The sequence below is a fragment of the Nitrospirota bacterium genome (assembly GCA_016214845.1).
In the GTDB taxonomy this organism is placed as follows: domain Bacteria; phylum Nitrospirota; class Thermodesulfovibrionia; order UBA6902; family UBA6902; genus SURF-23.
On record JACRMS010000003.1, the window covers coordinates 1 to 57,671 of the forward strand.

General features: G+C 47.4%; 50 protein-coding genes (1 of these 50 running past the window's edge). 27 read left to right on the forward strand and 23 right to left on the reverse strand.

The window, feature by feature from the left end; translation table 11 throughout:
• Positions 1–222: 222 nt before the first annotated feature.
• Complete coding sequence (locus HZB61_00395; protein ID MBI5055061.1) at positions 223–594, forward strand: hypothetical protein; 372 nt, start codon at positions 223–225, stop codon at positions 592–594.
• 574 nt (positions 595–1,168) lie between these two features.
• Here the strand turns inward: HZB61_00395 and HZB61_00400 are convergent.
• The 7 genes from HZB61_00400 to HZB61_00430 all read right to left on the reverse strand — a co-directional run bounded on the left by HZB61_00400 (position 1,169) and on the right by HZB61_00430 (position 9,722).
• Positions 1,169–1,858: a LysM peptidoglycan-binding domain-containing protein gene (locus tag HZB61_00400; GenBank protein MBI5055062.1), complete on the reverse strand. Its 690-nt coding sequence runs from the start codon at positions 1,856–1,858 to the stop codon at positions 1,169–1,171.
• A gap of 2 nt (positions 1,859–1,860) precedes the next feature.
• Complete coding sequence (locus HZB61_00405) at positions 1,861–2,925, reverse strand: polysaccharide deacetylase family protein (GenBank protein ID MBI5055063.1); 1,065 nt, start codon at positions 2,923–2,925, stop codon at positions 1,861–1,863.
• A 13-nt stretch (positions 2,926–2,938) separates the two neighbouring features.
• The gene (locus HZB61_00410; GenBank protein ID MBI5055064.1) at positions 2,939–3,427 is read right to left on the reverse strand and encodes a LysM peptidoglycan-binding domain-containing protein; all 489 of its coding nucleotides are present in this window, start codon (positions 3,425–3,427) and stop codon (positions 2,939–2,941) included.
• Positions 3,428–3,542: 115 nt separating this feature from the next.
• Positions 3,543–5,366: a protein kinase gene (locus HZB61_00415; protein ID MBI5055065.1), complete on the reverse strand. Its 1,824-nt coding sequence runs from the start codon at positions 5,364–5,366 to the stop codon at positions 3,543–3,545.
• 221 nt (positions 5,367–5,587) lie between these two features.
• Positions 5,588–7,132, reverse strand: coding sequence for an FHA domain-containing protein (locus HZB61_00420; protein ID MBI5055066.1), 1,545 nt, complete (start codon positions 7,130–7,132; stop codon positions 5,588–5,590).
• Complete coding sequence (locus HZB61_00425) at positions 7,129–8,523, reverse strand: protein kinase (protein ID MBI5055067.1); 1,395 nt, start codon at positions 8,521–8,523, stop codon at positions 7,129–7,131. The genes HZB61_00420 and HZB61_00425 overlap by 4 nt, the downstream gene beginning before the upstream one ends.
• Positions 8,511–9,722 carry a hypothetical protein gene (locus HZB61_00430; protein MBI5055068.1) on the reverse strand — a complete coding sequence of 404 codons (1,212 nt, stop codon included), beginning with the start codon at positions 9,720–9,722 and terminating at the stop codon, positions 8,511–8,513. Before HZB61_00430 ends, HZB61_00425 begins: the two co-directional genes overlap by 13 nt.
• 245 nt (positions 9,723–9,967) lie before the next feature.
• On the opposite strand from HZB61_00430, the gene HZB61_00435 reads away from it, so the two are divergent.
• The gene (locus tag HZB61_00435) at positions 9,968–10,396 is read left to right on the forward strand and encodes a hypothetical protein (protein MBI5055069.1); all 429 of its coding nucleotides are present in this window, start codon (positions 9,968–9,970) and stop codon (positions 10,394–10,396) included.
• 3 nt (positions 10,397–10,399) lie between these two features.
• On the opposite strand, the gene HZB61_00440 is transcribed toward HZB61_00435, so the two are convergent.
• From HZB61_00440 to rpsO, 11 genes are all read right to left on the reverse strand, one after another.
• Positions 10,400–11,434 carry a DUF2169 domain-containing protein gene (locus HZB61_00440; protein MBI5055070.1) on the reverse strand — a complete coding sequence of 345 codons (1,035 nt, stop codon included), beginning with the start codon at positions 11,432–11,434 and terminating at the stop codon, positions 10,400–10,402.
• Between the two features lie 64 nt (positions 11,435–11,498).
• Positions 11,499–12,332 carry a hypothetical protein gene (locus tag HZB61_00445; GenBank protein MBI5055071.1) on the reverse strand — a complete coding sequence of 278 codons (834 nt, stop codon included), beginning with the start codon at positions 12,330–12,332 and terminating at the stop codon, positions 11,499–11,501.
• Positions 12,333–12,339: 7 nt separating this feature from the next.
• On the reverse strand, positions 12,340–12,660 hold the full coding sequence (locus HZB61_00450; GenBank protein ID MBI5055072.1) for a hypothetical protein: 321 nt from the start codon (positions 12,658–12,660) through the stop codon (positions 12,340–12,342).
• 44 nt (positions 12,661–12,704) lie between these two features.
• On the reverse strand, positions 12,705–13,538 hold the full coding sequence (locus HZB61_00455; GenBank protein ID MBI5055073.1) for a hypothetical protein: 834 nt from the start codon (positions 13,536–13,538) through the stop codon (positions 12,705–12,707).
• Positions 13,539–13,606: 68 nt separating this feature from the next.
• Positions 13,607–14,647, reverse strand: coding sequence for a hypothetical protein (locus HZB61_00460; protein MBI5055074.1), 1,041 nt, complete (start codon positions 14,645–14,647; stop codon positions 13,607–13,609).
• 2 nt (positions 14,648–14,649) lie between these two features.
• Positions 14,650–15,003: a hypothetical protein gene (locus tag HZB61_00465; GenBank protein MBI5055075.1), complete on the reverse strand. Its 354-nt coding sequence runs from the start codon at positions 15,001–15,003 to the stop codon at positions 14,650–14,652.
• 11 nt (positions 15,004–15,014) lie between these two features.
• Positions 15,015–15,557: a DUF4123 domain-containing protein gene (locus HZB61_00470; protein ID MBI5055076.1), complete on the reverse strand. Its 543-nt coding sequence runs from the start codon at positions 15,555–15,557 to the stop codon at positions 15,015–15,017.
• A gap of 51 nt (positions 15,558–15,608) precedes the next feature.
• Positions 15,609–17,645 (reverse strand): type VI secretion system tip protein VgrG, encoded by a 2,037-nt coding sequence (locus HZB61_00475; protein MBI5055077.1) that lies wholly within the window; start codon positions 17,643–17,645, stop codon positions 15,609–15,611.
• A 185-nt stretch (positions 17,646–17,830) separates the two neighbouring features.
• Entirely contained in the window at positions 17,831–19,087 is a 1,257-nt protein-coding gene (locus tag HZB61_00480) for an insulinase family protein (GenBank protein ID MBI5055078.1), read from the reverse strand.
• Between the two features lie 114 nt (positions 19,088–19,201).
• Complete coding sequence (pnp, locus tag HZB61_00485) at positions 19,202–21,301, reverse strand: polyribonucleotide nucleotidyltransferase (GenBank protein MBI5055079.1); 2,100 nt, start codon at positions 21,299–21,301, stop codon at positions 19,202–19,204.
• 5 nt (positions 21,302–21,306) lie between these two features.
• Entirely contained in the window at positions 21,307–21,576 is a 270-nt protein-coding gene (rpsO, locus tag HZB61_00490; protein MBI5055080.1) for a 30S ribosomal protein S15, read from the reverse strand.
• Between the two features lie 601 nt (positions 21,577–22,177).
• On the opposite strand from rpsO, the gene HZB61_00495 reads away from it, so the two are divergent.
• The 13 genes from HZB61_00495 to HZB61_00555 all read left to right on the forward strand — a co-directional run bounded on the left by HZB61_00495 (position 22,178) and on the right by HZB61_00555 (position 41,263).
• On the forward strand, positions 22,178–23,389 hold the full coding sequence (locus HZB61_00495; GenBank protein ID MBI5055081.1) for a cytochrome c3 family protein: 1,212 nt from the start codon (positions 22,178–22,180) through the stop codon (positions 23,387–23,389).
• Positions 23,390–23,484: 95 nt separating this feature from the next.
• Positions 23,485–24,642: a hypothetical protein gene (locus HZB61_00500; protein MBI5055082.1), complete on the forward strand. Its 1,158-nt coding sequence runs from the start codon at positions 23,485–23,487 to the stop codon at positions 24,640–24,642.
• A 233-nt stretch (positions 24,643–24,875) separates the two neighbouring features.
• Positions 24,876–25,862, forward strand: coding sequence for an NHL repeat-containing protein (locus tag HZB61_00505; GenBank protein ID MBI5055083.1), 987 nt, complete (start codon positions 24,876–24,878; stop codon positions 25,860–25,862).
• Positions 25,852–27,492 carry a YncE family protein gene (locus HZB61_00510; GenBank protein MBI5055084.1) on the forward strand — a complete coding sequence of 547 codons (1,641 nt, stop codon included), beginning with the start codon at positions 25,852–25,854 and terminating at the stop codon, positions 27,490–27,492. Before HZB61_00505 ends, HZB61_00510 begins: the two co-directional genes overlap by 11 nt.
• 38 nt (positions 27,493–27,530) lie before the next feature.
• The gene (locus HZB61_00515; GenBank protein ID MBI5055085.1) at positions 27,531–29,792 is read left to right on the forward strand and encodes a hypothetical protein; all 2,262 of its coding nucleotides are present in this window, start codon (positions 27,531–27,533) and stop codon (positions 29,790–29,792) included.
• Positions 29,793–29,831: 39 nt separating this feature from the next.
• Positions 29,832–30,410 (forward strand): DUF799 family lipoprotein, encoded by a 579-nt coding sequence (locus tag HZB61_00520; protein MBI5055086.1) that lies wholly within the window; start codon positions 29,832–29,834, stop codon positions 30,408–30,410.
• 16 nt (positions 30,411–30,426) lie between these two features.
• Positions 30,427–31,005, forward strand: a complete 579-nt coding sequence (locus HZB61_00525; GenBank protein ID MBI5055087.1) for a hypothetical protein — start codon at positions 30,427–30,429, stop codon at positions 31,003–31,005.
• A gap of 8 nt (positions 31,006–31,013) precedes the next feature.
• Entirely contained in the window at positions 31,014–33,182 is a 2,169-nt protein-coding gene (locus tag HZB61_00530; protein MBI5055088.1) for a hypothetical protein, read from the forward strand.
• Positions 33,173–34,900, forward strand: a complete 1,728-nt coding sequence (locus HZB61_00535) for a peptidyl-prolyl cis-trans isomerase (protein MBI5055089.1) — start codon at positions 33,173–33,175, stop codon at positions 34,898–34,900. Before HZB61_00530 ends, HZB61_00535 begins: the two co-directional genes overlap by 10 nt.
• A 38-nt stretch (positions 34,901–34,938) precedes the next feature.
• Positions 34,939–36,936: a hypothetical protein gene (locus HZB61_00540; protein MBI5055090.1), complete on the forward strand. Its 1,998-nt coding sequence runs from the start codon at positions 34,939–34,941 to the stop codon at positions 36,934–36,936.
• On the forward strand, positions 36,929–38,245 hold the full coding sequence (locus HZB61_00545) for a cytochrome c3 family protein (protein ID MBI5055091.1): 1,317 nt from the start codon (positions 36,929–36,931) through the stop codon (positions 38,243–38,245). The genes HZB61_00540 and HZB61_00545 overlap by 8 nt, the downstream gene beginning before the upstream one ends.
• A 133-nt stretch (positions 38,246–38,378) precedes the next feature.
• Complete coding sequence (locus HZB61_00550) at positions 38,379–39,455, forward strand: hypothetical protein (protein MBI5055092.1); 1,077 nt, start codon at positions 38,379–38,381, stop codon at positions 39,453–39,455.
• Between the two features lie 2 nt (positions 39,456–39,457).
• Complete coding sequence (locus HZB61_00555) at positions 39,458–41,263, forward strand: hypothetical protein (GenBank protein MBI5055093.1); 1,806 nt, start codon at positions 39,458–39,460, stop codon at positions 41,261–41,263.
• A gap of 6 nt (positions 41,264–41,269) precedes the next feature.
• Here HZB61_00555 and HZB61_00560 read toward each other — a convergent pair whose 3' ends face one another.
• The 5 genes from HZB61_00560 to phnD form a co-directional block, all read right to left on the reverse strand.
• Positions 41,270–42,175: a hypothetical protein gene (locus tag HZB61_00560; GenBank protein MBI5055094.1), complete on the reverse strand. Its 906-nt coding sequence runs from the start codon at positions 42,173–42,175 to the stop codon at positions 41,270–41,272.
• A 149-nt stretch (positions 42,176–42,324) separates the two neighbouring features.
• Positions 42,325–43,197, reverse strand: a complete 873-nt coding sequence (locus HZB61_00565; GenBank protein MBI5055095.1) for a transporter substrate-binding domain-containing protein — start codon at positions 43,195–43,197, stop codon at positions 42,325–42,327.
• 154 nt (positions 43,198–43,351) lie between these two features.
• Positions 43,352–44,755 (reverse strand): sigma-54-dependent Fis family transcriptional regulator, encoded by a 1,404-nt coding sequence (locus HZB61_00570; protein MBI5055096.1) that lies wholly within the window; start codon positions 44,753–44,755, stop codon positions 43,352–43,354.
• A 131-nt stretch (positions 44,756–44,886) separates the two neighbouring features.
• Complete coding sequence (locus HZB61_00575; protein ID MBI5055097.1) at positions 44,887–46,281, reverse strand: HAMP domain-containing protein; 1,395 nt, start codon at positions 46,279–46,281, stop codon at positions 44,887–44,889.
• 162 nt (positions 46,282–46,443) lie between these two features.
• Positions 46,444–47,307: a phosphate/phosphite/phosphonate ABC transporter substrate-binding protein gene (phnD, locus tag HZB61_00580; protein ID MBI5055098.1), complete on the reverse strand. Its 864-nt coding sequence runs from the start codon at positions 47,305–47,307 to the stop codon at positions 46,444–46,446.
• Between the two features lie 282 nt (positions 47,308–47,589).
• On the opposite strand from phnD, the gene HZB61_00585 reads away from it, so the two are divergent.
• The 12 genes from HZB61_00585 to HZB61_00640 all read left to right on the forward strand — a co-directional run.
• Entirely contained in the window at positions 47,590–48,327 is a 738-nt protein-coding gene (locus HZB61_00585; GenBank protein ID MBI5055099.1) for an amino acid ABC transporter permease, read from the forward strand.
• Position 48,328: 1 nt separating this feature from the next.
• Positions 48,329–49,102, forward strand: a complete 774-nt coding sequence (locus tag HZB61_00590; protein ID MBI5055100.1) for an amino acid ABC transporter permease — start codon at positions 48,329–48,331, stop codon at positions 49,100–49,102.
• A gap of 165 nt (positions 49,103–49,267) precedes the next feature.
• Entirely contained in the window at positions 49,268–50,218 is a 951-nt protein-coding gene (gene arsS, locus HZB61_00595; GenBank protein ID MBI5055101.1) for an arsenosugar biosynthesis radical SAM protein ArsS, read from the forward strand.
• 59 nt (positions 50,219–50,277) lie between these two features.
• Complete coding sequence (gene arsS, locus HZB61_00600; GenBank protein ID MBI5055102.1) at positions 50,278–51,234, forward strand: arsenosugar biosynthesis radical SAM protein ArsS; 957 nt, start codon at positions 50,278–50,280, stop codon at positions 51,232–51,234.
• Positions 51,235–51,254: 20 nt separating this feature from the next.
• On the forward strand, positions 51,255–51,455 hold the full coding sequence (locus HZB61_00605) for a hypothetical protein (protein MBI5055103.1): 201 nt from the start codon (positions 51,255–51,257) through the stop codon (positions 51,453–51,455).
• A 181-nt stretch (positions 51,456–51,636) separates the two neighbouring features.
• Positions 51,637–52,653, forward strand: a complete 1,017-nt coding sequence (locus HZB61_00610; GenBank protein MBI5055104.1) for a radical SAM protein — start codon at positions 51,637–51,639, stop codon at positions 52,651–52,653.
• Between the two features lie 5 nt (positions 52,654–52,658).
• Positions 52,659–53,021, forward strand: a complete 363-nt coding sequence (locus tag HZB61_00615) for a DUF3795 domain-containing protein (protein ID MBI5055105.1) — start codon at positions 52,659–52,661, stop codon at positions 53,019–53,021.
• Positions 53,022–53,444 (forward strand): C_GCAxxG_C_C family protein, encoded by a 423-nt coding sequence (locus HZB61_00620; protein ID MBI5055106.1) that lies wholly within the window; start codon positions 53,022–53,024, stop codon positions 53,442–53,444.
• A gap of 245 nt (positions 53,445–53,689) precedes the next feature.
• Positions 53,690–54,520: a hypothetical protein gene (locus HZB61_00625; protein MBI5055107.1), complete on the forward strand. Its 831-nt coding sequence runs from the start codon at positions 53,690–53,692 to the stop codon at positions 54,518–54,520.
• Positions 54,521–54,569: 49 nt separating this feature from the next.
• Positions 54,570–55,334 carry a glucose 1-dehydrogenase gene (locus HZB61_00630; protein ID MBI5055108.1) on the forward strand — a complete coding sequence of 255 codons (765 nt, stop codon included), beginning with the start codon at positions 54,570–54,572 and terminating at the stop codon, positions 55,332–55,334.
• A gap of 132 nt (positions 55,335–55,466) precedes the next feature.
• The gene (arsS, locus tag HZB61_00635) at positions 55,467–57,263 is read left to right on the forward strand and encodes an arsenosugar biosynthesis radical SAM protein ArsS (protein ID MBI5055109.1); all 1,797 of its coding nucleotides are present in this window, start codon (positions 55,467–55,469) and stop codon (positions 57,261–57,263) included.
• 10 nt (positions 57,264–57,273) lie between these two features.
• Positions 57,274–57,671, forward strand: partial view of a hypothetical protein gene (locus HZB61_00640; protein ID MBI5055110.1) — the 5' portion only. 328 nt of this gene lie beyond the right edge of the window; 398 of the gene's 726 nt are visible here — the first part of the coding sequence; the start codon lies at positions 57,274–57,276; the stop codon falls past the right edge of the window.

Below are 57,671 nucleotides of genomic sequence, written 5' to 3' on the forward strand. Positions count from 1 at the left end.
TCTTGTAGCTCCTGTACTTCATAACTTCCCTCCTTTTGAATTATTTTCGTGACAAACAACCATGGGGAAGTTTATAATTACTCACTTAGCAATTTCCCGGTCCTTTTTACTTTTCCTGCTGCGTAGTATAGATATCGTTATGTGTTGGAAAGAGATAGCATGACAAGAATTCAGATAGCTTCATTATCACTCAAATTGATAGGAATAATGTGAGGAGAGGAAATGGAAGAACTAAGTGTTGTTTCAGGACTTATCTTGGTTGTAGCCTCTATAATCGCTAATGCATACTGGCAAGATACTGTAAGATGGGACAGCGAAAGGAGGATTGCATCAAGAGCAAAGAAGCCAATACACACCAGCTACGCAAAAAAATGTAAGAGAAACGCAACATTGCTTTTTCGATTTTCTGTTTTTCTGGGGTTATGTTCTATATTGCCAATATTTTTATATCTGATTGATTACACTGTAGCAGCTTTGTATATTTTGGGACTTGCAATTTCAGCTGTAACACTAGCATTAGCATACTTTACCGTCACTCCGAAGTATTTGGTTCCTACAGGATATCCAGAAGACTTTGATGATATTGAAAAATAGAATGAGCTTTTGAAAGAAAGAGAAAATATAAGAACAGAAAAACTATTTTTCATCTTAATAAATAAGCAGCACATAACAACCAGATGCACGTGAACGAGTACCACAGGACACTTTTTCAGATGAGCGACGGTTTAAGATTTCCAAATCGTCCTCATGCTCTTTAACGTCTTACGGTGGTACTCGTCAGTGATCAGGGCGTTGAGGCTGTAGAAAAAGGCCTCTCTGAAAACTTGCGAGAGGTTGAGCAAAAAAACGGATGCTCAGAATGCGCTGTATTGAATGATCTCGATCGAGGCAAGGGTTTATGATTCCCAAAATCAAATTGATTTTTCGAACTATATTCTTTAAGAATATCGGACGGTATATAGCAAGAACATTTAACACTTATAAGGCCTCCGGTTGTCAAGGGGCAAAGATCACCCGTCACGGATTTTGAAAAAATCCGTCATGTGAGCGATACAAAAAACATACTCTGACTTAATTTCAAATCAGCGGCATCCAGTTCTACAGGCATGATCCCCAAGGAAGGAACAGGGTCAAGTCTTGCATTCGGGGTTTACGTAAAGAGCGGATATTATTTCGGCACTTCCTGATATTCAGAATTATTGTTCCCCTTGAGAGCTTGTCTGCTTTTCCTGTTTTTTCTTTCAGGGTAACCCTGCCTGCCCCCAGGCGGCGGGTCTATTACTGGCAGTTTTAACTTCATTCCCTCTTTTAATTTATTGTCATTATTAAGGTCGTTAAAATAAGCGACGAGAAAGTCCTTGTCAGGATCGTTATAGATTTCTTTTGCAATGCCTTTCAAGGTGTCGCCTTCTTTGGTTTCGTAAGCTATATAATCCTGGTCGTTCAATTTAGTTTTCAGGTAATGCAATGCCTGCTCATTGTCAGGGTCAAAGTAGAGGGTAAGTATAAACTCATTTCTCGCTTCGTAAAACAAACCCTGCTTAAAATAATCCAGGCCCTTTCGCAAATGTCTTTGTGTCTCGATCCTGGTCCTTGCCTCAAGCACGTTTACCAACTCAGAGGCCTCGGGGTCGCCGGGGATGAAGCTCTGCACGATCTTCCAGTTGAAGAGCGCCCCACGCAGGTCTCCTCTCTCCTCTGCTTCAACAGCCTTCAAGCGATATTTTTCCGGGAATGCATCAAACGGGTCTCTGCTCTCCCTCGTGACAGGCTCTTGCCGGACTGAAGGCCTCGGAGCGCAGTTGAAAAGAGAGACCGCTGAGAAAACAATGAGACATGAGATAATAAAATGTTTCATATCTAATTCAAATCATTATTGCTGAACGTGATAAGGTTCCTTTCAAATTCTTTCAGGCTGAAGCTGCCGTAGACCATTGAACGTTTGATCCTGTAATTATCTATAAAGAACGGATTGCCTCCCCGGTATACTGTAAATGCCCCTCTGTAACCGAGTTTTTTCAGGAGCGCCACTGTCAGGGAATTGGTTTCGCCGTAGGGATAGGCCAGGTACCTGACCTCCTTATTCAAGCGCTTCCTGATGATGGCCGCGGATTCGGTCAATTCCTCTTTGAGAGACTCAAAATATTCCCTGAAGGATTCCTGTTCATCCCTCATGTTGAGGTTGCGGTGCGTCTTTGTGTGGCACTGTATATCAATGCCGTTTCCTTCCATCGCGGAGACAAGCTTCCAGTCCAGGGCGTTACTGCCCTGCGTAATGAAATCCGTGTACACAAATAACGTGGCAGGGTATCCGTACTTTTTCAATATCGGGAACGCTATATCATAAGTGGAGCGCCAGCCGTCATCAATTGTAATGACCACTGATTTATCCGGGACCTGTTTTCTGAAATTCAGGAAATCAAAAAGCTCGTCCGCTGAGATCACCTTGTAGCCGTTCTTTTTCAGGAAAGCCATTTGCTCTTCAAAGTCCCTTTCGCTGACGGTCAGGGTGTCTGATCTGTATTTTGAGAACTTGTGATAAGAGAGCACGGGCACTGTCTGATGACCTTTAACGGACAACCCGCCTTTCCTGTAATCATAGAGAGGGACGATCAATTCCTGTCCCGGACCAAGGGTGGTGACATCGTTGAACCCGGCAATAAACCAGTCCAGGGACGGATCGTTCAGGTACTTCCCCGCAAGGGACGCAAAGGTATCGCCGGGCTGGGCAATGACAGCGATAAAGTCGGGAAACACCCGCGCGTAAGACCGCTCTTCCGGCTGCAAATGGATCTGAGGGGCTGTAAAAGTAGATGGGGTTTTTCTGGTCGAGGCACAGCCGGCGAACAGGACCAGCATCAACAGTATCAGTGATAAATAAAATAATCCTTCAGAGCAGGCTTTCCCTATGGATCTTTTGAACATGGTTTCTGAGACACTATTTCTTCGGATATTTTTTGGGGCCAAAGAGCGGCGGCTCTTCCTCCACCGGTGGAGGCGGCGGCGGTGGAGTGGGTTTTGGCGGCGCCTTCTCTATGACTGCTTTTGGATAAAAGCTGTCAACAAATTCCTTCGGCATGGGGTCGCGCGTTTTCATCATGTCCTCAGGTACGTTGATATTCATGCCTGGATGGATACGGCTGGGATTGATGTCAGGATTTGCATCTGCCAATGCCTTCCAGTTCTGTATATCGCCGGTGTACCAGCCCGCGATTATCGAGACTGTCTCTCCGGGCCATTTTACAGTATGAACAAAATAACTGACTGGAGGTTCAGTCTGGGCCGGGGCAGTTTCAGGTGTGGTTACAACAGGCTGTTCAGGCACGGTTTCATCAGGTTTCTGCTCCTGCTTCGCGCAGCTTATAAGCGCTATTGTTATTAGGAAGATAATGAACAATCTTATTTGCTTTGCCAAAACGCTTTTCATTTTTTGTAACCCGCCTTCCTCACTTAACCGTGATGCGTAATCCGTAATGCGTTATGAGTCATCTTTTCTCCCATTACGCTTTACGCATCACGCGTTACGATTTAATAATCCGGGATCAGGATTTTCTTTTCAGTTTTTGAAGATATTCAATAGCCAACTGGTTCCCCGGATTTACCTTGACAGCCCGTTCGATGCTTTCTATGCATTGCTGTCTCTTGCCCTGCTTCTCCTGCATTATCCCGAGATTGAAGAGCGCCTCATCAAGATATGACGGCGATAATCCTACCACCTTTTCATACATCTCCTCGGCCTTCGGGTAGTTTTTATTTATAGCATAAATATAACCGAGATTAAAATACGCGTCTGAAAATTTCGGGTCAAGCTGCGCCGCTTTATTAAAGGCATCAATTGCCTTTGGATTGTCTTTCAATTTCATGTGGACCATGCCGAGATGGAAATGCGCCTGAACATTTGAGGGATCCGCCTTTACAGCCTCAAGCAGCAAAGGCATTGCCTTATGCGGCTGTGTCTCCATCAGACCCGCTGCCTGGTCCTGCAAGGCCCTGGCCTTTGCCTTCGGGTCTTCAGCGGGCTCCTGTTTCTTTACCTGCTCCGGCGCAACTGTTTTTTCAGGGACACGCGTCTCAGCCTGCTGTGAAACCGGGGGTGTCTGGACATCTTTCCCTTTCGGCAAAAGGAAAAATATGAGGCCAATTACAATTACTGCCGCGATCGCGATATACGCAACGGGCAATTTTCTCTTCTCTCTCTGGACCACTTCTTTCTTCGGCTGAACAATTATCTTTTCCTCAGGCTTTTCAGCAGGCTTCATCTGAGGCTGTGCCGGGGGTTTTACCTCGGCCATTACCGTATGGCCGGCACCGGCCTCTTCTCCAATGTGGATCTCGCCTGTATCTCTGAAGGCCTGCAGCTCGGATGACATGTCCTCCGTAAAAAGCTCTTTCATGTAATGGGCGAGGCCGCTGACGGTAGGCTTCAGGGAGAGGTCGATCATGCAGCCTTTGAGATCGGGGTTTCCTTCGCAGATCTTTGTGTTGTATTCAAGTTTCTCCGGCCCGAATATGCACGCCTCGATGTCGTCCAGCATCTCCCCGCAGGACTGGTAGCGGTCCTCAGGCTCTTTTGCAAGGGAGCGTTTGAGAATTTTATAAAGCATCTGAGGCAGCCCGCTGACAACATTTTCCGCAGGCTCAAATTCGGCATCGCGGACCTTGGCGAGTATATGAAGGGTATCGCCCTGGAACATCCTGTTGCCGGTGACCAGTTCATAAAGGAGTATGCCCGTGGCGAATATGTCCGAGCGGTGGTCAATGTGTTTGCCCGACGCCTGTTCTGGCGACATATAAGCTACCTTGCCCTTGATCATGCCCACCTGGGTCATGGAGCTCTGTGTGGCTGCCTTGGCAATTCCGAAATCAACTATCTTTACCTCGCCTTCATAAGTGACGATGACATTCTGGGGACTGATGTCCCTGTGAATAATGTTAAGCGGCCTTCCCTGCAGGTCCTTCAGCTTGTGGGCGTAATCAAGGCCCGCGCAGACACGTGACATAATGTAGAGGCTGTGCTCAAGGCTGAACTGCGTATTTCTGTCTTTGGCGCGGTTGGCGATCATGCGCAGGTCTTTGCCTAACAGATATTCCATCGCAATATAGTAAGTCCCTTCCAAATTGCCGAAGTCGTAGATCTGGACTATGTTCTGGTGGTGGAGCGAAGCGGCAAGTTTTGCCTCGTCGATAAAAGAAGTGACCAGCTCTTTTTCAACGGTCAAATGGGGGAGGATCTGCTTGATGGCGACCATCTTCTCAAAGCCTTCAGCGCCCATTATCTTGGCTTTGAAAACCTGCGCCATACCGCCTGTGGCGAGCTTTTCCACAAGGAGGTATTTCCCGAACTTTACGGGCTTGTCTGCGGACATGTGAGTAAATTTCTCCTCTGTTTGGGAGGTTATCTGTTAAAAAACAATTAAGGCCGTTGTCTAATTATAAAGCAATTTGGTTTTATTGTCAGCGTTAATTCGTGTCTTTTGCAGATACCGTTATTTTGTCACCCTGAACTCGTTTCAGGGTCTCATAACATATCGCGACACCCTTAGATTCTGAAACAAGTTCAGAATGACAGTTGCAAGGTCTTTCAATTTCATATCTCCCTCGTTGCCGGTATTCTTATGATCACCGGGAACGCTGAATATGCCGACGGGTCGAAAAGCATTTTGCCGCCGTGGTCTGTAATTATCTTGTGTGCGATATTGAGAAACAGGCTGCGGCTCCACATCTTTCCCTGCAGCTCCGGATCAAATAGCTCACACGAACATTGGTCAATGGAAGATTCTCCGAAAACGATCTCAAGTCCATTCCCGTTGTCCTTAATTGATATCCCGAAATCCGACCCCTGAGGAAGGGCAAAGATTATTTCCTTAAACACCATTGAGACCGCCTTCCTCATGAGTTCACTATCAACCGGGACCATAAGACGCGCTGCGCTGACAGAAAGAGAAGGACGGAGCCCTTTCTGCCGCCATTCTTCATCATGCCTCTGTATCTCCTCCTGAAGCAGGGTGTCGATCCTGTGCAATTTGATCTGTGGCAGCGGGATCTTAGCGAAATTATCAACTTCCCTGAGGACCATTTCCACTCTTTCGACAGAGGCAGTGATGGCAGAGAGCGAATCATTTTTTAACGCCTCGGGTTCCGGCTTTGCCATCTTCCTTGCCAGGCCCCCGATCACCATCAGAGGGTTTCTTATCTCATGGGCCATGGCCTGTGCGAGCCGGACATAAGCAGCCGTCCTTTCCGCATCGATCAGCCTCGCCTCTGTTTTCTTCAATATCACCATGGCATTTTCATAGTGCTTTTTTAATTCAGACCAGAGGCGGGCGTTCTCGATAAGGGGCGCAAGGAGGGAAGAAATGCCTCTTAAAAATTCCAGGTCCTCCCGGTTATACGCCCCGGGGACGTCCCGGTCAAGATAGATCAGGCCATGAATACGGTTGTGAAAAATAAGCGGGACGCATATCGCGCACCTGATCCTCAGCGCCATGATGCTTTCCTGTTCCTTGAATGAATAATCACTGAGCGCGTCCTCAAGAAGAAGGGACTCACCGTTCTGAAAGATCCTGTTGATAATGCTGCTGCTGAGAGGCACGGACCCGGTAGGGGAGTCAATGAAAATCGGTTTCAGGGCGCCGTCCTCCCCAAACAGCGCGAGATAGCCGCGGTCCTGCTTGAAGATCTCCTTCAGCCTTGAAAATGTTTTTTCACCAAGTACCGTTATTTCCTGGTTCCCGGCCAGCTCTGTTGCAAGTTCATATATCGTATTCAGCCGCCGGTGGTCCGCAAGGTGCAATTCCTTTTCCCTGCCCAGAGAATGCAGGACCATCTGCTCCGGGACCTCCTCTTTAATTTGTGAGAGAACGAGTTTTGTCTTCCCGAGTTGAATGGAATCCCCTTGAGTCAGCGGGGTCTTGTCCCTGATCCTGATATTATTTACGAATACGCCGTTTGCGCTTTTTAGGTCTTCAATGTAAATATGATTGTCCGTCTCTGACACAAGCGCATGCCTGTGCGACATGGTCTGGTCTTCAAAAGTAAGCCCGGTATCTTTCCCCCTGCCGATAACGCACGGCAGGGTAATATCATAATTGCTGCCATTGCCGGTGTCCTGAAGAACAATATTCCTGCTCATTGCACCGCCTGCAAATTAAAAGAAAGGGGATACTCCATTGTCTCTTCCAGTGAGAACTCTCTCTCCACATCCCGGTATCCGGCAAGAGTCAGCCTGACGCGGTGTTCTCCTGTAGAAAGCATGAGAGTAAGCGGCGTCTTGCCTCTGAAGTTTTCATCAATGTAGACACTCGCTCCCTGAGGAGTTGTGATAAGAGTGAGGGGCGCGAGTTTTTGCGCAGGTTTCGATCCCTTTGGAACAGGCGTTTTCCGGTTAACGCTTTTCTGTTCAGGCTTCGGTATCTCAGGGACTTTCATTTCAGGCGGAGTAACCGGGGCGGCCTGCTTCGTTTCAGGTGTTGAAGTTGAAGGGACCGGTTCCGGTCCAGGCATCGGGGTAGAGGCGATACTTTTTTTCGGCTGCGCATTTTGCTGATCAACTGACGGCCGTTGAAGAGATGTATTCGTGTGCTGATAAAAGTAATAGACCCCTCCCGCAAGGATTGCTACTGCTAATGTCACAGCAAAGGGAATGACGTAGCTCCGGCTTTTCCCGCCTGCCGGAGTTTTTATAACAGCCGCCAAACCAAGTTCATAAAGGCATGTCTTCAGGGCTTCCGAAATTTCACTGCCGGACTGAAAGCGTTTTTCAGGCTCTTTCTGAAGCGCCTTCATTATCAGGCTGGAGAGATGATTCGGGACATGGGCTGACAGGGTGGAAGGAACAGGCGGGGTGACCCGTGTAATTTCGTTAAAGACGCTCGCAAGGGTTTTCCCTTCCCCTCCGAAGGGCCTTCTGCCTGTGACCATTTCATAAAGGATGACTCCGAGAGAAAAAATATCGGAACGCCCGTCAACCGGTTGACCAAGTATCTGCTCCGGCGACATATATGCGGGAGTGCCCATTATCTCCCCTGCCTGCGTCTGCAATGTCGTGGTGGAATCTTCGATATGTGCGATGCCGAAGTCAGTGATCTTGATCCGGCCGTCCGGCGTGACGATAATATTGCTCGGCTTGATGTCCCGGTGAATGACACCTTTCTGGTGCGCGTAATTGAGGGTCTCGGCAATTTGTATCCCGAATGTCATTGCCTCTTTAATATCAAAGCGGCTTTCCCTGAGCACATCTGAAAGCGATCTGCCCTCAAGGAATTCCATCGCGATATAGATAGTCCCCTGCTCCTCCCCCATATCATAAATTGTAACGATGTTGGGATGAGAGAGGCGGCCGATGACCTTCGCCTCTTTCAGGAACCTCCTGACGAATGTCTCGGTCGAGGTGCGGTCCTGCCGCAGGATCTTAACGGCCACGAGGCGGTCGATCTGCGGGTCGCGGGCCTGATATACAACTCCCATGGAGCCTGAGCCCACTTCCCTGATTATCTGGTATCTGCCGTAATTCACTCTACGCACTGGCTGAACTTAAACTCAACGCGGCGGTCGATCTCATCTGTAATGTCATCCGCTCCCGTGCCGACAATGTTCTCGTGGAAACCGCGCCCGATTGTTTCAGATTTGTTTACGATCTCCGGGGCATAGGAAGACATATGTTTCTGGATCCACGAAGACCGCTGCAGTGACAGGTTGTCATTGTAGGCTTCCTTCCCGGTCCTGCTGCTGTGGCCGATGATCTTGATCCTGCATTCAGGCACTGACACCACGAGTTTCGCGATCTGTTTCATGTAGATATTGTAGAGATTGGCCTTGCTTTCAAGTGGCACCATGGAATTAGGGGCGAAAGTTATCTTACTGGCTATCTGGCTGGTTTCGGAAATGCTGGCCCTTATAAGTTTTGCGTAGACGGTCTCAGCGTCATCCCACTGGCTCTGCTTAAGAAGGTTGGTGAACTGTCCGTTCAGCACTTCAAGCTGCAGTCCGGTCTGGCTGCGTGAAGCCTCCGAATAATAGGAAAGGGATTTCCTGTACTCTTTCTGTTCATACAGCATGTCGCCCTTGACCGTCATGGATTTTACCAGCAGTCTCTCATGATAACCTTTTTCAACTGTTTCGTCGGGCATCTTTTTTACCGATGAAGCGTACTGTTCGTAATTTTTCCCTTTCAAAAAGACCGGGCTGTCTTTGTAGATGTCCATCGGCGTTGTATCGAACCTGCTGACCCGGACTGACGCTGACGCAAGCACCTTTCCGGTAGACTTTTCGAACACTGTGCCGTACACCTTGTAGGCATTCTCCTGTGACCCTTGTTTCTCCTCGATGGTGACCATGCCGTTGAGCACGTATTCGGACACTTCGAGGTTGTCCGGTTCCATTTCGCCTGTTATCTCGAAGCGCGTCTTTAACTCCTGCGAAATGATCCCGGCTATCCTGACATTTGCCTTCACGGGATATCCTGATTCCACATCGATAAAGGGGTCTATCGCGATCTTCTTCAGCTTTTTATTCTTTGTCACGGGATCGATAACAGCCTTATGCAGCAGATTTCCGATGCTGGATTTTTCAAGCTGTTCGCCGAGATTGCCGGCCAATGCCTTTATCCCCTCCTCAAATTCCATGGTGCGGTTCGGAACGGGGGCGGTATGAGCGCAGGAAATTATAAAAAACGCTGCCAGGACCGAAAGAAAGATTTTCAGGTTTATAAAAGATTTTGACATGGCCCATTCCCTCCTAAAAAAGTTTTTCTTTAAAAAGTTCTATGAGATATTCTTCCTTGCGACAGTATGCCTCTATAAATTTAACACACGCCTTTATTTTTTAACAAAAAGTAAATTCTAACGGCACGCTGTAATATTCCCGCCCGGATTTTTATGCTATTATATCATTGAACTGCGACATAGGGCTTAAAAGAAATATACACAGTAAAGAAATTTGTTTTTCGATACCTTAACGGAGGCAGACAATGCGTTTGCTTTTTACCGGCCACAACAATCACAGAGTTGAGAACGTTCCCTTAGAAACCCTCGGCAGACGCTGTGAGCGTCATGGAGGCACGGGATGTTTCAAACACAACGGACAGTGGAGCGAAGAGGACAACGTGCTGAGGGTGACATTTTCCCCGGTCATCTACATAAACAGCGGGCTTGATGAAACTGCCGCGGCGGACGCGCTGAGTCATGAGCAGAGGCACCTCAGAGACTTCCAGACACTGGTCAGGCAGCTTCAAAGAGACATCAGACGGGTGATCGCCCAGCGACGTTATTCCTACGAGTATATGAGAGACCGCTGGGCGTGGTTTCTGTATGACATCTGCTCGGCTTCAAGGACATACCATCAGAGTCTCGGGGCGATGGTCGAGATCTGCAGCGAGCCCGGACCGCCGAGACCGTGATTATCAGATACTGAACTCTACCTGTTTTATCTCCAAAGCGCTTAAATCTTTTATGGGACATATCCCTCGCCAGACCTGAAAGAAGCGTTTTTCATCCGGGATCAGGCAAAGCGTATCGAGGTTCATCGCAATCTGTTCTTCCCACGTTTTTGTTTCCGGCCAGTCTCTTTTAATTACCTTTGACACGGGACGGATCCCCGGTAATTTAAATTTGATCTCCCCGTCCGGGGTAAAGTTTAAAAGCACGACATCCTCATCGCCTTTTAAATAACCATTAACCTGTAAATCTGGATGCGCGGCATTATAGAAATCAAACCTGAAATCCTCCGGCGGAGAAGGGCAGCGGTCTTTCTGCCACTTTTCATTGTAAGAGCCGAGGTATTTTATGCGCGGCAGCCACGTCTTCCCGTAAAACCCGAACCCGGCAGGTTTAGGGTGGTCATAGTAATTAGTAATCACGTTCTTCGGGTCTTCAATATTCGGCAGCGGTGTCCCGTCAATCGTCTTCAGTATTTTTTCCGGTTTCCTGTCGAGGTACCCCTTCCCTGCAGGATTCTCCTCGCATCTGCCGCCGGATGTCTTGTCCATCCCGCCGAAGGCCTTTTCATACACAATGTCCATTTCAGTAACGGGATGGGCAAACGACATCGATACGGATGAGGACAGGAATTTTTTTGTGTAACTCCACGCCCTGTCGCCGAAGATACGGATTGATTTGCTCAGGGCCCCGACTCTAAGTCCTGCATCGAATGACTGCGCATGACGTCCTCCGGGCGCGTACGCCTTGCCTATCAAAACAATATCAGAGCGGGGCTTGAAAGGCGCGGTGTCCGCCTCATACTTAACGCCGCCGCCTTTTTCACTGCCGTATAATTCGTCCGCAAAGGAAACAGGGATTTGCTCATCCGCCAGCCGGGCCGTGCTGTTTTGTGTTATCGTGAAGGTGGCCTTAACGATAAGGGTAAGGATTGCCTGACCGTCCGGACGGATAAAAGGTAAAGCTTCAACCTGGTATTTTGTATGGTTAATGATTTTCATATGTTTAGTTGATCTGTTTTCCCGCCTTCTAAACTTCCCATCTTGTTCTGTGGCTTATTTATTCTTACACCAGGCAAGTTCCCGGCGCTCCATTGCCGACTCCTCCGACGACCGGACCGACCGGCACAAACGGCGGAGCGAAAGTAGGAATGGGCCCTGTGCCGAGCACGTTCTGCACAAGTGTGCTTGCCTTGAATATTTGAAACACCGTATTGAATGCGTTGGATATTGCGTCAAACAGGTCGGAGTGATGAAGCGCAGACGCCTCTCCCAAATTTGCGACCATCATATTTTTCAGAGATGATGGCGACAAACCGGATTCACCCGGCGATGAAAAGGCAATCAGCGGCAGCGGGATGTTCGGCATCGGCGGCGCCACAGGGCCGGGGAATGCGGCGAATGCGGGATACATGAGAGTCCCCACAAGTCCCATGTGCCAGGGCTGCCAGAGCGTGCCGAAGGCGGTCGCGATGGCGTTGGAGTATTTTATCTCCTGCGGGGTGCTCATCGGCGCGGTTGTAAGCATAAGCGGCGTAAGCGGGGGGCCGACAACGCTGCCGGGCTTCAACACACCAACCGGGCCGGTTATTATCACTCCTGTGACAGCGGTCATCTTCATCCACTGGTCTATGCCGCTGCATATCGCCCCGCATATCCCTTCTATATATTTCTCAAAGGCCTCCCCGATTGTCTTTGCAGCATCTACATGATATTTATTTAACGACTCTTCCCTGTACAGATTCATAGGCGAGTTGGGGGGCGTCGTCTTTTCTTCCTGCTTGAAGGCGTCAGGGTATTGGACCCCGGGTTTGGACCAGTCCACCGGCAGTTTGATGCCTTTGGAGAGGAAGTTCATTTTGGCAAGCTGGGTGAGCAGGTTTTTTTGCGGTGCAGGCATTTTTTATTTATCCCCCGACGATCACGTCAGGGCTGCCTTCTATAAGGTAGCCCATTCCTCCGCAGTGCTCGTCCTTGTCGTCCTTGCGGTGGGCGGCCTTGCCGTTGATAAACACGGTGCCGCTGCCGGTCTTGGCCGTCCACATGTTCGGGCCGCAGCACGCCGCATGGATCCCCTTGTCGTCCACGCGCAGAGCCGATTTGAAGTTCACAAACACGTCGGGCGAACCCATTATAGCCGGGCCGACTGCGACATGCGGACACGCCGGACATCCGTGCGAGTCCGCGTCTACCTTTGATTTATCTCCGAGTCTTCCCTGTGGCGGCATAGTCTAATTTTCGTGAACAGAACAAATTTTTACTAATCATGCGTTCACTGCACTTTCAATTTTGACGGAATGGATATTATATTTCCTCTGAGTACGTTGGCCGAAGAGGAGATTGTTTCAAAAATTATTTTTACGGCATACTCTCCGGGTTCCCAATCCATGGGAATATTAAATTCATATGAAACGGACTGCGCAGGTTTTAATACAAGCATTCCTCCTGCATCAGCTTCTTTTGGAACATCCGCCCTTACGAGATACTCAGGCATTATGGCCTGATGCTTGGAATGCTGCGGCCAGATGTCCGCTGGAGGCAGATCGGAGCGCACGCCCCAAATAGTAAACCCGCCCGCACTTGTCTTTGCAACTTTCAACGGGTCTATTATCTTGACCGGCTCACTGCCTTCCGATATTAAACGGACTGCTAATTTGACCTTCTCTGAACGCGCGACCAGGACATTCTCAAGACCGGCTTTCAGTTTAATTACCCTCAAGGGATGCTTGTGGACTTCCTTGCCAACTTCCTTGAGATGGTCGGCGACCTTACACATCGCAGGGGATGAAGAACTTGGCTCAATGGTCCTGCTTTCGGTTTTCCCTCCCTCTTCCAGGGTGACATGGACCATCGGAATAGTCGGCAAACCGGGTTCGGAATCCGGCATAGGCCTTTTGCTCAGAGTTGAGAACATGTTCTTTAGCTCCAGCGCCTTCTCACGCCCTATGTCAGCCTGGTATATGCCGATGGCCTCGGCCTCCGGCTCTTCCACATTGCTTTCAATGGTCAGCACCGCGCGCCCGGTTTGATCTATCCGCAGAAGATAACGCAGCCCGCCTTCGTCAAGCGGGTAAGATACAGATATAGAGAAAGCTTCATCCTTCATACATTGACCTCCGTAAATGCCTGTCAAAAACAGGCAAAGGAAAATAGTTATTATCGCAATAAATTTTTTCACGTATGACTTATCAGATTAAAGGTTTCGCCGGACTGGCCTGTAAACCATGTGCGGAATTCCTCAAAATAATAATCAGGCACCCCTGTGCCGCTTCCCATGATATTGCCTGGCGCGCTGGACACCCACGGGGCATTGCCGGTCGCGCCTTCGGTATACTCGTCATAGAACCCCATAAGGTGGCCTACTTCATGCGCCCATGACTTTCCCGGCCTTGATTCTATCCTGTACCAGTTGCTCGAATCGGCCCGTCCTGACTGCGGCCATAAATTCACTTCATGGACCATGGTGCCTGAGGCGTCAACAAGCTCCAGCCGGACCTCTGTTTCAAACTTGCAGCAAAGATTGTTACGGCTGCAGTTGCAGCCATTCCCCCTCTGGCAGGCCTGCCTGTGCAGATCAAGCTTGTTCCTGTAAATTACCTCAACCGCATTTTTGATACTCTGCTTGGCATCGGCCGGCACAGGCCCGCCTGCAGGCGTAGCGTTACAACGGGTGTAATAATCTCCGTATGATTCTTTTTTCCCTTTTTCCGGACGCGGCTGGGTGCGGTTAATGAGATGCACCTTGACTGTCAGAGTAAGCTTGCGGTTTGTAAATTCGATAAGCACCTTTTCATCCCAGCCGAACCTTGGACTCGAAGAGCCGGGGGGGCTTACAACGTGACCGCTTAATGATGCCTGAGCAACGTCTGGATAACGGTGAAACGAAAGTTGAGGGGCCTGGGAATCCGCCTGCACTCCTGCCGCGGCAACCGTGAATTTGGCATCCGCTCCGTTCCAGTGATCAGAAGGTTTCTTGCTTACCCATGTCCCGTCAACTGAGGCTGCTGCCGTGTTACTGTTGGCGGTTGTTATAGAGCTGCTGTCGGAAGTCTTTTTAACTGTGAAGACAGCCGCTGTATTTGCGGGGATATTTTGCGTGTCCGCCAGCATCTGCGCATTATCGCCGCACTTCACCGTTGCCGTCGCCCATCTGGCATTAATAATTTTGGGTGACGCGCATGGCGCAGTTGTTCCCCCGACGCTTTTTCCGGCCATATCTACTCCTTCAATTTAGTTTTTATGTAATCGTCAAGACGGACAATTTTTTCAGGGCCGTCAATGTCCTGTGAGCGAAGAATTTCTCCGGCCCATAAAGTTGCCGGATCTGTGTCAAAATCTGCGCCGTAAGACAGCATGTATTCGAGATAGAGAAGGACGTCCTCTTCAATCGTGACGTTGTACCTGGCCGCCTTTTCAATGCCGCTGTTGATCATTGATCGCAAATTACCATCCTGTATTTCTTTTGTCTGCTCAGGGAAGTTCGTTTTCAGATGTGCAAGCGATGTATCGACAAACTGTTCGACCATGTATTCGCTCAAGGCCTTCATTTGTGCTTTTCTGATGACAAACATAATTTCCGTCCTTACACTTTCACCACATTCTGCATTAACTGAAATTCATTGGCGCATCTGAATTCGATCAGGCTGCCGTCTTTCCCTTCGAAGCAGTAGCGGATTACCGGACCGAATATTGTTTCCAACTCCTTCGCATTGCACGTGGGAAGGTAAACCCTGAAAACCCTCGGATCGTAAAAGCGGAAGTAAAGGGGATTGCCGTCTTCGTCATAGACCGTGAGAAATTTTCTGAAATGCCTTTTGAGCTGGTCCGGCGAAGCGGATGATTCGAGAAAGATGCCCCAACTGTTTCCCCATCCGTTGTTCATAAGCCATTCAGTAAAAGTGTCATCCGGCTTAAGATGCAAGAGATAAGGCGCCACCTCGGCCAATTCAACAGCCTTTGTTCCATGATAAAGGCATCCGTCTTTAAAGCCTGCTTCCTGAATTTTTTTGTAGATCGACTCGTCCCTTGCAGCATCAAGTATTGCGTAAATATCCGGCGCGACCTGTCCTTCGACAGGATTAAACAGGTGATTGACGACTTTTTGTAGATTTTGTGTGTACGGCATTAATTATCTCTCATTCATTTTGAAGCCCCACGGGCTTCGTAGTTAATGCTTTCACGTGGCGCAGAACGGCGTACCGGACTTGGCTGCGCTTCTAAGAGTCTGGGCCTGTGCTGATTGCGTTTGTGGCTGTTCGCCCGGTTTTGCAGTGTCTGCTTCGTCCGGCAACTTCGGAGCCTGTGGGGAGCAACCCGACCCTGCGACCGGGGAGCCGCCACTGTTGAGATTTATCTTTGCCCCGGATATATCCACGCCCGAAGGGCCTACGGTTATGAAGCTGCCGCCTGCCTCGATAGTAAACTTCGCGCCTGCCTCAAGCACGATATTCATTCCGGCCTTCAGGTGTATCTCCTGTCCGGCATCGAGGGCGTACTTCAGATCGGCCTTCTCCTGTATATCCATCCCCGCCCTGACCGATATGGTCCCCTCTACTTTCTCGTTATGATCGCCTTTTACAGAAAGGTGCTTATGGGCTTCAACCAATTCGATTTGCTCGTTCTTCACCACTAAATGACGATTGAAGCCAATCCATTCGCGTGAATCATATTTGACGCGATTATGCTGGTCCCTTTCGGCATGTATGAATAATTGCTCTTTATACTTTTCATCCTCGAACCTGATCTCGTTAAATCCGCCACCGCCCTTTGATGAATTCGATTTAATCGTGCTCTTTGTCTTTTCGTCCGGCAGCTTGTATGGAGGATTGTTTGTGCCGTGATAAACACGGCCTGTGATAATCGGCCTGTCAGGGTCGCCTTCGAGGAAGTCTACAATTACTTCCTGGCCGATGCGCGGGATGAACATTGCTCCCCATCCTGTGCCGGCCCATACCTGGCTGACGCGGATCCAGCAGGAGCTGTTTTCATCATTTTTCCCCAGCCGGTCCCAGTGAAATTGCACCTTCACCCGGCCGTATTTGTCCGTGTAAATCTCTTCGCCGGAAGGTCCGACCACAATGGCGGTCTGCGAGCCATGGACAAAAGGCTTCGGCGAATGTCTTGGATGCCTGTACGGCACATCAAACGGAATGCAGGTAAAATTGTTTACGTAAGAAAGCCCTGATTCGGCGCCGGGGATATACTCCTGCCTTGCGTCGTGATGCAGGGCGGTCAAAACATATTCCTTGTTGTTCATGTCCGAACGGTAATAATCCTGAAGCTCAAAGCGGTAGCCGCTGGTAAAGGCCCTGCAACTGCTTGAGCCGTTAATTTTTAATATCCCGGCCTCTTCTTCCTCGATGCGGATTTTTGCAACGTTGTCGCCCTCATTCCTTTTCCCGTACTTCCCAGGATAATCGTATATCTCGCGTTCCCAGGGAAGATAGGACTGCCTGCTGGAAGTCTCCACTTTCAGGCTTGTGTTGGGTGTTTCAAAATTGAAGTCATTTAGCGTATATTTACCGGCCCTGATCTCCTGGGTCATATCAAGGACCGTGATCGTGTCCGCCTCAAGCAGGCCTCCTCCGCTTATCTGATAACGCGCTGTCTCCTGGTTCGGACAGGGTTGGTGCTCTTCAGGGGCGTCAGCTATGACAAGCGTATGCTTCCCCTGCTCGTGCTTGAAAAAATAATATATGCCTTCTTCCTCCATGAGCCTGGATATGAAGTTGAAATCCGTTTCGCGGTATTGCACGCAATATTCCCTCTTGGGATGATTGCCTTTTGTCATTGATTGAAAATCGAAAAAATTATTGTCCTGTATTATATTCGCCACTATGTCGGGGACGGTCAGGTTCTGGAATATCCTTGAATCCGCTGTCCTTGTCAGGAGCCAGAGCCACGGGACCAACTCGGCTGTGTAAGAAGAGAAGCGGGTGTCCCCGCCTGTATCGCCGCCTCCGCGTCCCTGAGAAAAGCGTGAGATAATGCCGTTGAAAAAACGTTTTTCTCCGTTTGCCAGCATAAATGAAACCGTAACATTTTGCCCGATGATGTCCTTGAAAGTTATGTTGTGATTTTCAGAATAGAAGCTTAGATGGAAATGGAAAAGGGATGAAATCTCTTCAGTTCCTGAGAAGTCCGTAAGCAGTAATACGTCCTTCCCCAGCGGGGTATCCACAGCGATAAGCCTGTTGTCCTGTGTAAAAGGCATATTGTTACCCCCTATGGTCTCAGTTACAGCGGACTTGCTTTATCTTCATAACCCAAATGACCCGATTGTCTCTTGCAATTCATTAAGGAGACTTTTCTCAGAATGTTTTAATTTTTAAAATTATAGCAGATTCTAAAATAAATGTTAGGGGAAAAATCACGCGGGAATTTTAATGGCGGCAGGAATTACTTCAAAAATTTGCAGGAGTCTTTTATGTCTTTTTCCTCTATCGGCCCATATACGGTCAGGGCAAAAGAGTTTTGGCCTGTAAGCCGGACTGCAAGGTCTTTCATATTCTCAAGGGTGACGGACTCAACTATCCTGATCACTTCTTCAGGCGGGAAGTACTTCCCATAATATATTTCCTGCTTGGCTATATTAGTCATTTTGTTGCTTGTAGATTCAAGGGCCAGGATGAGATTGCCTTTGAGCTGGGCCTTTGCCCGCTGCAATTCATCAGATGTAAGAGTGTTCGAGAGGTTCCCTATCTCATCTACGGTAATATTGATGACCTCGCTGATATGTTTCTTGTCGGTCCCGGCATAAACCGCCCATAGCCCGGTGTCCAGATACGACATGTGATAGGAATGTATTGAATACGTCAATCCCCTCTTCTCTCTTATGTTTTGGAAAAGCCTTGAACTGTATCCTGAGCCGAGGATGGTATTGAGCAAGTGCATCGTGTACCTGTCCTCGCTGCTGTAAGGCAGGCCTTTAACCCCAAGGCATAAATGTACTTCAGAAAGGTCTTTGGTCACTATATTTAAGCCACTCCTGAACCCGGGCACGGCTTCACTTTTCTTTTGGGAATTCCTTTGCAGCCTGCCGAGGGTACGGTTTATAGAGTCAATGAATTCCCCTTCCTGGAAATTACCGCTGCAGGCTACGATGACATTTCCAGAGCCGTAATATTCCCCCACGTGTTTTACAAGATCATCCCGCGTAAACGACGCGATAGTTTCGCTCGTGCCTAAAACAGGCTGTCCCAGTCCGTCTTCGCCCCACACATTTTTACTGAAGAGCTCGTGGATATAATCGGAAGGAGTGTCCTCGACCATTTTTATTTCTTCGTTTATGATGCCCTTTTCCTTCTCTAAATCTCCAGAGGGAAAGGTCGAATTAAGGAATATGTCTGTCAGGAGGTCCACGGCTTTTTCGATATATTCATCAAGGGACTTAACATAAAAAAGCGTGTACTCTGAGGATGTGAGCGCGTTCAATTCGCACCCGAGGGAATCGGTTTCCATTGCAATGCCCTCTGCGGTGCGCCTGTCAGTCCCCTTAAAAAACATGTGCTCGAGGAAATGCGAAATGCCGTTCTTCTCGCTGCTTTCATTTCGCGCCCCAACCTTTACCCATATGCCGATGCACAGGGAACGCGCCTCCGGCACGGTTTCCATTAAGACGGGAATACTGTTGTCGAGGAGAACTTTTTTGAACATTGTTGCTTATTGAAATTTATTTGGAATGCGAAGCCCGGTTACCCGAATTGTAAATTCCACTTGGGTATAGAGCCGTACGCCCCCCTTGAGCTCTTTACCATCTTGCGCTGCATATTAAGCCCCTGACTTTGTATCCGTCTGCCCTTGAATGGCCTCTTTTCTGCTTAGGCGTATCCTGCCCATCTTGTCTATTTCTATTACCTTGACAAGGACTTCCTCGCCTTCATTAAGGACGTCAGTGACTTTTGCAATTCTTTTGTCGGAGATCTGCGATATGTGAAGAAGCCCTTCTGTGCCCGGGAATATCTCTACAAAGGCGCCGAAGTCAACTATCCTCTTGACCTTGCCCATGTATAATTTCCCGACCTCGGCTTCTGCGACTATCCCTTTAATTATGTCAATTGCTTTTTGCGCGGAGGCCTCATCGCTTGACGCAATATTTATAGTGCCTGTATCATCAATATCTATCTTTACACCTGTCTGTTCAACAATGCCTCTAATTACCTTACCGCCGGTACCAATGACTTCTCTGATCTTGTCCGGTGTTATCTTCATTGTAAAGATCCTGGGGGCATGAGTTGCGAGATGATCTCTCGGAACTGAAAGGATCTCCTTCATCTTACCCAGGATATGAAGTCTTCCCTTTTTCGCCTGTTCAAGGGCATTTCCCATAATCTCTCTGCTTACGCCGCTTATCTTCACATCCATTTGAAAAGCAGTGATGCCTTCTTCTGTCCCGGTTACCTTAAAATCCATATCTCCCAGGTGGTCCTCAAGGCCAAGTATGTCCGTAAGGACAACTGTTTTTTCTCCCTCTTTTATAAGCCCCATCGCAATTCCGGCAACAGGCGCCTTTATGGGAACACCAGCATCCATAAGCGCAAGAGTGCCGCCGCAAACCGTAGCCATGGATGATGAACCGTTTGATTCGAGGATATCGGAGACTATTCTTATGGTATACGGGAAATCTGACTTTGCTGGAAGGATCTCCTTTAGCGCCCTTTCTGCAAGCATGCCATGTCCTATTTCCCTTCGACCCGCGGAGCGGAGGAACTTGACCTCTCCCACACTGAATGGCGGGAAATTATAGTGAAGCATAAATGCCTTCTTGGACTCTCCTTCAAGGGCGTCGATCCTCTGTTCGTCCTCTGCTGTGCCGAGAGTAACTACCGCAAGCGCCTGTGTCTCTCCCCTCACAAAAAGGGCTGACCCGTGTGCCCTTGGAAGAATACCGACATCAGCGCTTATCTTTCGCACCTCATCTGGCTTCCGGCCGTCAGCTCTGACCGCTTGATCGAGGATCATGTTCCTGACAAGGTCTTTTTCCAGTTTATTGAACAGAAATGTAATATCTTTTGAAATGTCCCCTTCACCGGTATTGAGTTGTGTTACAACATCTTTCAGGATATTATTGAGAGTGTCCTGCCTCAGCAATTTATCAGGAATAATGATGGCCTGTTTTATCTTGTCGAGTGAAATGGCTGAGACTGATCCCATTAGCTCTTCGTTTAATTGCGGAGGCGTAACAGTCCTTTTGGTCTTACCGATTAAAGAGACTAACTGTTTCTGGAGATTTACAACATTTTTTATTTCCTTATGCGCTATATCAAGGGCTTCAAGCAGTACGGATTCTGTAATCTCAAGCCCCCCGCCTTCAACCATCATTACTGCTTCTTCAGTGCCTGCCACAACAAGAGTAAAATCACATTCTTCAATCTCCTGAAGGTCAGGGTTAACAACAAACGAGTCCTTTAAAATACCCATTCTGACAGCGCCTACAGGGCCGTCGAAGGGTATGTCGGATATACAAAGAGCAGCAGACATGCCTATAATTCCCAGGATGTCCGATATGTTTTCATTGCCAAATGATAATACGGAAATTATACCCTGTGTCTCAGAATAAAAACCATCAGGGAAAAGAGGTCTGATAGGCCTGTCAATCAGGCGGGACGTAAGGACTTCTTTTTCACTCGGCCTGCCTTCTCTTTTAAAGAACCCACCGGGAATTTTACCGGCAGCATATGCCTTTTCCTGATAATCAACAGTTAGGGGGAAAAAGTCTACGTCTTCTCTTACTTCTTTTTTGGCAACGGCTGTTGCCAATATAACGGTATCGCCATATCTGGCAATTATTGAACCATCAGCCTGTTTAGCAAATCGTCCTGTTTCAAGATAGAGGGTTTTTCCTTTGACTTCAATCTCAACATGTGTCATTCAAATCACTTTCTCAGTCCGAGCTTCTTGATAAGCTTCTCGTATCTGTCTTTATCGGTTGTCTTTAGATAACCCAGGAGCCTGCGCCTTTGACCTACCAGTTTTAAAAGACCTCTCCTTGAGTGGTGGTCTTTTTTATGGGTTTGAAAATGCGTGGTCAGGCTGTTTAAACGCTCGCTTATCAGAGCTATCTGAACCTCAGGCGATCCTGTGTCTCCCTCATGCAACTTGAAACTTTCAATGATCGTTTCTTTCTGTTCTCTTTCTAAAGCCATAATGCCACCTTTCTTTTTTCTATTAAGGAAAAAAATTCTAACACAAACATAATCAGCAAGTAAACCCCGTGAGAAAAAATTATACTGCAACTATGGAGCAAACGTTACTTTCATCAGGGAAACGATCTCTTGTCACTGATAGAAAAATCACTTGCTTGCCATGAAATTAATTATACCAAAAACAATAAAGAAATTAATCGGCCTGACTTTAACTTTCATAAGTGGAAATAGCAGATTTTAGCCAAGTAGAGAGGGTTGAATAAGTGGGACTTGTTGAGTGTCAGGAATATAACACTATTCGTCATCAAAAAAACGGTTTCCACTACGACAACAATTACATGAATAAATTTGAATGAGAAACTTGAGTTAAATCTCCCAATATGTGTAAAATAACACAGTAGCTATTTTGGTTATATAAGGGTGATAAATAATAGAATAACAAAATTTTCTCATTAAAACCTTTATTTTTTTATGCTCTGAACTTATAATTTAGCTACCTCATGGAACTCATTAGAACTGGCACGCATATTGCAATATATTTGTGTGGAAGTATAAAGAAAAAAATTAATATTCTTCAACATAAAGGAAGGAGGCAAGGGCAATGAAAAAAACGTCTATCAACGTAAATAAAAAGGAGGCTATAAAAATGAGAAAAACACTCATAACAGTAGTTGTTGCGTTATTGTCAGTAATTCTGGTTTACGGCAATGTGAACGCTATTACAGGACAGTGTTCTAACTGTCATACAATGCATAACAGTCAGAACGGCAGCACCGTAGATGCCAGCGGACCAAGCCAGCGTCTACTAAATGCAAGTTGTATCGCATGCCATAAGGAAGACACTACAGGAGGAAAAACTAACAGCTTTGGAGCGCCTATTGTATGGCACACCACTGCTCCTACCGGTCAGGGGGCCAGTAAAACAAACGCAGGCGGTGACTTTTACTGGGTTGTAAACACAGGTGATTCATATGGCCATAATGTTGTGGGTGTAAAAGCATCAGATGCAACTATCACTCCTGCGGATACTCCTCCGGGATGGGATCAAACTGCTACTACAGCGGTAACATTTGATAGTAAAACACTTCAGGTAACAGGCGGCGCAGGATGGACCAGTCAGCTTACTTGCGCAGGAACATTCGGTTGTCACGGAACACGTAATGCTGTAGATTTCGGCGGAATACAGGGCGCTCATCACAATAACTTAAACGGCACAGCCACAAAGGCAGATGCTGTAAACACAACTACTGTGGGAAGCAGCTACAGGTTTTTGGCAGGTATCTACGGACTAGAAGATGCTAACTGGAACTGGGCTGAACTATCAACAACTCACAACGAATATTACGGTGCTAATTCAGCCTCAAATAGAAACTATAACGCTGTCTCAACTACTTACACCAATAAGAATACCATCAGCTTCCTTTGCGCTGAGTGCCACGGCCTTTTCCACAGCAAGATAGCTGATGATACTGCTTATGCATACGGTGACCCGTGGAGAAGACATCCTTCCGATATCGCTCTTCCAGCAAGCGGTGAATATGCAAAGTACAATACAGCAGACGGAGCAGCAATCGGGACCTACAATCTTGAAGCACCTGTTGCAAGAACAACTGTCCCTTCTGATTGCACAACTTGCTCTACAGTTACTGCGGGAACAGACGTTGTGATGTGCCTGTCATGCCACAGGGCACATGGCTCAAACCAGCCTGATTTGCTGAGATGGACTTACACCAGTATGGTTGCCGGCAGCACTAACACTGGCGGCTGTTTTGTTTGCCATACTGAAAAGAACGCAACAGGCACCAATCCATAAATACTAATTGAGGATAGTTGGGTATCATGCAAGATCATGATACCCAACCATCCCTTTGCAGGGGTGATTGAGGGTGAAACCGCAGTAAAACTAATATGAAATACAATCAACTTTTTAATCTCTTACTAATCCTTTCAATTTGTTTACTATCAATTTCGCCGCTTTCAGCCGCTATAACCGGCGACTGCTCAAATTGCCACACGATGCACGACAGTCAGAACGGCTCGGCAACGGCGACATTCGGCGCAGCCGGTCAGCCCTGGACCGGCACAGGTCCGTATCGAATGTTGACCAAGGGTGATTGCCTTGGGTGCCACGGGATGGGGACCGCCAACAAGATAGAAACATTGGCCGGCAACAGCATTCCCCAGGTTTATCACACCGACGCCTCTGGAGATCTGGCAGGAGGCAATTTCGCATATCTAACCGGCGCTAAAGGCAGCGGCGCTTCCGATGCCAAGGGGCATAATGTTACAGATCTGGGTAACAGCGATGATACACTGACAGGACCACCAGGCTATCACGGTACTCCTACTGATTTTGGGACAACACTCAACTGCTCCGGAGCAAGAGGGTGCCACGGCACCCGTTCAGGCAATTCATCGGCTTCTATAAAAGGGGCACATCATAAGAACGTAGACGGCCAATGCGATACCGCCGATCAGATATATAACAGTTACAGATTCCTGAATGGGGTAAAAGGTTTTGAAAATATGGGGTCATACAAATGGCAAAACAAGGATGCAAGCAATCATAACGAATACTACGGGGCAATCACTCCCATGACATATGACGGCACCTGTACCATCTGCCATATCGCGCCTATCCCGACAGGCGGGATAAAACCCTCCAGTAACACCATTAGCGCTTTCTGCGGCACATGCCACAGGGCGTTTCATGTTATCAACCAGCTCGATGTGACACAGGGCATAGGCGATGATACAACTTCGCCGTTCCTTCGGCATCCAACCGATATAGTGATACCAAACAGCGGTGAATATGCTAATTACAATCAGGGAAATTTAAATCAATACAGCGTAGAGGCGCCTGTTGCAAGAACAACAGTTTCAAGCAGTATAAGCAGTACTGTAACTCCAGGCGCTGATGCTGTTATGTGCCTTTCCTGCCATGTGGCCCATGCCTCCAATTATGCTGATATGCTGAGATGGGATTACAGCGCTATGATTGCCGGAGGCGGAACTAATGGAACAGGATGTTTCACCTGCCACACGTCAAAAGATGACGGGTCATAAGCGGTCCTTACTATCCTAAACAAATCATCTTAGCCCACGAATTATCTTGAGTAAATCTTTGACTACTTTATTCGTGGCTTAAGTTTATGACGCCGGAAAATTTAAATTAAACTCATAATGCTATAAGTGCGTTGAATTACGGAGCAATATATTGCTATTATTTATGGCCTAATCTAAAATAACCATATTTTTTCTTTGCGTTTCCAAAAGTCATTGCTTTATTTAGACTCAAAATGAAAAATTCATGTCTTAATGAAATACATGGACTGAAGTCAATAGCTAAAAGTCAGAAGCTTGGGACAGGACTTATTTTATTGTGTTTTCTATTTGTTGTTACCGGTCCTCTTTACGCCCAGCAGACCGGCACCGCTATTACTTACTACGACAGCATAACTTATGATGATGAAGACGGCAGCCTGTCATTTCCATCCGCAGTATTTATAGATCCGGTCATGAATGAAATTTATGTAATTGACGGTAAGAGCAGGGTCAATATTTATACATCCGATTTATTCCCCCTTTACTCAATCGGTAAAAACAACGGGATCCAATCGCCGCAGGGATTGACCGTCGACTCAGCGGGATATCTTTACGTTGGACAAACCGCGTCGCTTGATAATCCAAGGAACAGGATCTCTGTTTTTAATGCATGCCTTCACTGGGACAGAGATATTTATTTTGAAGGCTTCGACGGGGCGGATTCATTTGTGCCATACCGCATGGCTGTCGATAAAAAGGGGGTCCTCTACGTGTCCGGCAGCTACTCCCCGGGCGTTCTGGTCATGGACGGCAAAGGGAAATTCCTCGATATAATTTCTGTGGAAGAGGAAGGAAGGAAGGTCAAAATAAACAACGCCGTCCTGGACAACTCCGGGAAACTTTATCTTGTCAGCGAGGAAGAAGGGCGCGTATATGTATATGATGCAAACAATAAAAAAATGCTCTTTAAGTTTGGTGAGAAGGGGGGGAGTTCAGGCAAACTGAGCCGCCCCAGGGCAGTAGCCGTAGACAACCGGAACGGCAGGATCTTTGTGGTGGATTATATGCGCCATACTGTTTCCGTCTACAACAGCGAAGGGACATATATTTTCGAGTTCGGCGGACTGGGCTGGGACGAAGGCTGGTTTCAATTTCCAACGGACATCGCCATTGACAAAGACGGCAAGTTGGCCGTTGCGGATTTATTTAACAACAGGATACAGGTGTTCAATGCGTGGTAGAAAAATACGTCGAACAGAAGTCAAGAAGATAAGAAGCTCGGAAGATGAGAAAAAGGCAACTTCTCAACTTCTCAACTTCTCAACTTCTTCCTTCATTTTTTTTCTTGCCCTCACTGTTTTGTTCCTCCACGGCTGTTCGGCAATCGAAGCGCAAAGGGCCCCTTCCGATCAATCTAAAGGCCAGGTCACACTTTTTCTGAACGGCCCAGACAAGGTGTCCCAAAATATCACATTTGAATTGTCAGCCGTAAATATAGTTTCAGAAGAAGGCGTATCAAGAGAGCTCACGAGTGCGCCTTTAAATATTAACTCTGTAGATATCATCGGCCGGCAGGTTGTTCTTGGAGAGACTTCTCTGCCTGAGGGAAGGTACAAAAAGCTCCGGCTCGTTATAAAAGAGGCGACGATCAAAAGTAAAGAGCGGCCCGCGCGCCTGGCCTTGCCGCCTGAAGGCGTTGAACTCGCGATAAATATTAGTGTAAAAAGAAAGCAAAGCACAACTTTATTCATTAACTGGAACCCGGACGCTTCCGTTGCCGACGCCTTCCTCTTCAAACCCGCTGTGACCGTCAAGGAACAGGTACCTGAATTAAGCACATCGCTTATTTATGTAACTAACGAAGATTCAGACAGCGTGTCTGTTATCAACAGGCAAACCGAGGAGGTTGTGGCAACGATAACGGTAGGGAGAAAGCCGAGGGGGGTCGCGGCTGTCATGGGCCGGGACCGTCTGAAGGTCTATGTTGCCAACTCAGGCTCAAACAGCATATCCGTGATTGACCCGACTACGAACAAAGTCGAAAAGGAGCTCCCTATAAGGTTCGGCAAAGAGCCCGAAGGGATAGCGGTAACCAGCCTGCCTTCAGGGAAGGACCTGATTTTTGTTACAAATTACAATTCCAATTCCGTATCTATGATTGATCCGCTGGCCCTGCAGGAGATGGAAAAGATCGATGTGGGAAAAGGCCCCATCGCGGTGGCTGTTGATCCGCCGGTTGAGAACCTTCTGGGGACACGGTTTCTCAGCTTTGAGGAGGTCAATATAATAAAAGGTTTCCGGGAGAAGTTTTTTAACGTTTATGTTGTCAATAAAAATTCAAACAGCGTTTCCGTGATAATGATGGACTCGCTTACAAGCAAACCTAAAGATGTTATTACCGTCAACGTGGATTGGAACCCCGTTGCGCTTGCCGTTGATTATCAGAGAGGAAAGGTCTATGTCGCAAATTATAACTCAGACAAACTCTCCGTCATAGACATCCTGCAAATCATCAAAGGCAATACGACCACGGCGGTAAGCACTATTAATAATCTGGGCGCCTCCATAACAGGGGTAATACCCGAGCCGTCATTTGACAGAATTTATCTTTTAAAAGAAAGGCCCGGCGAGATAATGATCATAAAGCCCTTCACGGACAGCGCGGCCCAGACTGTAATGCCTCCTGTGATGGGAATTATTCCCGTAGGAAGCGCCCCTCGTTCTTTTATTCTGGACTCGGAACTCAGAAAAATATATGTGGTCAACAGAGGGTCTAACAATATTTCGATAATCGACAAGACTACAAGAAAGCAGGAGCGTATTATCCCCTCCGGTATGAAACCTTACGGGATAACGATGTTTCCCAAGTAGCTGGTAGCTGACAGCTATTAGCTTACAGCTTATAAATTATGAGGAATATAAAATGGAAGATCATAGCGCTGTCAGTAACAGTGATTCTGCTGTGCGGCACTCCCGCATTTACGCAGGGGCTGAGCGGATGGCTGAATATAATCAGTGACAACTCAAGCGGGTATCAGGACGGGAAAAGGACCTCGGATTCCAGCACATTAAATCAGAATTATTTTTTAAATTTTGAAAAACCGGTCACTCCAGTGCTTGTTTATCATATTTATCTGAGATCGAACCTGATTGATTCCCGCATCACAGACTCCGCAGGTGAAACGACAACCACTTACAGGAGGATGGTGGAGCCGACACTGGACCTCCTGCTGCAGAACCCCGTGTACGATCTTACCGCGGGATACCGCAGGCAGGAAGAGTGGACCACCGCGCACCTGCGGGATGAAAGCAGGGAGACCACAGAACTGTATTATTCACGTTTTAATTTAGTCCCCGCTTCACTCCCTTCCTTGTCTATCAACGTAGACAGGCTGAGGAATTTCGACTACCTCAGCGTCAGTAAAATTGACCGCACCAATGATGAATATGCCATAAGCTCAACGTATGAACTGCCTTCGCGCGATGTAAGGTTCAGATATGTTTTAAATTACTCACATAACATAGACAGGGACAAGGCAAGCATAATAGAGAAGACCGTAAATGATAATTTCAGCGGCAACTACAACATCGGCTACACGGGGGCGTTATTGAGGGACATGGCAAGCTACTCCCTGCTGTATCAGGGTAATTATTCAAGGAATAAAAGCCGTCAGACCTTTAAGCAGACCGGCACCGTAATAAGTAAGCGGACGTCGCTGGGCGGATGGCATAAACATGACGGCATAACGCAGGACCTCGGGACGTTAAACGCTAACGGCTTATTGGTCGATGAGGACTTTAACGCAAGCGCAGGCATTGATATCGGGGGCGCAAATCCTACCAACAAGCTGCACAATACCGGCATATCGGCGTCATCGCAAAAGACCGTGGACAGGTTATTTATATATGTATCGTCAAGTACAGACCCGACCGGAGACAGCCTGGACAACGCAGGCAACTGGAGCGTTTTCAGAAGCAACTTCAATCAGCAAGGGACATGGTCCGAAGTTACTGTTAAAGATGTAAAGGTGACTGCTTTTGACAGGCCCAATAATATATACATCTTCGAGATAGAATTTTTAGGGCCGCAGGGCGACTCATTTTATAAAGCTGTCAATAACGTGGCTTCCAATATCGGCAGTGTGCTTGTGACTGAAATAGAGGCGTACGGCACTGACGACATCGGATCAAAGACCTCTCTGGATGTGTTCACCAGCTTTGAGCAGGGCCTGAATTTTGACGCAAGCGCAAGGCCTTTCACACCATTGACCGTTTCCCTTAATTACTCACTGCACAGGTCGGACCAAAACCCCGTATCTCTTACAAATTCTCTCAGGGGAGTTTTTGAAAACATCTACAGCGATTCCCTGCCTGATAATAAAAGTAATTTCAGGAGCACTATCTCAAGAAACTACGGCATAGGGGCAACGTGGTTGACGCACCGGTATCTGACTACCATCGCGCGCTATCAAAAAAGCCAGAACTTTGATGACCGGGAAGAAACCGATACCGAATTTGACTCTTACAACATTTCTTTTAATTCAGTCCCCCTGCCGACCCTCGACACCACCCTGTCTTATACCAGGACCATAAGATATAACTTTGACAAAAAGGATTCCACGACCGACTCTTATCTGCTGAGCCTGGGTTCAAGGCTTTATAAAAACATAAATATGATTACCGATCTCGGGTATAATCAGACCGATACCATATCGACAAATACAACAACTTCCACTTACTCAATAAACGGCACTGTTGACGCGCGCGTCACACGGCAGGTGTCCAGCATCCTCAATTATAATTTAAGCAGGATAACTTCAGACGATAACACCACCGACTCAAAGAACGCCCTTATCATTGTTAACTACCAGCCCGGGCGGTCCATCAACATTTCCGGCAATGTAAACTATTTCGGCTCTGAAGAAAGCAAAACCACCTCGGAAGGACTTTCAGTGGATTGGCTGCCGCTTCCCGCGATCAGGTTGAATATGAACTACCTTCACAGCAATACCGACCCCAAGACATCAAAAACCGACAGTATCAACGGTTACGGCATCTGGTATATAACAAAGTTTGCCGATGTCCGTCTTTCGTCCGGTTACTCAAAAACCATTGAGGACATCAAAACGGAAAATTACAATTTCAACGCAAATTTAAATGTCAGATTCTGATATAATAAGCGGGGTTTTTTCGAGGTATTATAAATTGTTATGAACAGCTTAATAAGAAAAAAAGTATTCTCCGGCATGGTCATAAGCCTTTGCCTGATTTTCATGTCGGGATGCTCAGGCAGCATAAAGCATTATGTCAGGCCGAACACCGACGCCGCCAAAATTAAGAAGATCGCGGTGCTGCCGTTTGAGAATTTTACGCCTGATACATTCGCTGACAAGAAGGTCAGGAGCCTTGCAATTATAGACCTTCTGTCAAGGGGCCTTGATGTCATAGAACCCGGAGAGGTATTAAAGACCCTGCAGGAGATGAAGGTGAAATCCGCCCAATCCCTGACCCAGCAGGACATTATGAATATCGGCGAAACCCTCAATGTAGAATCCGTTATGACGGGGTCCGTTGAAGCGTTTGGCATAAGCAGGGGGATATCGGTTTCCTACCCCGAGGTCTCCGTCAATTTGATGCTGTTTGACGCAAAGACGGGGAAGGTCATCTGGTCGGTATGGCATACCGCGGGGGGCGCAAGCTTCTGGAGCAGGCACTTTGGGGCCGAGGGGGCCACGCTCGACGAAACTTCAAAAAAAGTAATAAAAGAAGCGATCGATACATTATTTTAAAAAAAGGAGACGCACCATGAATTCATTTATGAAAATTGTCCCGGTTTCTGCATTACTCATTTTTCTCTTTATTTCAGGGTGTGGCGGCAAAGCCCCGATCTATCACATACGTGAAGATATCGATTTCAGTTACTTTAAAAAGGTCGCTGTAATGCCCCTTGATAATCTGAGCAATGATAGAACAGCCGGAGAAGTTGTCAGGCAGGTGGTCATCAGTGAATTGCTTTCTTCCGGGCTTGTGGACGTTGTGGTCCCCGGGGAGGTAATGGCCGCGGTCAGCGAACTGGATATCAAGAACATATCATCCCTGAGTGAAAAACAGATAATGGCCCTCGGCAAGGCCCTGAAGGTTGAGGCGCTTATGATGGGCGCGGTCGAACAATACGGGGAGTCAAGGTCCGGGAATATTTCCGCCCCTGAAGTAACCATCACATTAATGATGGCGGATGCAGGCACAGGCAATATCATCTGGTCCATTACAACAACCCGCGGCGGCGCTGGTTTTATGGCGAGGCATTTCGGGGCCAGATCGGAGACCATGAGCGAAACTGTTCTGGCTGCCGTTAGAGAAGCTATCCGAACGCTTGCCAGATAAAAATACAAATGAAGAATAAAATCCTTATCCTTGTCCTTCTGCTCTTTGCCTTCTCGGCTTTCTCTTATCTTATTTACTTCAAGAAAGAAACCAAAGTTGCGCTGTCTCAGGAGGCTAAAACTGCGGTTTCGCCTTCAAAAGAAGAGGTAAAGAAGCCCGTAGAAAAACCGGCACAGTTAACTGAAGAAACGCTTTCGAAAAAAGTCGCAACACAAGCAAAGGCAACTCCGTCGGCAATAAAAGCTAAGAAGCCCGCGGAGAAAACAAAAATCCTGCTCGCAAAAAAAACTTACGGAAAGATCAAAAAAGGGACACGTGTTAGGCATATAACGAAAAAAGCAGGGAAGCGTTTAAAGAAGCCTTCTCAGGAGATAGTCAAAGTGGCAAAGGCAGCTCCTCCAAAGACAGGCCCTAAGAAGCCTGTTGAGAAACCGAAGACTGTTGTAAAGCACCCTGAAGTCCCGGCGCAGGCGCCGATTGTTATCGCGAAAACTGAGACGACACCGCCGGTAGTAACACCTGCCCCGCTTCCTGCTGCAATACCGGAACAAAAGATTGAAAAGACGATCACGATTAAACCTGCCAAAGAAGAAGCTGACCGCGTTAAAAATTCCGGCCGGGGATTAAACACCCCGGCAGAACAACAGGGCATTATTTCTGACACGACGAAACAGCCGGTTGAGAAACTGAAACCAGCAGTCGCAGAAAAACCTTTACCGGAGATCAAAAAAGAATCTTCAAAACCTGCTGGAGAACCAGTAGAGGTCCCCCCTGTGCAAGTGTCTGAAGCAGTGCTTGCGCTTCCGGAAGCAGAGACGGTGCTGCCAGTAACTGAACCTTTGCGTCCCGCGGTAGCGCCTCAAAAAGTTGAACTTCTTAAAGAAGCCCCTGTGAAACCTGTTGAGACGCCAAAAACTGCGATTACCGCAAGACCTTCTCCTGAGATAAAAAAAGAGACTGTAGTTGTTCAACTCAAAGAAGAACCGAAGAAGCCCGTTGAGAAGGAACCCCAAAAAGAAATAACTGCCGCATTGCCGAAAGCAGACAACAAAAAACCTGCTGAACCAGTTGTGGTCCCCTCCGTGCAAGTACCTCAAACAGCGCTTGCGCTTCCGAAAGCAGAGACGGTGCTGCCGGTAATACCGCCAACACCTTTAATCCCGGCGGCAGCGCCGGTTGTAATTTCTCAGAAGGAAGGCCGGAAGCTTTCGCCTGAGGAAAAAGCATACGCCGGGACCAAAAAAAAAATAGCCCTCCTGCCGTTTGAAAATTTCACTGACAGCAAGGACGCCTTGAGCCAGGTAACTCCGCTGCTGAAGTCGCGGCTGGAAAAGAAAGGCTTGGGGATTGTTGATGAAGACAACCTTAACAAATTATTATGCAATGAAAGGGTAAGGGCCACGGGGCATATTTCAAGAGAGCTGGCGCAGAAAATAGAAAAGGAATTGTCGGCAAACGCGATAATGGCGGGCGCGATTATTTCATACTCCTCCGGCGAAAACCCGCAGATCAGCCTTTTGGCAAGACTGATTGACCCCTTCACCGGGCTTATAATCTGGGCAAATTATGCATCTGTCACCGGTGACGATTTCACTACCATCCTCGGGCTCGGCAGGATAAGCAGCATTGAGGACCTTACTTCAAGGGCTGTTGATATCCTGCTTACCTCTTTTAATACCTCTCCGCCTCAAAAAGACCCGGAGTCCCTGTACAGGATTGCGGTGATGCCGTTTCAAAACAAAAGCAAATACAAAAGCGCAGGTGTTATTGCCACGTATATGTTCCTGGTGGAGCTTTTCAAGAATGAGATATTCGAGCCGGTGGAATACGGTGATGTCAAAAAGATAGTCGTGGAATTGAAAATAAGGGACAAGAGCGAGATTGATTACAAGACCATGGAGGCCTTGTCAAAACGGTCCGGCGCGGGGGGGATTCTGCTTGGCACGGTGGAGCAGTTCAGCGAAAGCACAGACGCGTCCTCCCCTCCGAAAGTGACCATGACTGCCAGGCTTTTGGACGCACGGAAGAATAAAATTCTGTGGTATAATACCCAGCAATCAAACGGTGAGAATGATATAATCGCCTTTGAGTGGGCAGAAAAGAAACCGGTCGACAGGGTGGCTTACAAGGCGGTTTCGGAGCTGGTAAAAAAAATGAGGACAGCTAAATGGCAATAAGACAGACCTCATTCAACAGTCGTCAGTCCCTCGAAAAGACCTCAGAAGACAGAAGTCAGAAGACAGATAGCTGCACATATTTTCCCCTCTGTTATCTGTCTTCTATTATCTGTCTTCTGTTATCTGTCTTCTGTCTTCTGTCATTATGGAGCTGCGCCTCCGCCCCGAAAAAAGAAAAAACAGCGGATGTACTGGCAATTGTGGAGGGCGAGCCGATCACTGAAGGAGACCTTGAATATTCGCTTGAGATAGCCCACCGGAGAGAAGACCTCTCTTCCGCTAAAGGGATCGATATTTCTCAATATATGCAGAAGCTTGTAGACGACAGGTTGATTGCAATTGAGGCGAAGCGCGCGGGGGTGGAAAAATACCCGGAGGTGCAGAATAAAATCGAGGCATATATTCTGAGGGAATCGGTTGTAAAGCTTTATAACGAAGAAATAGAAAAAAAGATAAACGTTAGCGAGGCGGACATAGTTGATTACTACAAAAAGAACAACGAAGAGTTCTCCCTCGGCATAATAGAGCTCAGCTCTGAAAAGGACGCGCAGGACATTATGGAAAAACTGAAAAAGGGTGAAGATTTCAAAAAGCTTGCTGCGGAGAATTCCACCCATGTTTCAAAGAAAGACGGCGGAGAAATAACGCTCCAGCGAAGGTCCATGGGGTCATTCTTTGAAGAGGCCGCCTCAGGCCTTAAGCCCGGAGACTTAAGCGGCATCAAACAAAGCGGAGACAAATACTACATCGTAAAATTAATAAACCGGCAGGAGGCCCCTGAGGAAGGACTTGAAAAGGTCAGGGGGAGCATCGCCGCCCAGCTTAAATCACAGAAGGCAAAAGACAGGAGCAATGAATATCTTAGAGACCTGCGCGAAAAGATAAAGCCGAGGATCAACAATGAACTGCTTTCTTCCATTAATTTAAAAGGCGGAAACGAGGAAAGGGAGAAATGGGCCGGGGATGAAAGGCCCCTGGTCGAGATCGACAGCACGACCCTCAAGGTAAAGGACTTTGTGGCAATGCTTTCATCAAGCGACGAGAACATTAAAGAGCCTGTCCTTAACCGCTGGATCGACCGGAAACTGGTGGATGTTGAGGCCCTGGCCCGGCATTACGAATTAAATTCAGACCTGAAGGACATGCTTCAGCGTTACAAAAACCAGATACTCAAAGATGCCTTCACAAATAAAATGCTCGTGCCGCAAATAAAGATCTCGGACCAGGAGATGACCGCATACTACTCAGCCCATAAAGAAGACTTTGCAAACCCGCTCAGATATAAGCTGCAGCAGATTACCGTTAAAACAAGAGAAGAAGCTGAGGACATTTTAAAAAGTCTGAAAAACGGAGCTGATTTTTCATGGCTGGCAAAGACTAAATCAATAGGTCCGAATGCATCAACCGGCGGGACAACGGACTGGCTTGTTAAAGAGCAGTTGCCTGCTGAGATAAAAAGCATCATTGACACTCTGAATCCGGGAGACATCGGCCCGGTCGTTGAGGCGGATTCTAATTTTGAGATATTCAGATTGCAGGAAAAGACCCCGAAAGAGTTTATAGAGTTCAACAATGTAAAACCTGTCATCCAGAGAAAAGTTTTCATGGAAAAGTTCAAAAAGCTTTATGATGAATATCTGGCCAAACTGAAGAAAGACGCCCAGATAACAATAAATGAAGCTGCTGTGGAGTCGTTTAAAAAAATGTTCGGCAAATAACACACTATGATTTAATGTTTTATCGGCAAAGCTAAAAAATGGACCTCCTACATAATCAAAGGCAGAAGGCAGAAGGCAGAAGGCAGAAAAACAAAAACTTCATCCTTCATCCTTCATCCCTCATTCTTGTACTTTTATTTGCCGCCCTTGTCACATGCGCTCCTGAACAGAAGGTAAAAAAGGGCTTCGCCCCGAAACCGTGTATGGATTGTCACCAGGAAAAACAGGCTGACTTCACCAAGAAGTTCGTGCACGCCCCGATGGCAGGCAATGATTGTGAAGCCTGTCATCTGCGTCACGGCAAACTCGCTGTCAAGTCTTTTGTGGAAAGGGAGGAAGACAAGCTTTGCTACATTTGCCATAAACAGATGGCGGCTGATATGGAAAAGGCGGCCAATGTCCACACAGTCCTGAAGCAGGGCAAATGCATACCGTGTCATAATCCTCACGCGTCAGACAATAAATCCCTCCAGGTAAAAACAGGAAGCGAGCAATGCTTTGCATGCCACGATAAAAGTTCTTTTATGCGCGCCACGCGTCACAAACCCCTTGATGACGGCTGCCTTAACTGCCACAGCGCACATGCCTCTCCGTATAAATATAATCTCGTTAAGGAAGAGGGCGAGCTTTGCCGCTCCTGCCATGATTATAAAGCCCCCTCCTTTGCATCCGCGCATAAGGACTATCCTGTGGAACAGTCAAAATGCTCAGGCTGTCATGCCGCTCACAGCTCTACAAATGACAAATTGCTGAGGGAATCTGTTCATGAGCCGTTAGCACTCGGACAGTGCTCCTCCTGCCACAAACCGGCAACCGGTCCGGACGCGTTGAAGACAATCGCATCGGACGGTAAGCTCTGTTATACCTGCCACGCAAAGGAAGAGAAGAAATACAGCGCGGCTTACAGGCATCCGCTGACGGACCAGGGAAAGTGTCTGACCTGCCATGACCCTCATGCAACTGATTATCCAAAGATCACACTTATGAAAAATAAAGAGCTTTGCACAAACTGCCACAAAGATAAACCGAAGATCGACGTAAGTTATTTACATAAGCCGATAAAGGAACAGGGCTGCATTGCCTGTCACAATCCGCACGCCTCCGCAAACCGCTTTTATCTGATCGCATCTGAGAAACAGATATGCTTTTCCTGTCACCCGCAGGTCGAGAAGGATCTGCAAGACCCCTACAAGCATGAGCCGTTTTCCAAAGTTGAATGCGCAAAGTGTCACGATTCACACGGCTCCAATAACTTTGTTATGTCTAAAATACCATTGACTGAATTATGTTATACGTGCCATGACAAGAACAAGTACCTCAAGGCCTACGTTCATACGCCTGTAGCAAAAAGACAATGCGGCGCCTGCCATAAGGCCCATACCTCGCCTTACGCGGGACTGCTGAATACTCCCTACGAACAACTGTGTACAACATGTCACAACAATATGTATGCAGACATTAAACCGGAAGGCACACACCCGTTGTTCAGGGACAAAAATTGCAAGGCCTGCCACGCCCCTCACGCGAGTGATTTCATCGCGTCAACCGTAAAACCTGAAAAAGAACTCTGCTACGAATGTCACAAAAGCCTGGAGTCAAAAGTACAAGCCGGCACCCACAAACATCTCCCGGTGGAAGAGGGCAAGTGCACATCATGCCACAGCCCCCACGGGACAAAGCTCAGGTTCCAGCTCCTTGACCGGACAAACGAACTTTGCCTCTCATGCCACGAGAGAATAGTCACTACAAAAATAAGGAAGGGACATATATCAATGGAAGGCGGGGATTGTTTGAGCTGTCATACTTCTCACTATTCTGAAATAAAAAGTCTGCTCAGCGGAAAAGACCCCGCGCTGTGCACCAAGTGTCACACAGTTGATACGGAAAGGCTGTTGAAGGCGCACAGACAACCCGTAAATAAAATCGATCACTGTACAACCTGTCATCTGCCCCATGTGACGGAAAAACCCGGGCTGCTTAAAAATATCATGCATACACCTTTTACCGAGGGGCGCTGCGAGGCATGTCATGAATAAGAGCAGAAGTCAGAAGTCAGAAGTCAGAAGTCAGAAAAATGCAAAGCAAGTCTTTTATTCCACTATCCTGACCATCTGTTTTATGCTTATTTGGTTTTCAGCAGTCAATGTGGGAGAGGTTAATGCTGAAGCAAGATTAAAATCAAAGATACCGGACCTGTGTTACGACTGTCATAAAGAGCTGAAGAAGAACCTGTCGGCAAAGTATGTGCACTTTCTTTTTAAAGACGGGAAATGCATTACCTGTCACAATTCTCACGTAAGCACTATCAAGGGATTGATGAATGACGACATAAATTCCATTTGCCTGAGCTGCCATGAGAACCTCAGGAACCTTATCCGCAAAGGCATTGTGCACCCCGCGCTCAAGGAAAGCTCATGCACCGGGTGCCATAACGCGCACAGCAGCGAATACAACCATATTTTGATCGGAGAGGAAAAAACGCTTTGTAAAAATTGCCATGAGAAACTGAAGGAGCAATTTGAAAAACCCCATGCCTGTCTTCCGTTCAAGGACGGGAAATGCTCCGAGTGTCATAATTCTCACGCGTCAACTGAAGAGGGCCTGCTGCTTTCTTCATCAAACAAGCTGTGTCAGAAATGCCATCAGCCGCGCTGCAAGGCGGGTGAGGTTTCCATATCGGCTATGGTTAAAGATTCGGATTGCACATCATGCCACACAGGGCACAGCTCAAGGACCAAGGGGCTTCTCGGCCCTTACGGCCATACTGATTTCTTAATCAGGAATTGCGAAAAGTGCCATAATCCAATTACTGCAAACGCTAAGATCACCAGCCGGCTGGAAGGCCAGGCGCTTTGTTTCAGCTGCCACAAAAAAGAAGCTTCAAAATATAAATATATCGACAATGACGTTCATGTAAAAAACGTTAAGAATCCCTGCAATATTTGCCATGACTATCACGGGTCAAGAAAGAAAAACCTTACAAAAAACGAAAAGAAAATTTGTAACGGTTGTCATGAAGGCACGGAGAAAAGGACTGCATCCATGGAGAAGGCTTTAAAGACGGTGAGATGTGCGCCTGTTAGAGACAGGAAATGCTTTGAATGCCATATACCGATGCACTCCGACAGGCCGTTCAATTACATAGATGATGAAGACCTGATGTGCGCCAGGTGTCACGAATCTCAGCATAAGATCACCCATCCTATCGGCGCTACTGTGATAGACCCCCGCAATGGAAAGCCTGTTACCTGCACTTCGTGTCATAGTATGCATTCTGCCATGGCCGAGTTTCTGCTCACTGCCGACAGAAACAGGGCGCTTTGCATACAGTGTCATAAAATGTGACGGTTGTCAAAAGCTATAGACTATCTGCCCCATTTTCTTGACCGTATTCAAAAAATATTTGGCATAGTAATTGCAGAAATATGCAAAAATATGCAGATGATTTATTATATATAAAGGACTTTGTTGTAAGCTGATGAAATTAATAAAATACATATCTGTTTTATTTGCGGCCTTATCAGTCCCGCTTTTTGCGGGTGTGGCAATTTCCGCTATAAGCGGCAATTGCAGCACGTGCCATACAATGCACAACAGCCAGAACGGTTCGGCAATGGCAACGTACGGCACAGGGACCTGGCAAGGCACAGGTCCTTATGAAGCATTGACCCGCGGCGACTGCATCGGGTGCCATGCATCAGGAACAAGCAGCAACATTGACGCGGTAACAGGGGCGCCGCAGGTATATCACACAGGCGCCTCGGATGATCTGGCAGGCGGGAACTTTGCCTATATATTGGGGAACAAGGGCAGCGGGGCCGCTGATTACAAAGGGCATAATGTGGTTGAATTCGGCAACTTGGAGGACACACTGGCTGGCCCGCCCGGACATCATGATCCCATGAATATAGGAGTCAGCATCACGTGCTCGGGGATATTCGGCTGTCACGGCACACGTGCATCTTCTGTCCATTTTAAAGGCGCTCACCACAAAAATGTAGACGGCAGATGCGATACCGCAAGCGATGTTTACGACAGCTACCGCTTCCTTAGAGGTGTAAAGGGATATGAAAATAACGGCACGTATAAATGGCAAAACAAGGACGCGAACAATCACAACGAATACTACGGAGCAGCAACTCCCATGACTTACAGCAGCAACTGCAGTATCTGTCACACCCCGAACGGGATACAACCTACAAATAATACGATCAGCGGGTTCTGCGGCACCTGTCATAGAGAACTGCATGTGACTGACGGGATTGGCGGAGATACGAGCTCTCCTTTTACCAGGCACCCGACCGATGTGGTGCTGCCTAACAGCGGCGAATATGCAAGCTATACATCTTACAGTGTAGTAACCCCCGTTGCGAGAACAACGGTTGCCAGCTCTATCAGTAATACTGTAACTCCGGGCACTGACGTTGTCATGTGCTTGTCCTGTCATGCAGCACATGCCACGGATAATTACAAGATGTTAAGATGGAACTATAAAAGCGCGACACTTTCAACGGCCATATCCGGCTGTAATGTTTGTCACACAAGCAAGAATTAACTATGAACAAAAAGCCTGTCACAGAGAGAAAAGAACAAAGAACGATGCCGGGGTTTGAAAACTTGAAGATATGGAAAAAGTTTATAAGAGGTTCCCTGTGCTCTATGCCCTATGCTCTATGCCCTATGCTTTTTGCTCTTTGCTTCCTTCTGGCTGCCGAAGGTTTCGCCGGGACATACATCCAGACAAAGCACGGTACATCTGCCAACCGCTCTGTAGTCACCGCCGGCTATGCATACACTACACTGGGGCATTGCGGGCACTGCCATGAACAACACGCAAGCATCGACGGAACTGAACCGACCCTTCCTGCTTCTGAGGGGGCTTCATCGTATGCCTTGTTCATGTCTAACTATGGGGCCAGCAGAAACGAACTCTGCTTTGCCTGTCATGAGACATTTACCATATCAGGCATGACCCTCGGTTATGGAAGCTACGGTATCTATCAGGGGAAGACAAAATATAATGCCTCAATTCACTACTCAAGCGCCGGCATGAAATGGACACCCGATGCTTCGCCTCCGGGGCCCTCATATCCAAGCGGCGACGCGGGTAATTGTCATAACTGCCACGATCCTCATGGGTATAACGCCACCGCAGGCGGCGCTCCGTATGCGTCAATGCTCTTTGCTCTGGACTCGGCTACAGGAGATAGTCCCGCTTATGAAATGGGATGCGAGGCGTGTCATGACGGAACACAAGGCGGCGTGACAAAAGATGTAAAAGCACAGTTAAATAAAACCTACGCCCATCCAACGCATACTTATAATAACCGCCATACCCTGCCTGAAACCGGACAGCCCGGCGGAACAAGTTTCGGCCCGGCAGCAACCAACAGACATGCAGAATGCGTTGACTGCCACAACCCGCATACAGTAGTCAGCGGAACAACGCATACGGAAGCCACATCGGGCAACGCGGTGTCTGATGTATTAAAATACGTTTGGGGCGTTGAGCCGACATGGACCGCGATCTGGACCCAGCCGACATCATTCACAGTCAGGAAACCGCCAACATATAATGACGGCAGCCAGTATGAATACCAGATATGTTTCAAATGCCATTCCTATTACGGACTCGGCACATTAACAAACGGGGTCTCAACGATCACCGGCCCATCCGGCACCGCGATTACAGACCAGGCGTGGGAGTTCAATCCAAACAACAAATCCGCCCATCCTGTGGCTGTAACATTAAATAACCAGACAGGTTCGGATGCAACAAAGGCACTGGCATCTTCACAAATGTCTTCTCCATGGACAAGCGTTGGAATACAAACCATGTACTGCTCCGACTGTCACGGGGCAGACAACGAAAGCTCGGCTGCAAATGGCCCGCACGGCTCAGCCAGAAAATTCATGCTCAAAGGCACCGGACAATATTGGCCGTACAAATCTGACGGGACTACGATGTGGAGGTTAAATACAACAGACGGCGCTGACTCAAACCTATTCTGCAAGAACTGTCATCCTGTTTATTCAGGAGGCACCTGGAAAAATAATGTCCATAGCAATGGCAATCATAACAGCGGCAGCCTGACGATAAACGGACAAGCAGGAACAGGTACGCCTTGTGTATCCTGCCACCTGGTGGTTTCTCACGGAGGCAAACACTCAAGGCTGATAGCTTACGGATATCAGGCAGCGTCGCCGGATGTATCTCCCTATATAATCAACGCGAATACTGCGCTGCTGAGAGGATTCAGAAAAGCGGCAACAACCAGCTATACGGAAACATATTGCTATTCTACGTACAGCGCGTGTAACAACCATACTTCTTCGACCTGCGGCAGCAGCTGCGACCCTTAAATCAAATCAGAATTTGTCCTTGTGACACGCCACGCAGATTTGTAAATTCCTCCCGGCAAGACGAAGCCTGTACTTCTCGCTGGCCCCCTGTGCGCTCGGTTTTTCTCCGGGGATGATCCCTTTTTCATGGGGATTGTGGCAGGTAGGGCAGGTGATTTTCCCTTCATAATTCAACGGCAGAATTATCCCGTATTTCTTTTCCGACTCCTTCATGGTCATCAGCGTCTTGTCGGATGGTTTGCGCAGGTGGTTGGCATTTATGGGATGAAGCTGGCTTTGTTTATAGTGGCATCTGAAACACAGCACCTCAAGGTCCCCTATGAGCTTGACTTCCTGGAAGGTCGCGCGTTTTTCATCAGGTTTTTCAGTATGGCAGTATAAGCATTTATCAATAATAATGGCCCCTGCCTCATTTATCTGATTATGCGGGTCCAGCATCGTGTATTTTTTCTCGTCATGGCACCTGAAACAGAGCATGGTGCGGCTTACATAAGGGGCGCCCCTTAAAAACCTTTTGTTTAATGACAGGGCGCGGGGATTAAGCTGGCATTGCAGATACATGTCATGGCATGTAGGGCAGGACACCTTGCCGCCCGGCAGCGGGAAGTCTTTCGGGATCTTGGCCTTTTTTTCTTCCGAGGGGACTACTTCTACTGGATGAATGTATGTGCCGGTTGTGTACCCGTGACATTTGCACAGCTGCGTGTAATCTCCGCCGAATTTCAGGAAAGTGTCTCCGCCTTGCTGGGGCGTCTTCTCGTGGCACTCCGTGCAATATTTTCCTGTGAAGTGAAGGTCGGTTGTTTTAGAAACGCCGTTATTTCCGTTATTGCCGTTTTTTTCTTTTTCCTCGGCAAACAGGAAAAGACAAGGGAAAATTATCAGGATGATTACAAGGACAATTTTCTTCATACCCGTAATATATTACATTTGCCTTGTCTCTTTTACAAGATTCCCGACAAAAAAAGAGGCGCGGGTAATCCCCGTGCCTCTTTTACTCTTTTGCTCTATGCCCTATGCTCTATGCCCTATGCTCTTTGTTTTTTCCCCTGCGCTTTAAATCAATCCGGCCATACATAAAGCATGTCGCCGAATGTATCTTTGGGTAAACGAGGTCTTGCGTTTACTGAGAGCGGGGATTTGCCCTTGGGGCCGAACCACTTCTGGTAAATCTTTTCATAGGTGCCGTCCTTAAGCATGTCTTGCAGGATGAAGCTTATTTTATCTCTCCAGTCGCTTTCGTTTTCAGGAACGCCTATGCCGTAAAGTCCGGGGCTCCAGATGGCCCCGCCGACTGCTTCATATTCATCAGCCAAGCCGCCTGCTGCGGCAATGGACGCCATTATCTGGGCATCCTGGGAATATGCGTCGATCTTTCCCTGCTTTAATGCGAGAAAACCTTCAGCGCTGTTCTGGAAGGAAAGCATCTCAGGTTTTGCGTCTGTATATTTTGTGATTTCCTGCGGCGCTGCGATAAATGCGTTTGATCCCTGGTCAACGCCTAACTTCTTTCCACCGAGGTCTTTAATTGATTTGAATTTCCCTTTCTTAGCATAAAAGATCTTGCCTGTCCAGAAATATGGCGGCTCAGCATAATCCATCTGCTCCTCGCGGCTCCTGGTCTGGCTTATGTTTGCCAGTGAAATGTCAATGGACCTGTTGGCAAGGAAAGCAATCCTCGTCTTGTTATCAACTAACACCCTTTCAATTTTCACTCCTAATTTCTCAGCGATTGCGCTTCCGAGGTCAACGTCAAAACCTGTCCACTCGCCTTTTTCATCAATGTAGTTCATCGGCGGGGTCGCGTTACCATGACCAATGCGTACAGTGCCTCTCTTCTTTACCTCGTCAAGCAGTCCTTCTGCCGCAGCGAGAGAAACTAAAGACACGATCAACAGTGCAGCCAACAACACAATTACGGTACTTCTTTTCATACAAAATTCTCCTTTCATAAGGTTTTATTTAGGCTTAGACTAAGCCGTTAGATGCCATTAGATTTGCAATATCTGTGCCAATAAAAATCAATAAATTTTCCTGAAAAATTAAGAAGCCTTTTGTTGAAGCATGTGCAAAAGTTGAGCAGGGTGTTCATTCTTTACGCAAATTACCATCGTCATCCGCGCTCATCTTTTCCCTGAGCGTATTGCGAGAAATGCCGAGGAGTTTTGCCGCAAGCGCCTGGTTATTCTTGGTCAATTCAAGGGCCCTTCTAACAAGAAGGCGTTCAAAATTTGAGACAGCCTCCCTGTATATATCTGTTCCGCCTTGCTGGAGGATCTCATTGATGGTTCCGGAAAGGGTCTTATCAATGTCTACGCTTTGAGCGGTCAACCTGATCTGGGACAGCCATTCACAATCTTTATAGGAAAGGAGGTCTTTCCTGCACAAAACCATTCCCCTCTGAATAACACTTTCAAGCTCCCTCACATTTCCAGGCCAGTCATATTTTTTAAACTCTTCAAGTATCTCAGGCGACACGCCCTGGACTTCCTTGCCGAGTTCCCTGTTGAATTTCCTTATGAAATATTGTGCAAGGGCCTCTATATCATCCCTTCTCTCCCTGAGCGGAGGCATGGTGATGCTCACAACATTCAAACGCCAGTAGAGGTCGTCCCTGAATTTACCCATATTGATCAGCGACTCAAGGTTCTTGTTTGTCGCCGCGATTATCCTCACGTCCGTCCTGATCAGGTCATTGCCCCCTACCCTCTGGAAACAGCCGTCCTGCAGCACCCTGAGCATCTTTGCCTGAAGCGAAAGCGGCATGTCCCCTATCTCGTCGAGAAACATTGTGCCCTTGTCGCATTGCTCGAACTTGCCGATCTTTTTATTTTCAGCCCCTGTAAATGCGCCCTTCTCATGACCAAAGAGTTCGCTCTCAAGAAGTGTCTCCGGGATAGCAGCGCAGTTAACGGGCAGAAAAGGTTTGCTGGCCCTTTTACTGTGCTGAAAAACAGCCCTCGCGATCAGTTCTTTGCCTGTGCCTGTCTCGCCTCTTAAAAGTACGGTGACATCGCTTGCAGCGATCTGCCCTACCTTCTTGAATATCTCAAGCATGGCATCGCCTTTGCCAATTATCCTGTCGCCGGCTTCCTCAGGGACCCCTTCAAAACTTACAGGGATGTTCATCTTTCCTGCCGCAATGGCTTTTTCAACAAGCGATATTAATTGGGCGTTGTCAACGGGCTTTGTAATGTAATCAAAGGCCCCGTTCTTCATCGCGGTTATCGCCTTTTCAGAGGTGGTGTAGGCCGTCATGATTATTACACTGAGTGAGGGATGCAGTGACTTTAATTCGTTAAGTGTTTCGATGCCGTCCCTGCCCGGCATGTTGACATCCATGATAACGAGGTCGGGCTGCTCCCTGTTTACTTTCTCAAGGGCCTCCTCGCCGCTTGACGCGGTGACAACATCGTAGTCGTGCCGCCCAAGGACCTTTTTAAAAGAATGAAGTATCCCCGCCTCGTCGTCTACAACAAGAATTTTATCCATGATTTGTTTATTTTAAGTAAGAATTGAAATGATAGCAACAGGGTAGGGGCGGGTTTAAAACCCGCCCTTACGTTAAAACGTAATTCTTTGGGGGGTGTTCTCGGCCCCTTTAAAATGTTGCGGTATCTTATTCACTTCCCTACCGGCAGCCTCACCGTAAACACTGTCCCCGCGCCTTCGTTGCTGTGGAAGAACAGCTTGCCGCCGTGGGATTTGACGATGTTATAGGCGATAGAAAGGCCGAGCCCGGTGCCGTTTTCCTTTGTCGTGAAAAAAGGGTCAAAGACCTTTGATCGTATATCCGCCGGGATGCCGCTGCCTTTGTCCCATATCATTACCTCCACGAATTTGTCATCTGTCTTTCCCGATATCCTGATCTCGCCGCCGTTAGACATAGCCTGAACTGAATTGAGAATGAGGTTCAGGAATACATGTTCGAGCAGCGACCTGTCCCCCTTTATCTCAGGCAATGTTTCCATCATATCTTTCTGTACTGATATACCGTAGTTGCGGACATCGAATGAAGCGAGAGACAGGACCCGGTCGATCAGCGCGTTTAAATTTATTTCAGAGTAATGGAAACTCTTCTGTTTTACGAACCCGAGAAATCTTGTAATTATGGTGTCTATCTTCTCGATCTCTTTGCTGATGACCTCGGCATCTTCCTTTGTCAGGTCAGGCTGTTCTTTAAATGCCTGAAAAAGCATCTTGAGTGTTGTTATAGGATTTTTCAGTTCGTGGCCGAGGCCCGCCGAGATCTGCCCGATTGTTGAAAGCTTCTCAGCCTGCAAAAGGTGCGTGTAGGTGTACGCCTCTTCCATCTTCTCCTTTACTTTTTTGAGCTCCATCGAAAGCCTGTTGAAATTGCGCGCGAGGTACCCTATTTCCCCCCCGTAAGGGACATCCACCCTCTTGCCGAACTCCCCTCGCCCAAGGACCTTTGTAAACTCTACAAATTTATTCAGCGGCTCTGTGATCAAACGGCTGAAAATAAATGACGCAACCACGCCAAGGAGTGTCACGAAAATTATTACCGGAAATGTCAGCGCCCTGACCTGCGAGAGGGTCTGTTTTAACTTGTCCTCCCTGATGCCCAGATGCAGCTCCGACTTCGTGCCGTTAAAGACCTTTACCCCGACATCCCTGATAAAACCTTTCTCCGTGTCAAGAAGCTGCACATTTGTTGTCTTATCAGCAAGAGGGTTCCAGGATAAAATGCCGGGAGGGATTTCATTGTTGAAAGTGTGGGCGACAATCTTGCCTTCTTCGTTTGTGACAAAGATATATTCAACATCATTTTCTTTATTACGGACTTCATCAATGTCCTTTGATGCCTGGAAATAGTCTTTCAGTAGAACATGATTGGCGACCCTGTCGGAAAGGTTGCCTGCAATAGAGACGGCCCTCTTTTCAAGTTCCTCCCTGAAGGCGTTGATGATCACACCCCTTATTGCAAGCAGGGTAAAGAATACAACGCTGACCGCCATCGCGGTCGTGAGCAGTGTTATTTTCGTTCGTAGTTTCATTTAAAAATTAAAACACAGAGTCACTGAGACACAGAGAAAGAAGTTTAGAAGTTATGAAGTTGAGAAATTAAGAAGATACGAAAACCAATAGAACTCCGGCTCAACTTCCCAATTTCTCATCTTCTGTTGTCCTCAGTGCCTCCGTGTCTCTGTGTTTAATATTCACTCCTTCAGCAGTCCATATTTTCTTGCAAGGGCCTTCACCTTTTCCATCTCAAGCTCATTCACTTTGGTAAACCCGAAGGGCATCTCTGTTTTGTCCCAGTCCTCAAGCACGGCTTTATGCCTTCCCATTGGTTCAAAGGCAAGCAGGGCGGACCTGACGGCCTCAACCGTTTTACTGTCCACGGAATTATTGTAAGCAATGAGGCTGCTTGGATACGGCTCTGAAATTTTCAGGATCTTTATCTTCCCTTCCAAGGACAATCTTTTCGCAAGCGCGTCCTGAATTCCTCCTGCATCGCATTCTCCGTTGAGCACCATTTTTAAAGTGTCAAGATGAGAACCTGTGTATATATATTTACCGAGATCATTCAGTGTGATCCCTTCGTCCTGCAGCATCTTCCTCGGTATCAGGTGCCCCTGTGTCGACATCCTCGCACCGAACGCAAAGCATTTTCCCTTCAACTCCTTCAAATCATGCACCTTGCTATTGGGCGCTGTAAAGATTATTGAATTATAGGTCGTGTCGCCTTCCTTATTGACCCCGCTTACAAGATACCTGATCCCGTACCTGGCCTCCCCGATAACATAACTTAGAGTTCCGACCGCCGCGAAGTGGGTAACGCCTTTGCCGAGGTCTTCAACCGTGTCCTCATATTTTTCTGAAAATTTAATACGGAAATGCCTGCCTGTTGCAGCTTCAAGATATTTAAGAAACGGGAGGTAAATCCTGACGTCTTCTTTTGGCCCGAGCCTGAGGTCAAATCCGAACCAGAGGGTGTCCGGCGGTGTAGAATCAACGGCCCCTGACGGTTCAACAGTCTTTTTTGTAAGACTTACCTTCTTCGGGGTTTCTTCTTTCACACATCCTGATGATAACAGCATAAAAAGAATGACCGGTATCAAGCAACATCTGGATCTCGCCGCATTCATAGCTGTATACATAATCGGAATATTTTAACTTTTATATAAAAATTATGGAAAGCGGAGCAGGGTGATTATTATATTTATTTTGTTTTAATTAAAAGGGTATAATAAACGCACCATCAAAATATTTTAGGATCCATGATATCCAAAGACAAAAAAATGTGTTGATTGTATCCCTAATTTCCGTGCAATTAAATAACATATAACACAAGGGAGAAGATGAAGATCCTTAATCTGAGATATGATTTTGACTGGAGCATCCCTTTCAGAGAGCCTTTCCTCGGATGGTTAATAACAGGCGTAAAACTTACGGTCCTTATAGCGGTTGTCACCTCTGTATTGTCCCTGCTTTTAGGGACCGCACTTGCGATAGCAAGGACCTCAAGGTTCAAGTTCCTTAACATCCCCGGAAAACTGTTTACTGAAATCGTCAGAAATATCCCCGGCCTGTTCTGGCTGCTTTTCTTCTACTTTGTATTCCCCCAGATGCTGCCTTCCGCGCTTACCGACAAATTGAACCAATATACTTATTACTCTGTAGTTGCCGGGGTCCTCGGACTTACAATTGATAATTCCGTATACGTTTCAGACATTGTCAGAACAGGGCTGCTGGGTTTGCCGAGGGGACAAATAGAGGCGGCGGTCTCAACGGGGCTAAACAGGTTCCAGCAGATATGGTACGTAATATTGCCCGGCGCATTCAGGACCATCCTCCCCCCGCTGGGGACCAGGATGATACATAATTTCAAGAACAGCTCTCTCTGCATGGCTATAACCACCCCTGAGCTGACATGGGCCACCCAGCAGGTTGAGTCCATTACATTCAGGGGGCTTGAGGTGACTTTTCTGGCAACGGTTTTTTATATAGGGCTCTCTCTTGTGATGGCGGCGATTGTTATCAGGCTTGAGAGATGGCTGAAGATCGATCTCACGAGCATCAACAGGATGAGAACATAAGATGGAATTTTTCTTTGAGCAGCTTGCAAACTGGAAGTTTTATCTCACAGGGGCTTACCCGTCAGGCCCTCTTACGGGATTGGCGATCAACATTGTCCTTGCGGTCATCTCTATCACTATCGGTTTGTTCTTCGGAATATTCTTCGGCCTTGGCAGGACCTCATGCAGGAGGTATCTCCGTTATCCGTGCAGTATTTATATCGATGTCATAAGGTCCACGCCTCTGCTTATGATCATCTTCTGGTTCTATTTCATGATCCCTGTCATTGGCATCAGGCTGCCGCTTTTCTGGTGTGCGGTGATCTCACTTTCGGTCTACGCGTCCGCTTATCAGGCAGAAATAGTAAGGGCCGGTTTTATTGCAGTGCCGATGGGACAGATGGAGGCGGCCATATCCACCGGCATGTCCAGGTTCCAGGCGTTAAGGCACGTTATCCTTCCGCAGGCCTTCAGGAAGATGCTTCCGTCTTTTGTCAGCTTTTTCAACTCCCTGTTTAAGAGCACCTCTATTGTCTACATTATAGGATTAGTGGACCTCACCCGGACAGGCATAATCATCAGCCAGCGCCAGCCTAACAGGATATATGCGGCTTATGTATGCATGGCGATAGGTTTCTGGATTGTGTGTTATGCGCTCTCTTACGCGGCACAGATGCTTGAGAAAAAACTGGGGATGCTTGATTATGAATCGTATAAACCTGAGATATGCAGGCAAGACCTTCTGTTGATACCGCTGCCCAAGTCTGTTAAAAGATATCTCGCCTCACAGAAATAATCCGCAGCCTTGTTCAAATAATGAGCAGTATGCTCAAATAGTTACCAGCTTTTTGTTTTGGCCGCAAACAATCTCATTGAATTCAAAAGGCCTTTCCCAAAGTTATCAGGAGCACAAATTTTGCTATTAAGACATTCTGTTGAAAATAACGCATTGGAGAAATTGATGAATGACTTTGAGCAAAAGTTAAAAGAGGCCGGATATCATCCATTGACTGCAAGAGACATCTCCACCCTTCAGGTCAATATAGGCTACAAATGCAATTTGAGATGCAGGCACTGCCACGTGGAAGCGTCCCCTGAGAGAAAAGAGGTAATGTCTTTAAGCACTATGGCAAAGCTCCTTTATATTTTAGGAGAGAACAAAGAGATAAATGCCGTTGACATCACCGGCGGCTCACCTGAGCTCAATCCTTATTTTAAATATTTTGTAAAATCATGCGCGGATACAGGAAAGAACGTCATCGTCAGGTCAAACCTTGCAATATATTCCGAAAAAGGCCTGGAGGACATCCCCGATTTTCTTGCGGAGCAAAAAGTAAAAATAGTGGCATCACTGCCCTGCTACACTGAACAAGGCGTGGACAGCCAGAGAGGCACGGGAACATACAAAAAGGCCATATCCGCGTTAAAGCGCCTCAACAGCATTGGATACGGAAACGGCGCAGGGCTTGAAGTAGACATTATGTTCAACCCCGCAAAGGCTGAGATCGCGCCTGATCAACACGTATTGGAAAATGTATACAGGGGGAAGTTAAAGGAGATGCACAACGTCACATTTAATCACCTGATCGCGTTGAGCAACATGCCCATTGGAAGGCTCGGCAAGTCCTTATCGGACGAAGGCAAGAAAAAATATATAAAAGAGCTTGAAGAAAAATTTAATCCCGATACAGTGAAGAACCTCATGTGCAGGCATCTGGTAAGCATATCTCCAGACGGCAAAATTTACGACTGTGATTTCTGGCAGATGATTAATCTGCCTGTTAAGAGCGATTGCTCGCATGTGGATAGATTCGATTACGCGGCATTGAGCAGCAGGTCAATCGTAACAACTCCGCTGTGTTTCATGTGTGCCGCAGGCTCCGGAGCAAGCTGCAGCGGGGCGCTGGCATAAAAATTTTACTTTTATTTGCCTTGTTGCACAACTATCTTGACTGATGAAGGAGGTTTAAGATGAATAGCTTTGATAAAAAATTAAAAGCAACAAATAATTATCCTCTGAAGCCTGAGGGCATCTCCACCCTTCAGGTGAACATGGGATATAAATGCAATCTGACCTGCACTCATTGCCATGTTGAGGCTTCCCCTAAAAGAACTGAAGAGATGTCGTCTGCAACTGTAGATAAGATAATTGAGATATTAAGCCTGCGCAATGAGATAACCACTGTTGATATTACCGGGGGATCTCCTGAATATAATCCAAACTATAGACGCCTCGTTAAATTCGCTACGGATATGGGCAAGAGAGTGATGGTTAGAACAAACCTTGCGATCTATTTTGAGCCGGGGATGGGAAACATCCCGGAATTTCTTGCGGAAAATAAAGTTAAGATTATTGCCTCCCTTCCCTGCTATACAAAAGAAGGTGTTGACGGTCAACGTGGAAATGGCACGTATGATAAGGCCATCTCTGCGTTAAAACGCCTTAATAAACTTGGATACGGGCAGGAAGGCACCGGCCTTGAAATCGACCTTATGTTCAACCCGGCAAAAGAAGGCATTGCGCCGGACCAGCATATGCTTGAAAATGCATACAGGGGAAAATTAAAGAAGATGCACGGCGTGACCTTCAATCATCTTATAGCGCTGAGCAATATGCCGATAGGCAGGCTTGCAAAATCTATGTCAGTGGCGGATACGGAAGATTATTTAAAACAGCTCCAGGAAAAATTCAACCCGGACACGGTTAAAAATCTCATGTGCAGGCATTTGATAAGCGTTGCGCCCAATGGGACAATTTATGACTGTGATTTCTGGCAGGCGATTAAACTATCTGTAAGAACCAGAAGTTCGGACCACATCAATGAGTTTGATTATGGCGCGCTGAAGAACAGGGACATTGTCACGGCCTCATTATGTTTTATGTGCACAGCAGGTGCAGGCGCAAGCTGCAGCGGGGCGTTGGCGTAAATTCAGAGCAAAGAGCAGAGATGACAGAGCACAGACAAAAAACACTAAATAAAAAAATGACAACCGACGAAGACAGCAAAAAACAGTTTAAAAGAGAACTGCTTGAGCTCTTCCGTAAGTTCGGCTACCTCAATGAAGGGAAAGATTACGAAGTGAAGCTCCGGACTACATCAGGCAGTATCGCATGGATTAACATCAACAGCATAGAGACGATTAAGTAGAGGCGCAATCTGTCATGCTGAACTTGTTTCAGCATCTTATTGCAAGAGACCCTGAAACGAGTTCAGGGTGACAGCGTGACGGTCACTTTAACCCTGTACTGCAGGTTATTAAGGCCCGGACGATTAACACGCACTGTTAATTGTTCGGGCTTTTATTTTGACAATCGAAAGGAGACAGAGCATGAACGTAACAGACATTATTAAAAAATCACTGGATGGGGCAGAGCTTTCAAAAGGGGAAATTACTGATCTCTTCAACGTACCGCCGTTTACACAGGAGGCCTTTTTAATGCAGTCGGCAGCGCTTGAAAAAAGCAAAAAGGCAAGCAGCGGTCTTGCTGAAGTGCATGCCCAGTTCGGTTTGAACGTCGGACCCTGCTCACTGAATTGCCTGTTCTGCGGATTTGCCAAGTGCAACGGAGTGTTCACGGAAAACTCCGAATTGTCTGTTGAAGAGGCAATAGCCCGGACGAAAAGATTTGAAGAAGACGGCGCCAACGCGATATTCATTATGGGCACCGGGCACTACCCATTCGGAAAATTCATTGAGGTATCGCAGGAAGTCAGAAAAGCGCTGAAAGACGAAACCATTCTCTTTGCGAATGTAGGCGATATGAACCCAAAGCAGGCAAAACAGTTAAAAGAAGCAGGGCATGCAGGCATATATCATGTTGTCAGGATGGGCGAGGGAAAAGACACGCCGATAAAACCTGAGAGAAGGATTGAGACAATTAATATCGCCAGAGAAGCGGGGCTTCTCATCGGTACCTGTGTTGAACCGGTAGGGCCTGAACATTCAGTTGAAGAACTCGTTGAGAAAACACTTATGACCCGCGATGTAAATCCCGCCTTCAGCGGCGCAATGAGGCGCGTCCCGATCCCCGGCACTGAACTGGCAAAATATGGAATGGTTAGCGAGGCCAGGATGGCGCATATACTTGCCGCCGTGCGTCTGGCGCTTGGATATGATATCCCCGGTCATTGCACTCATGAGCCCGGAGTGATTGCCGCCGCGTCAGGCGGTGCGAACCTGGTATGGGCGGAGACAGGCTCTAATCCGAGGGACACTGAAAGGGACACAGAAGGAAGGCGCGGCAGGACGGTCAAAGATTGCAGGAATATATTGGAGGAAGCGGAGTGGGATGTCTTAGACGGCAACTCAAGATTCTGCTCCAGCGAAGTTTTTTCAGGGAGGTAAAAGAAATGGATATCAATAGCTTTGCCCCATGCGGGCTTATATGCGGACTCTGCAAAGAGACCCATGACGGATGCAAGGGGTGCAGGTTTGGCGGGGGAGATCAAAACTGCTACCAGCTTAAATGCTGTAAGGAGAAAGGGATCGCGGGGTGCTGGGAGTGTAAAAATTTTCCATGCGGCAAAGGTTACTTCGCTGATGAAAAGTGGAAAGGCGTGATAACCGGATTCGCCAGATGCGTCAGCGAAGACGGCGCTGAAAAATTTTATGAAGTGGTCAGGTCAAAACTTGGCAGCTCCATTAACTATCACGACTACACATCAATAAGCGAACAAAACGTAATTAACATGCTGCGGGATAAAAACAAGTAAATGCACAAAGCTGTTTGCTGTTTCCAAGAAGGGTTCAATTGCTCTCAGGCGCTTCTTTCAACATACGGAGAACAATTCGGACTGGATCGCGAACTTGCCTTAAAAATGGCAAGCACCTTTGGCGCAGGCATGGGTATGGGTGAAATATGCGGGGCCGTGACCGGCGCCTTCATGATCATCGGAGCTAAATATGGAAAGTCAAAAGCTGACGAGCATCAATCAGCGGACAAGGCCTGCGGCATTGCGGATGATTTTGTGAATGAATTTATATCAAGGAACAAATACATTGTGTGCAGGGAATTGCTCGGCTGCGACATCAGTACGCCTGAGGGGATGAAGCTTGTGCGTGAAAAAGGACTCTTAAAGGCCCTCTGCCCGAAGTTCGTTCAGGACGCGGCAGAAATCATAGAGCGGTTGTTGTAACAGCTAAGCAGTAAATCTTTTACGGTTACTTTAACCCTGTAACTTTTACAGGTTATTTAAGCCCGGTTGATTGTCCCGTTGCTTCGGGAGAATTGATCGGGGTTTTTTGTTTTGCATTATGGGGAAATTCAAGAGCAAGAAGGAGGTGATGAGTGAGGGGTGGGATTGAAAAGACTCTGTATATGAGAGCAGAAGCAGTACGTAACGAAACCTGACTATAAAAATACTTTAATCTGGAGGAACGAATGAGAACAAAGATCAGTTTTGTTGTACTTGTGCTTATATTGACATTCGGCAGTTCGGTTTTTGCCGCTGAAGAAGGGAGCCCAACGCCGGTCGCCGGCAGCGCGTCATTGACGTATTCTCCCAAGTTCATAACAAGAAGGGGATTTGAATTCGGCAACGGTTCGGTCCAACCCTCTGCAAGCGTTATTATCGGACCATTTTCATTTAACGCATGGTCAGGTTATAACATGAAGAACTGGACCAGGGAAGGCAGAAAGAGCGGCGAGGCCGACATTGAAGTAGAAAATAAACATTCCATTCTTGAGACCGACTGGTGGGCGACCTATACAAAGTCATTTGATAAATTATCAGCTACCGCGGGTTATTTTTATGAGGCTTATGACACCGGAAATCCCAGCCCTCAAAATACGTATGAGGTTTTCCTTGTCCTTCATTACGACACATTCCTTCAGCCCGGCTTTGAAGTTTATCTGGACCCGGACAAGGGCGAAGGCGGACAGTTTTACTTTGTCACCATCAGCCACAGCTTTGCGCTGCCGCACAACATGTCTTTGAATTTAAACGCCTGGGCCAATTACAACAACCACAATCCGCTTTACGAGCTTCCTAAAAGCAGCCCGGACCACGAGGACATCAGAGGCTTCTTCAACGGCCAGGTTGCCGCCTCTTTGGCGATCCCTGTAACCAAGGAAATTTCGATAGTCCCAAGGATCGGATATAGCGGTCCGTTAAGCAGCAAGGCATCGGATGTGCTGTCAAACTGGAACAAGAGTGGAGACTCTCATCATGTACATGGCGGAATTACACTTGTGGCCGCTTTCGGTCGTTAATCCGCCGTTGAAAGAAATAAATTAGGGCCTGATTCTGGAGAGAGAGAAAATGCGATTAAAAGACAAAGTTGCAATTGTGACAGGCGGCGCATCAGGGATAGGAAGGGCGATATGCGAATTGTTTGCCGCCGAAGGCGCAAGAGTTTTATTCGCAGATAAAGACCACAGCGGCGGAGAAGAAACTACCGCATTGATCAAAAAAAATAATGGACAGGCCATGTTCATTGCAGCAGATGTCTCCAGAGAGGACGAGGCAAAGCGGATAGTTGATACCGCCGTAGAAAAATACGGCGGCATCAACATCCTTGTCAATAACGCTGCCGTATTCATCCTGAAAGGTTTAATGGATGTGACTCCTGAAGACTGGATAAAAACAGCCGGGGTGAATGTTGAAGGCGTATTTTTCTGCATCAAACATGCTGTATCAGAGATGCAAAAGGCGGGCGGAGGCTCAATAGTCAATATCAGCTCTATCGCGGGGATGACCGCATTCATGAACCATTTGCCGTATGGTCCTTACAAAGCCGCGCTTATCGCCATGTCGAGAGATCTCGCCCAGGAATTAGGGGCGTTTAATATACGGGTCAACTCCCTTTCAGCAGGCTGCACTCTGACCCCAGCAACATACAGGGAAATGAAAGAGTGGAATATTACCATGGAAGATATAAAAAAGGGTGTTGAGAAAGAGACTTTTTTAAAACGCATTGCGCAGCCGTCCGAGATCGCGAACGCGGCCCTTTTTCTTGCTTCGGACGAAGCTTCATATGTCACCGGGGCCAACCTTGTTGTTGATGGAGGATGGACCGCGCATTGAGTGGGTCATTAATAAGTATAACTATACGTCATTCCCGCTTGTCGGGAATCTTTCTGTTATTTTCACATGATTCAGCGTGACTGAAAGATTCCGAGCAAGTCGGAATGACAGAAAAGTATGGAGGGATTTGAGATGAATATTTTCAATCAAAAACTGGAGAATGCCGGGAAGTTACCTCTTAGAGCAAGGTCCCTGAGCATTCTTGAGGCAAACGTAGGGTACAGATGCAATCTAAGATGTACCCACTGCTATGTGGATGCGTCTCCTGAAAGGACAGAAGAAATGTCTTTGGAGACGATCAATACAATCCTGAATATATTGAAGGACAATGACGGAATAACCACACTGGACATAACAGGCGGGGCACCGGAGCTCAATCCGCATTTCAGATATTTTGTAAAAACAGCATCCGCCCTTGGTAAAAAAGTGCTTGTCCGTACGAACCTTGCGGTCATGACGGAGCCGGGAATGAATGACATCCCGGAACTTCTTGCGGCAAGTAAAGCAAAGGTCATCGCGTCCCTTCCCTGTTTTTCCGAGGAAGGCGTTGACATCCAGAGAGGAAAAGGCACGTACAAGAAAGCGATATCCGTGCTGAAGAAGCTGAACTCTCTCGGTTACGGAAAGGACAGCTCGGGACTTGAACTTGATCTCGTGTTCAATCCTGCCGGGGCTTCGCTTGCTCCGGACAGCAAACTGGTGGAGAATGCCTACAAAAGCAAACTCATGGAGATGCACGGCATTGTCTTTAACCATCTGATAGCGCTTAACAACGCACCTATCGGGCGAATGAGAAGGTCCGTTTCCGATGAGACCGTCAGAAAATTTGAAAAAGAGATCGAAGAAAAATTCAATCCCGCTGCGGTTGAAAATGTAATGTGCAGGTTCATCATCAATGTTTCCCCTGACGGAGCGCTCTTTGACTGCGACTGCAATCAGATGGCCAGACTGGCGTTGAAGAATGGCAATTCGACTCTTGCAGGTTTCGATTATGACAAACTGAAAAACAGGGAGATAGTGACAACCTCGTTATGCTTCGGATGCACGGCGGGAGCAGGCTCAAGCTGTATGCCTCAAAATGAGACGTCATCTTCCTGCGCAACTAAAGCTTCACCTTCAAGTCAGAAAAGCTGTTCCACGGATATAACCGGCCTTGTCAGTTATGAAGAAGTTTTAGACGCAAGGGTAAAAGAAATATTTGACCAGCTCATTAGCAGCTTTCACAAGGTGCTTCCGGTATACAGGGTAAGAAGCTTTGTTAACGATCCCGCGTGGATGGATGTATATCATAATTCCATAATGGACAAGTTCACTCCGAAACACCTCGATTTCAAGACTCTGTTTTTCGTGGAGTTCGCATCGGACATTGCCGCCCGGTGGGAATACTGTATCGGAGGGGCGTATGACAAATGCCTGGATGCCGCAGGGATAACTCCGGCGCAGATTAATAAAACCATCAAGCTCGTCTCCGCGTGTTCAGCCCTTTCATATCTGGAAAAAGGTTTCAATGTCTTTTCAGCTTCACAGGACGCGGAACTTGACTTCATGGGCCTTGTCAATGCCGATGATGTCCGGAATGAACAGGTACAGAAAATATACAGCGAGATACGTGAAATCCTCGGCGATGTGCCGGAAGTCTACAGGGTGAGAAGTCTTATGGAAGATGCCGCATGGCTGCAGGTGTTTCATGATTCCATGAAACTTTATTTCACTCCCGATGTCCTTGACGCCAAAACGATACACCTCATCTGCATCGGAGCGCTTACTGTTTTGCAGTCGAATCAGGGGGTCAGAAGACACGCCAAACTGGCTATTAAAGCAGGTGCCACACCGGAGGAGATTTCCGAAGCCATCAGGGGATGTTATGTGAATGCTTATGTGTTCAGCACATCAGCCGGGTTCGGGATTTTTAAATATTCAAAGGAATGATGAGGAATCAATGACCGAAGATAACTTTTTTACAGAAGAAGAATTAAAAGAACTTACGCATCAGGAGATTGAAACTGTAGAGGAGTGTTTGAACGGCGATGAGAAGGGACTGGAGGCATTGCAGGACCTGGAAAAATTCAGGCTCGCCGTAATGTATACCTATATGGACTTTACCGGGATGGCTCTCGCTTATATTCAGGAGAAGCTTGGTACAAAAGGCTTTGAGGATGTATGCAGGAAGTTCGGTGAACATTACATGAAAGACTGGTATCTTCAGAACCGCAGGGGCGAGTGGATGAAATCATGGAAAGAAGGAAATAACAGGGAAGCCTTCAAGTGGATGATACGTGAATTCGCTTCGCTCATGAGACAGCAATCCGGCAAGGGCTTCAAATCGGTTGAAGAGGA

Excerpts from the sequence above, each read along its gene's own strand:
- HZB61_00395 (MBI5055061.1), top strand. The coding sequence starts at position 223 with ATGGAAGAACTAAGTGTTGTTTCAGGACTTATCTTGGTTGTAGCCTCT.
- HZB61_00400 (MBI5055062.1), bottom strand. The coding sequence starts at position 1,858 with ATGAAACATTTTATTATCTCATGTCTCATTGTTTTCTCAGCGGTCTCT.
- HZB61_00405 (MBI5055063.1), bottom strand. The coding sequence starts at position 2,925 with ATGTTCAAAAGATCCATAGGGAAAGCCTGCTCTGAAGGATTATTTTAT.
- HZB61_00410 (MBI5055064.1), bottom strand. The coding sequence starts at position 3,427 with ATGAAAAGCGTTTTGGCAAAGCAAATAAGATTGTTCATTATCTTCCTA.
- HZB61_00415 (MBI5055065.1), bottom strand. The coding sequence starts at position 5,366 with ATGTCCGCAGACAAGCCCGTAAAGTTCGGGAAATACCTCCTTGTGGAA.
- HZB61_00420 (MBI5055066.1), bottom strand. The coding sequence starts at position 7,132 with ATGAGCAGGAATATTGTTCTTCAGGACACCGGCAATGGCAGCAATTAT.
- HZB61_00430 (MBI5055068.1), bottom strand. The coding sequence starts at position 9,722 with ATGTCAAAATCTTTTATAAACCTGAAAATCTTTCTTTCGGTCCTGGCA.
- HZB61_00435 (MBI5055069.1), top strand. The coding sequence starts at position 9,968 with ATGCGTTTGCTTTTTACCGGCCACAACAATCACAGAGTTGAGAACGTT.
- HZB61_00440 (MBI5055070.1), bottom strand. The coding sequence starts at position 11,434 with ATGAAAATCATTAACCATACAAAATACCAGGTTGAAGCTTTACCTTTT.
- HZB61_00445 (MBI5055071.1), bottom strand. The coding sequence starts at position 12,332 with ATGCCTGCACCGCAAAAAAACCTGCTCACCCAGCTTGCCAAAATGAAC.
- HZB61_00450 (MBI5055072.1), bottom strand. The coding sequence starts at position 12,660 with ATGCCGCCACAGGGAAGACTCGGAGATAAATCAAAGGTAGACGCGGAC.
- HZB61_00455 (MBI5055073.1), bottom strand. The coding sequence starts at position 13,538 with ATGAAGGATGAAGCTTTCTCTATATCTGTATCTTACCCGCTTGACGAA.
- HZB61_00460 (MBI5055074.1), bottom strand. The coding sequence starts at position 14,647 with ATGGCCGGAAAAAGCGTCGGGGGAACAACTGCGCCATGCGCGTCACCC.
- HZB61_00465 (MBI5055075.1), bottom strand. The coding sequence starts at position 15,003 with ATGTTTGTCATCAGAAAAGCACAAATGAAGGCCTTGAGCGAATACATG.
- HZB61_00470 (MBI5055076.1), bottom strand. The coding sequence starts at position 15,557 with ATGCCGTACACACAAAATCTACAAAAAGTCGTCAATCACCTGTTTAAT.
- HZB61_00475 (MBI5055077.1), bottom strand. The coding sequence starts at position 17,645 with ATGCCTTTTACACAGGACAACAGGCTTATCGCTGTGGATACCCCGCTG.
- HZB61_00480 (MBI5055078.1), bottom strand. The coding sequence starts at position 19,087 with ATGTTCAAAAAAGTTCTCCTCGACAACAGTATTCCCGTCTTAATGGAA.
- pnp (MBI5055079.1), bottom strand. The coding sequence starts at position 21,301 with ATGACACATGTTGAGATTGAAGTCAAAGGAAAAACCCTCTATCTTGAA.
- rpsO (MBI5055080.1), bottom strand. The coding sequence starts at position 21,576 with ATGGCTTTAGAAAGAGAACAGAAAGAAACGATCATTGAAAGTTTCAAG.
- HZB61_00495 (MBI5055081.1), top strand. The coding sequence starts at position 22,178 with ATGAAAAAAACGTCTATCAACGTAAATAAAAAGGAGGCTATAAAAATG.
- HZB61_00500 (MBI5055082.1), top strand. The coding sequence starts at position 23,485 with ATGAAATACAATCAACTTTTTAATCTCTTACTAATCCTTTCAATTTGT.
- HZB61_00505 (MBI5055083.1), top strand. The coding sequence starts at position 24,876 with ATGAAAAATTCATGTCTTAATGAAATACATGGACTGAAGTCAATAGCT.
- HZB61_00510 (MBI5055084.1), top strand. The coding sequence starts at position 25,852 with ATGCGTGGTAGAAAAATACGTCGAACAGAAGTCAAGAAGATAAGAAGC.
- HZB61_00515 (MBI5055085.1), top strand. The coding sequence starts at position 27,531 with ATGAGGAATATAAAATGGAAGATCATAGCGCTGTCAGTAACAGTGATT.
- HZB61_00520 (MBI5055086.1), top strand. The coding sequence starts at position 29,832 with ATGAACAGCTTAATAAGAAAAAAAGTATTCTCCGGCATGGTCATAAGC.
- HZB61_00525 (MBI5055087.1), top strand. The coding sequence starts at position 30,427 with ATGAATTCATTTATGAAAATTGTCCCGGTTTCTGCATTACTCATTTTT.
- HZB61_00530 (MBI5055088.1), top strand. The coding sequence starts at position 31,014 with ATGAAGAATAAAATCCTTATCCTTGTCCTTCTGCTCTTTGCCTTCTCG.
- HZB61_00535 (MBI5055089.1), top strand. The coding sequence starts at position 33,173 with ATGGCAATAAGACAGACCTCATTCAACAGTCGTCAGTCCCTCGAAAAG.
- HZB61_00540 (MBI5055090.1), top strand. The coding sequence starts at position 34,939 with ATGGACCTCCTACATAATCAAAGGCAGAAGGCAGAAGGCAGAAGGCAG.
- HZB61_00545 (MBI5055091.1), top strand. The coding sequence starts at position 36,929 with ATGAATAAGAGCAGAAGTCAGAAGTCAGAAGTCAGAAGTCAGAAAAAT.
- HZB61_00550 (MBI5055092.1), top strand. The coding sequence starts at position 38,379 with ATGAAATTAATAAAATACATATCTGTTTTATTTGCGGCCTTATCAGTC.
- HZB61_00555 (MBI5055093.1), top strand. The coding sequence starts at position 39,458 with ATGAACAAAAAGCCTGTCACAGAGAGAAAAGAACAAAGAACGATGCCG.
- HZB61_00560 (MBI5055094.1), bottom strand. The coding sequence starts at position 42,175 with ATGAAGAAAATTGTCCTTGTAATCATCCTGATAATTTTCCCTTGTCTT.
- HZB61_00565 (MBI5055095.1), bottom strand. The coding sequence starts at position 43,197 with ATGAAAAGAAGTACCGTAATTGTGTTGTTGGCTGCACTGTTGATCGTG.
- HZB61_00570 (MBI5055096.1), bottom strand. The coding sequence starts at position 44,755 with ATGGATAAAATTCTTGTTGTAGACGACGAGGCGGGGATACTTCATTCT.
- HZB61_00575 (MBI5055097.1), bottom strand. The coding sequence starts at position 46,281 with ATGAAACTACGAACGAAAATAACACTGCTCACGACCGCGATGGCGGTC.
- HZB61_00585 (MBI5055099.1), top strand. The coding sequence starts at position 47,590 with ATGAAGATCCTTAATCTGAGATATGATTTTGACTGGAGCATCCCTTTC.
- HZB61_00590 (MBI5055100.1), top strand. The coding sequence starts at position 48,329 with ATGGAATTTTTCTTTGAGCAGCTTGCAAACTGGAAGTTTTATCTCACA.
- arsS (MBI5055101.1), top strand. The coding sequence starts at position 49,268 with ATGAATGACTTTGAGCAAAAGTTAAAAGAGGCCGGATATCATCCATTG.
- arsS (MBI5055102.1), top strand. The coding sequence starts at position 50,278 with ATGAATAGCTTTGATAAAAAATTAAAAGCAACAAATAATTATCCTCTG.
- HZB61_00605 (MBI5055103.1), top strand. The coding sequence starts at position 51,255 with ATGACAGAGCACAGACAAAAAACACTAAATAAAAAAATGACAACCGAC.
- HZB61_00610 (MBI5055104.1), top strand. The coding sequence starts at position 51,637 with ATGAACGTAACAGACATTATTAAAAAATCACTGGATGGGGCAGAGCTT.
- HZB61_00615 (MBI5055105.1), top strand. The coding sequence starts at position 52,659 with ATGGATATCAATAGCTTTGCCCCATGCGGGCTTATATGCGGACTCTGC.
- HZB61_00620 (MBI5055106.1), top strand. The coding sequence starts at position 53,022 with ATGCACAAAGCTGTTTGCTGTTTCCAAGAAGGGTTCAATTGCTCTCAG.
- HZB61_00625 (MBI5055107.1), top strand. The coding sequence starts at position 53,690 with ATGAGAACAAAGATCAGTTTTGTTGTACTTGTGCTTATATTGACATTC.
- HZB61_00630 (MBI5055108.1), top strand. The coding sequence starts at position 54,570 with ATGCGATTAAAAGACAAAGTTGCAATTGTGACAGGCGGCGCATCAGGG.
- arsS (MBI5055109.1), top strand. The coding sequence starts at position 55,467 with ATGAATATTTTCAATCAAAAACTGGAGAATGCCGGGAAGTTACCTCTT.